Raw genomic sequence first — 44,123 nt, forward strand, 5'->3', positions numbered from 1 at the left:
GGTTCCGGGCGGGCCGTCGGCGCGTGCGGGTGGTGACGGGGCGTCAGTGCGCCATGACCGGGACGGCGTCCTCGGCGTCGGCGCCCTGGGCGTGCTGCTCCGGCTTGCCGGCGTTGACCAGGACGCCCGCGGTCAGGCCCGCCAGCAGCAGGATGCCGAAGGCCGCCCAGATCGCGATCGAGTAGGAGTGCACCTGGGCCTGGAGGCCGAACAGCTTCGGGTCGGTGGTGGCGGCGGCCGCCGCGTGCGACTTCGCCCAGGAGGTGCCGGCGCTGTGCGCGACGGTGCTCAGCAGCGCGGTGCCGATCGCGCCGCCGACCTGCTGGGAGGTGTTGACCATCGCCGAGGCGACACCGGCGTCCCGCGGCTGGACGCCGTAGGTGGCCAGGCTCATCGCGGGCATGAACGCGGTGCCCATGCCGAGGCCCATCAGGACCAGGCCGGGGAGGATCTGCCAGTACGAGGTGTCGACGTCGATCTGGGTCAGGATCAGCAGGCCGAGCGAGGCGACCACGAAGCCGGGCGCCATCAGGAACCGGGCCGGGACCCGGGTCATCAGGCGGGCGCCGATCTGGGTGGAGCCGGTGACCATGCCGGCCACCATCGGGAGGAACGCGAAGCCGTTGACCAGCGGCTTGTACTCCAGCACGCCCTGCATGTAGAGGGTGAGGAAGAGGAACAGGCCGAACATGCCGATCACGGCCATGCCGAGCGAGAGGTAGACGCCGCCGCGGTTGCGGTCGGCGACCACGCGCAGCGGCAGCAGCGGGGCCTTGACCCGGCTCTCGACGACCACGAACGCGACCAGCAGCACGGCGGCGGCCACGAACAGGCCGATGGTGCTGGCGTCGCCCCAGCCCTCCTGCTCGGCCCGGGTGAAGCCGTACACCAGGGAGACCAGGCCGAGGGTGACCAGCAGCACGCCCGGGATGTCCAGGCGGTTGCGGTTCAGGCCGACGGCGGGCTCGCGGATGACCAGGACCGCGCCGGCGATGGCGACCGCGGCGAACGGGATGTTGACGTAGAAGGTCCAGCGCCAGTTCAGGTACTCGGTGAGGGCGCCGCCCAGGATCAGGCCGATCGCACCGCCGCCGCCGGCCACGGCGCCGTAGATGCCGAACGCCTTGGCGCGCTCCTTGCCGTCGGAGAACATCACGGCGAGCAGCGACAGCGCGGCGGGCGCCAGCAGCGCGCCGAACACGCCCTGCAGGGCGCGGGCGCCGAGCAGCATCGCGGTGTTGGCGGCCGCGCCGCCCAGCGCGGAGGCCGCGGCGAAGCCGACCAGGCCGACCATGAAGGTGCGGCGGCGCCCCCACAGGTCCGCGACGCGGCCGCCGAACAGCAGCAGGCCGCCGAAGGCCAGCGCGTAGGCGGTGATCACCCACTGGGTGGTGCTGTCGGCGAAGCCGAGGCTCTTCTTGGCGTCGGGGAGCGCGATGTTCACCACGGTCGCGTCGAGGACGACCATCAGTTGCGCGAGTGCGATGAAGACGAGCGCCTTCCACCGGCGCGGGTCCGGCTGGAGGGTGTCAGACATGGAGGTACCCACTTGTGTGTGCGAGAGCGTACGGGTGCTTGCGGGACCGCGGCCGGTGACGGGGGTCCTGCGGGAAGTCGTGGGGGGCGGGTTCCGCCCCGGGTGCCGTTGCTTGGTCAGGCGCCGGGCGTGAGGTCCTCCAGGGTCGCGGCACGGCCGGGCAGCACGGACGGCGCGGGAGCCCGCAGGCCGTCCAGGAGCAACTGCAGCAGACGCCGGACGTGCGGGTCCAGGTCGAGGCAGCCGAAGCCGGGGAGCGGTCGGGTGAGCTGGGCCATGGCGACCACGATGTCGCCGGCTCCGACGTCGGTGCGGAGCAGGCCGTCGGCCTGGGCGCGGGCGATCAGGTCCTCGGTGACCCGCTTCATCTCGGCGCGCGCTCGGGCGAGTTCGGGTTCTTCGAGGTCGACGGTGTCGGAGAGCAGCGGACAGAGCGCGCCGATCCGCTCCTCGGCCGCGGCGAGCGCGAAACGGCTGAACGCCGCGAAGGAGTCGGGCTCCTCGGCGGCGGCCGTGTGCGCGTGCGCCACGATCCGCTCCATCACGGCGATGGAGACCTGCTGGATCAGCGTCCGGCGGTCGGCGAAGTTCCGGTACAGCGTGGCGTTGCCGACCCCGGCCCGGCGGGCGATCTCGTCGAGCGGGGCCAGCGCCCCGTACTCGACGAACGCCTCCCGGGCCGCGGCCACGATGCGGGCCCGGTTGCGGGCCGCGTCCGCGCGGCGGGCGGGAGCGGCGGTGGTGACGGTCATGGTGCGCTCCCTTCGAGCGGCGGGCTTCGAACAGCGGGCTTCGAGCGGCGGGGCCTTAGTGGGGATCGTCTCCCCGTTTTGTTGCGGACAGATGTCTAAACGGGGAACTGCTCCCCGGAAATTTCATCATCCGATGTGACCTGCGTCACATTTGTGCCACCACGGACGGGTGACCTTCCGGCGCGTTCCCCCGGACGGAGCCAAAGCCCTGGTCAGGATGGGTCCATGAGCACCGCCAAGCCACGCGCCGAGCGCGCCGCCGAGGCCCGGGTGGCCGCCACCCGGATCGAGGCCGAGGGCGTCGACGGGGTGATCGTCAGCTGGGTCGACAACGCCGGCGTCACCCGGGTCAAGACCGTCCCCGTCCGCGGCCTGGAATCCGCCGCCCGCTGGGGCCTGGGCGCCGCCCCCTGCTTCGACGCCTTCCTGGTCGACGACTCGCTCGCCCCCTCGGGCGGCCCGGTCGGCGACCTGCGCCTGGTCCCCGACCTCACCGGCCTGCACCGCCTCGCCGCCCAGCCCGGCTGGGCCTGGGCCCCCGGCGACCGCTGGACCCAGCAGGGGGAACCCCACCCCGGCTGCCAGCGCCGGTTCGCCCGCCGCACCGCCGATGCGCTCGCCGACCTCGGCCTGGACGTCCGGGCCGGCATCGAGGTCGAGTGGATCGTCGACGGCGGCGAGCCCGGCCCCGCGTACGGCATGCGCCGCCTGATCGGCAACAGCGACTACCTGCGCGACCTGCTGCGCACCCTGCGCGAACAGGAGGTGACCGTCCTCCAACTGCACCCCGAGTACACCGAGGGCCAGTACGAGCTCTCCGTCGCCCCCGCCGGCCCCGTCGAGGCCGCCGACACCGCGCTGCTGGTGCGCCACACCGTCCAGGCCGTCTCGCTGCGGCACGGACTGCGCGCCAGCTTCGCCCCCGCCACCACCCCCGACGGCGTCGGCAACGGCGGCCACCTGCACCTCAGCCTGTGGCGCGACGGCCGCAACCTCGGCCACGGCGGCACCGGCCCGCACGGCCTCACCCGGGAGGCCGAGGCGTTCCTGGCCGGGGTGCTCGCCGAACTGCCCGCGCTGCTCGCCCTCGGCGCCCCGTCCGTCGCCAGCTACCTGCGCCTGGCCCCCGGCCGCTGGTCCGGCCCGCACCACTGCTGGGGCCTGGAGAACCGGGAGGCCGCGCTCCGCCTGATCACCGGCTCCGCGCCCGAGCAGGCCAACGCCGAGATCAAGTGCTTCGACGCCGCCGCCAACCCCTACCTCGCCGTCGGCGGCGTCCTCGCCGCGGGCCTGGCCGGCCTCGGCGCCGCGCTCCGGCTGCCCGCCGAGACCACCGGCGACCCGGACGGCACCGCCCCGCGCCTCCCCGACACGCTCCAGGGGGCCGTCGACGCGCTGCGCAAGTCCGAGGTACTGCGCGCCGCGCTGGGCGAACCGCTCTGGCGGGCCGTCGTCGACGTCCGGGAGGCCGAGATCGCCCGCTTCGCCGACCTCGGGCCCGAGGAGCTCATCGCCGCCGTCCGCTACCGCTACTGAACCGGCCGGGCAGCAGCGGTGGCGGACGGCGCCGGGGTCAGCCCCGGTCCAGCACCGACCAGGCCGGGGACAGCGCCAGCGCCTCCACCTGCCGCTCGGTCAGCGGCAGGCCCCCGCCCCCGGGGTTCGCCACCGTCACCCGCATCAGCAGCCCGCTCGGCCGCAGCAGGGCCACCACCGTCTCGGTCGCCCCCTGCGCGTGCGGCACCGGGCGGTCGGCCGCCGTCCGGATCCGGGTGCCGTCGGGAAGCACCGGCGCCTGCCCGAACCACTCCCGCGTCACCTGGTCGGCCGCCGCGACCTCCACCAGCAGCTCCGCCTCCCGGCCGCCCTCGCCCACCGTCGCCGACTGCTGCGACCAACTGCCGCCGATCTGCTCCACCCGCAGCCCGGCCGGCAGCAGGTCGGCCAGCCGGACGTCCGGGGCCGGGTGGGTGTCCCGGGCCGGCTGCTGCTGCGCCAGCGCGCCCCGCAGACTCCGCCAGGACGGGGCGGAGAGCATGCCGGTCAGCTGCTGCTCCGTCAGCAGCGCCGCCGGGCGGAGCGCCGGGGCGCCGGCGTCCGGGTCCGGGGAGCCGGAGTGCAGGGTCACCCGCAGGCCGTCCGCCGCCTCCAGCGACACCTCCCGGAAGGCGGACTCCGCGTCCGGCAGCGAGGCCGTCGCGAACACCCTCCCGCCGTCGCCGTCGGGCGTCTCGGTGCAGATCCGGTCGTCGGCGCTGCCGGTGCAGCCGAACCCGGGCTTGGCGTGCTTCCAGTCGTCGACCGTCACCGACAGCCGGCTCGGGCCGCTGCCGTTGTCCACCAGCAGCTGCGCCGTGGCGCTGCTGCTCGGGACGGTGCCGGGGCCGTGCGTCGTGCCGGACGAGCGGAGGATCCGCACCCCCGGCGGCAGCACTTCGCCCAGTACCGACACCGTGTGCAGTTCCTCCGGCAGCGCCGCCCCGGCCGCCGTCCCCCCGGTCGGGGAGGGCACGGACGCGGCCGGGCCGACCGCCACCGCCGGGCGCTGCGCCGGCACCGAGAGCGCCGTCAGCGCCCCCACCGCCAGTACCAGCGCGCTCGCGCCGGCCACCAGCGAGAGCTGCCCGCGCTGCCGCCGGCGGCCCCGGACGGCACCCTGCCGGGCCAGCCGCGGCGGGTCGGCGAGGAAGCCCTCGCCGGCCGCCCGGAAAGCCCGGGTCAAACGCTCCTCGAACTCGTGCTCGGACTGCTGTGCGGACATGCGTGATCACCGTCTCTGTGAGCGGGGAAGGGGAAGGGTGGTACGACGGGAGGGCCGACTCCCGTGCGGGGCCGGGCGGTTCAGTGCCGGGCGAGGTCCTCGAGGCCGTCGCCCAGCAGGGCCCGCAGCCGGGCCAGGGCCCGCGAGGTCCGGGTGCGCACCGCGCCCGAACCGCAGCGCAGGATCTCCGCGGTCTCCTCGACGCTGACGTCCTCCCAGTAGCGCAGCACCAGCACCGCCCGGTCGCGCGGCGGGAGGGCGGCCAGCGCCTCCAGCAGCGCCACCCGCAGCGTGCCGTCGCCCTCCGGCCCCGGCAGGTCCGGGACGTTCGCGATCGGCCGCTCCCCGGCGCTGCGCCGCCGGTGGTGGTTGACGAACTGCCGGTACAGCACCCCCTGCGCGTACCCGGCGGGGTTCTCGATCGCCCGCCCGCCGAAGAACCGTCCGGGCCGGCGCCACACCGTGTACATCCGGCTCAGCGTCTCCTGGACCAGGTCCTCCGCGAGATGGGTGTCCCCGCCGGTCAACAGGCAGGCGGAGCGGTAGAGATGCCCGGACCGGTTGGCGGCGAACTCCGCGTACTCCGCGTCCGCGCCGTGGACCGCCTTCGCCACCGGCGCTGTTGGTGCGGGTGTCGGTGCTGTTGGCGCTGGCGCTGGCGCTGGCGTTGGTGTCGGTGCTGTCGGTGTTGGTCTTGCTCTTGGTGCCACGATCACCGTTCCCCCGAGGATCCGTACCCTGTCACCCTTCAGACGCGGTTCCGCGCGCCGAATGTCACAGGGGTTTCCGGAGGCGTCACCCGCGGCCCCTAGAGTGTGGGCGCCGGGGGCCGGGCCGAGGGGACGGAGCGGGGATGTTCTGGGTGGGGCTGCTGCTGTTCGTCGTGGTGGGCGGCGAGTTGGGCGCGGTGGTGCAGGCGGTGACCAGGCTGGGGGACGAGGACGGCGGGGTGATCGCCCAGTTCGTCATCGGGTTCAACCTGGTGCCCTGGACGGCCCTGCTCGCCGGCACCCTGCTGTACGGCGGCCGCCGCCGGCAGGCGGGGCTGCACGTCAAGGGCACGCTGGTGCCCGCGCTCGCCCGGATCGAGGACGTCCGGGCCACCGACGACGCCCCGGACCACAGGCTGGAGCTCGACCTCACCGTGGCCCCGAAGGGCGGCCCCGCGTACCGGGTGCACGGCAGCGCCCGGGTCAACGTGATGCACTTCCACGAGTTCGCCGCCGGGCGCACGCTGGACGTCACCCACGACCCGGAGCGCCCCTGGCGGGTCGAGGTCCCCGCGCGCTGCCCGCAGCGGGGCCAGGTGCCGCTGGACAGCGCACCGGAGAGCAGCCGGGTGCACGAACCGAAGGTCCCGCTGCGCGGGGCGCTGCTCGCCGCGCTGACCGCGGCCGCCGTCGGCGCGGCCGTCTTCCTCCGCGTCCGGGGCGGCTGACCGCTCCCGGGGCCCGGCCGTCCGACCGTCCAACGTCCGACCGCCGGGAGTCGCGGGCCGGTCCGGGCCGGTCCGTCCGTGACGTGCCCGGACCGCCGCTCGTTGCCCAGGGCGCGGACGGCCGGGCGGCCGCCCGGGACGGAGGCGGTGCACGGTGGCGGCAGCGGGAAGCGTGCTGGTGGGGCGGCCCCTGGCGAAGGGCGGGGTGGCGGCCGGGTACGACGCGGTGGTGGTCGGATCCGGGGCCGGGGGCCTCACCGCGGCGGTCTGCCTGGCCCGGCAGGGCCGCCGGGTGGCCGTGTTCGAGCAGCACTACACCGCGGGCGGGTACACCCACGCCTACCGCCGGCGCGGCTGGGAGTGGGACGTCGGCATCCACTACGTCGGGCAGCTGGCGCAGCGCGAACCGGTGCGGGTGCTCTCGGACTACCTGACCGGCGGCGCACTGGAGTGGGCCCCGCTCGGCGACCCCTACGACGAGTACCGCCTGGCCGGCGAGGCGTACCCGGTGCCGGTCGGCCCCGACGCCCACCGGGCGGCGCTGACCGCCCGCTTCCCGGCCGAACGGGCCGGGATCGAGGCGCTGTTCGCCCTGGCCGCGCGCTGCCGGGCGGTCCTGCCGGTGCTCGCGCTCGGGCGCCTGTCCGGCCCGGTCGCGCGCCCGCTCGCCCGGGTGCTGCGCACGGCGGCGGTGCCGCCGCGCGCGCTGCTCCCGGCCCGGGAGGTGGTCGCCGGGCTGATCGGCGACGAGCGGCTGCGGCAGGTCCTGCTCACCCAGGCCGCGCTGCTGCTCGCCGACTCCACCGCCCGGCTGCCGTTCTTCCTGGTCGCCGTGCTGTCCGAGCACTTCCGCACCGGCGCCTGGTACCCGGTCGGCGGGAGCGCCGCGATCGCGCGCGCCATGCTCGACCCGATCCGCGAGAGCGGCGGCGAGGTGTTCGTACGGGCCCCGGTGGCCCGGATCGAACTGACCGGCGGGCGGGCGGCGGGCGTGCTCCTCGCGGACGGCACCCGGGTGCGGGCCCCGGTGGTGGTCGGCGCGGCCGGCGCGCAGAACACCCTCACCCGGCTGCTCCCCGACCCGACCGGGGCCCGCGCGCGGCGGCTGGCCGGGATGCGGTCCGGCTTCCCGTTCGTGGTGCTCTTCCTCGGCCTGGACGGGACACCGGCCGAACTCGGCCTGCCCCGGCACAACCTGCTGGTGACCGACGGCGACTGCGACTCCTTCTTCGACGGCGACCCCGGGCAGCGGACCAGCGGGCTGTTCGTCTCCTTCGCCAGCGCCAAGGACCCGACCTGGGCGGCCCGGCACCCCGGCCGGTCCACCGGCGAGATCCTCGCCTACGTGCGGCCGGAGCTGTTCGAACCCTTCCGGGGCTCGCCCCGGCGCGACCGCGACCCCGGCTACCTCGCCCTCAAGGCGGAGCTGACCGCCGAACTGCTGGAGCGCCTGCACCGCGAACTCCCGCGCACCAGGGGGCGGGTGGCGCACCACGAGCTCGGTACGCCGCTGAGCGCCGAACACTTCGGCGGCTGGCCCGGCGGCAGCCTCTACGGGCTGGCGAAGGACGTGGCCGCGTTCGGCGACGGGCGCCGCCCCGGCCTGGCCGACTGGCTGCGCCCGCGCACCGGGATCGACGGCCTCTACCTGGCCGGCCAGGACTGCCTGGCCGGCGGGTTCCTCGGCGCGGTCACCGGCGGCCTGCTGGCGGCCCACGAGGCGCTGGACCGCACCGGCCGGGCCCGCCTGTGGTCCGCCCTGGCCCGCGGATCGGCCCGCCGGGCGGCCCCGGCTCCCGCACCCGCACCCGCCTGAGGGGCCCGGCACCGCGCGTCCCCCCGATCTCCCGACGCGGCCCCCGGCCGCCCGCACACACCCGAGGCTTCCCGCCGTCCCGGTTTCCGTACCCGCCTCGGCGGTTGCCGCTGTCCCGGATCCCCCGTCCGTCTGACATGGTCCGGTGCCGCGCGTCCTCCCGACCTCCCGACGCGGCCCCCGGCCGCCCGCACACACCCGAGGCTTCCCGCCGTCCCGGTCCCCGTCCCCGCCTCGGCGGTTGCCGCCGTCCCGGATTCTCCATCCGTCTGACGTGGTCCGAGACCGCGTCTCCTCCTGATCTCCTGACGCGGCCCCCGGCCGCCCGCACACACCCGAGGCTTCCCGCGGCCCCGGTCCCCGTCCCCGCCTCGGCGGTTCCCGCCGTCCCGGATCCCGCATCCGTCTGACGTGGCCCGGCACCCGTGGTACGAAGATCGCATGAAGAGCTACTGGGTGGGGGAACGGGTGCGCCTGCGGGCGGTCGAACCGGGGGACGGGCCGCTGCGGGCCCGGCTCAGCGAGCAGGAGGAGCGGCTCGGCGACGCGCTCAACCCGCCGCGCTCGGCGGAGGGCTGGACAGCCCTCGCCCGGGAGGAGGCCGCCGCCGACCCGACCGCCGACACCTACCGGCTGGTCGTCGAGTCGCTCGCCGACGGTGCCGCCGTCGGCGCCGTCAGCGTGCACCGGGCCGACCCGCGCAGCGGCCTGTTCGAGTACGGCGTCACCATCGGCGCCGAGCACCGCCGCCGCGGCTACGCGAGCGAGGCGGCCCGGCTGGTGCTGCGCCACCAGTTCGAGGAGCGCCGCCACCACAAGGCCACCGCCCGGGTGTTCGCCCACAACGAGCCCTCGCTCGCCCTCCAGCGCGGCCTCGGCTTCACCGAGGAGGGCCGGCTGCGCCGACACTTCTTCGTGGCGGGCGAGCACCGGGACGTGGTGCTGTTCGCGATGTTCGCCGAGGAGTTCTTCGCCCGGCACGGCGGCCCCACCGAACTCTGACCACTCCTTGCACGTTTCTGCACGATCGCGCCGGGGCGTGCTCAGGACCGGGGCGTGCTCAGGGCCGGGGCGTGCTCAGGGCCGGGCGGCGAACGGGCCGTCCAGCGCGGCCCACTGGAGCAGCAGGACGGTCTTGCCGTCGGCGATCCGGCCGTCCCGGACCATCGCCAGGGCCTCGGCGAAGGGCAGTTCGAGCACCTCGATGTCCTCGCCGTCCTCCTCCAGCCCGCCGCCGCCCCCGGTCCGGTCGGCCGGCCGGTAGGGCGCCGAGTAGCAGTGCAGGCGCTCGGTGACCGAACCCGGGCTCATGTACGCGTCCAGCACGTGCGTCAGCGGGCCGAGTTCCACGCCCAGTTCCTCCAGGCCCTCGCGGCGCACGGCCGCCGCCGCGTCGCCCGCCTCGCCCGCGTCCAGCAGCCCGGCCGCCGCCTCGATCAGCATTCCGTCCGGGTGCCCGTTGACGTAGGCCGGGTAGCGGAACTGGCGGGTCAGCAGGACGGTGCCGCGCGCGGTGTCGTACGGCAGGACGGCCGCGCCGTCACCCCGGTCGTAGGTCTCGCGCTGCTCGGTGGTCCAACGGCCGTCGCGGCGGCGGTAGTCGAAGGTGGTGCGGCGCAGCACGTGCCAGCCCTGCGAGGTGAGTTCGACCTCGCGCACCCGCACGTCGGGGTTGCGGCGCAGGTCGCGCCCGGCGCGGTCGAGGCCGGTGCGGCCGCGGTGGTCGGGGAGTTCGATCCCCGGGCGGCCGCTCACGCCTCCGCCCGCCGGGCGCGTCGCGGGAGTTCGGCGGCGTCGCGGTAGACCGGCAGGCCGCGGCGGCGGGCGGTGGCCACGTCCTGGTCGGCGCCGGCGGAGTCGCCGGGCAGCCGGAGCACCGCGTCGCAGTGGGCCAGCAGCCGGTCCGCGGCCGGGTAGAGCACCTGCTCGGCCAGCGGGTCGGTGGGCCCCGCGCCGGCCGAGCGGAGCACCGGCAGGGCGATCCACTCGCCGATCACGGGCAGGTGCCCGGCGGCGAAGACCGGCCAGGCGGCCTCCTCCAGCCGGGCCAGGTTGGCGGCCATCGCGGCCGGGTCGCCGCCGGTGCCGGAGCGGTACGGGCCGGCGATCAGGACGAGCATGGGGGAGTCGGTGGCGGAGTCGGCACCGGAGGGGGTCGGGGTGGTTGCTGTCTGCTGGGCCATGGGACGGTACGATACATGCAGAAACGTGAAAGAACAGGAGATAATGCGGATGCTGGCTGCTGAACGGCGCGACCACCTGCTCGAACTGCTCGCCCGGGAGGGCAAGGTGGTGGCCAAGGACGTCGCCGCCGCACTCGGCATCTCCGAGGACAGCGTCCGCCGCGACCTGCGCGACCTCGCCGCCGAGGGGCTCTGCCAGCGGGTCTACGGCGGCGCGCTGCCCGCCTCCCCGGCGATGGCGGGCTACGCCGAGCGGCAGTCGGTGGCACCCGGCGGCAAGCGCAGGGTCGCCGCCGCGGCCGTCGAACTGGTCCGCCCCGGCGGCACGCTGATCCTGGACGGCGGCACCACCGCGCTCGCCGTGGCCGGCCTGCTCCCGCCCGACCTCGACTGCACCGTGATCACCCACAGCCCGACGGTGGTCGCCGCCCTGCTGGACCACCCCCGGGCCGAGCTGTTCCTGCTCGGCGGCCGGATCTTCAAGCACTCCGCGGTCGCCTGCGGCGCCGCCGCCGTCGAGGCCGCGCAGAACGTCTCCGCCGACCTGTGCCTGCTCGGCGTCACCGGCGTCCACCCCGAGGCGGGGCTCACCACCGGCGACGCGGACGAGGCCGCGATGAAGCGCGCCCTGGCCGCCCGGGCCGCGGAGACCTGGATCCTGGCCTCCGCCGAGAAGATCGGCACCGCCTCCCCGTTCCGCGTCCTGCCCTGGGACCGCGTCGCCGGGCTGATCACCGACGCCCCCGCCGACCACCCGGCGCTGGAGCGCCTCACCGCCGCCGGCGTGACCGTCCGGTAGGCGCGCTGAGCAGGCTGCGGCGGATCGAACTCCGGCCGGGGCGAGGGCCGTCGCCCCGGCCGGTTCCCACCGCCCGGCGGCTCGATCCCGATCCCGAGCCCGAGCACGTACGCGGGTGCGAGCGCGTACGCGGGCGGTATGGCCGGTGCGGGCGGTGCGGGCGGGTGCCGCCCGGGGCGGCGGCCGTCAGAGGCGGTCCGGGTGCGGCGTTCCGGCGCCCCGGAGCAGGGTGTCCACCACGAGGGTGGCGAGGGCGTCCGGGTCCGATCCGTCCCGGCGCTGGGCGGCCTGGTGGATCAGCGCGTAGTAGACCTGCCGCGTCCACGGCACGTCGACGTCGGCGCGCAGGACGCCCGCGTCCCGGGCGCGGACGAACAGCCGCTCGCAGGTCTCCCGCACCTCGGCGTGGATGCGCGCCACCTCGGGGTCGGAGGAGGACGCCTGGCTCATCGCGAACCCCCAACCGACCTTTATCGCAAGGACGTTGGCAGTCGTCCGGTAGAGCGCGACCAGGGGCGGGGCGGTGTCGGGGCGGGCCTCCTGCACCGCCGCGGCGAACCGCCGGGTGGCCCACAGCGCCAGGGCGTCGACCAGGGCCTCGCGGGTGGCGAAGCGCCGGTGCACGGTGGTGCGGGCGACGCCGGCGGCCTCGGCGATCTGTTCCATGGTGGCCGCCGGGTCCTGGCCGAGGGTGCGTTCGGCCGCCTCCAGGATCGCCGCCACCGTCCGTTCGGCGTCCGCGCGCAGCGGCTTCCCCGGTGTGCGCCCCGGTGCCCGCGGTGCCCGCGCCTGCGTCCGTTCCTGCGTCCCCGCCTGCGTCCGTTCCTGCCTCTCCATGGCGAAAGCATACGTCGGTGTCATGGTTTCCCGTCTACTTGCATCATTCATGTTGCAAGTTATAGCTTCCGTGCATCCCGACTGATGCGGCTCACGCCCTCACCGAAAGGTCGAGCACATGGAGTACACCCGTCTCGGACGCAGCGGCCTCTCGGTCTCCCGGCTCGTCCTCGGCACCATGAACTTCGGGTCGCGCACCTCCGAGGAGGACAGCCACGCGATCATGGACCGGGCGCACGAACACGGCGTCAACTTCTTCGACACCGCCGACTCCTACGGCGCCCGGCAGGGCGAGGGCCTCACCGAGGAGCTCATCGGCCGGTGGTTCGCCCGGGGCGGCGGCCGCCGCGAGCGGACCGTCCTGGCCACCAAGGCGTACCTCCCGACGGGGGAGCGGCCCAACGAGGGCGGCCTGTCCGCGCTGCACATCCGGCGCGCGGTCGAGGGCTCGCTGAAGCGGCTGCGCACCGACCACATCGACCTCTACCAGATGCACCACATCGACCGGCACACGCCGTGGGAGGAGATCTGGGAGGCGTTCGGCGTGCTGCGCCAGCAGGGCAAGGTGCTCTACTTCGGCTCCTCCAACTTCGCCGGCTGGCACCTCGCCCAGGCGCAGGAGGCGGCCCGGACGCGGCACTTCCTCGGCCTGGTCGCCGAGCAGTCGATCTACAACCTGATGACCCGGTGGATCGAACTGGAGGTGCTGCCCGCGGCACGGAACTACGGCATCGGCGTGATCCCGTACTCGCCGCTGCACGGCGGGGTGCTCAGCGGCGTCCTGCGCAAGCAGCGCGAGGGCCTCGCCGTCCGCAGCGGTTCGGGGACCTGGGCCGCCGCCCTCGACGAGCGCCGCGCGGCCGTCGAGGCGTACGAGGAGCTGTGCGCCCGGCTCGGCGAGGACCCCGCGCACGTCGGCCTGGCCTGGCTGCTCGCCCAGGAGGGCGTCACCGGCCCGATCATCGGGCCCCGCACGATCGGCCAACTCGACGGCGCGCTGCGCTCGTTGGAGATCGAGCTCGACGAGGGGACGCTCGCCGAACTCGACGCGCTCTTCCCGTCCCCCGCCCCCAACCGCGGCGCCAAGGCCGCGCCCGAGGCGTACGCCTGGTGAACCCCGCCGCGCGGTTCAGCGCGGCGCGGCGTCTCAGCGCGGCGCGGCGTCTCAGCGCGGTGCGGAGCCTCAGCGCGGTGCGGCGTCCCGCGTCAGGACGACGACCGGGACCCGGCGCCCGGCCCGCTCCTGGAAGTCCGCGAAGTACGGGGTGTGCCGCAACTGCAGGGCCCAGAGCCGGTCGTGCTCCGCGCCCCCGGCCACCGACGCGGTGACGGGGAAGCTCTCGGTGCCGACCTCGACGCGGGCGGCCGGGTCGGCGAGCAGGTTGTGGTACCAGCCGGGGTGGTTGGCCCGGCCCCCGTTGGCCGCGAAGACCACCAGCCGCCCGCCGTCCTCCAGGTAGGTCACCGGCATGACGCGCGGCTCCCCGCTGCGGGCCCCGGTGGTGGTGAGCAGCAGCAGCGGGACCCCGGCGAAGTCGCCGCCCACCACCCCGCCGGCGGAGCGGAACTCGTCGATCACCAGTTGGTTGCGCTGGAGCCGCTCTGACGTCACGTGGGCACCCCTCGGAAAAGCGAACTGACGGTGGGTCACCCAAGCTACGCGCCATCTCGCCCGCCGAGCACCGGATTTCATGCACCGGCACCCGCCCGTCCGGTCAACGCGCCCATCGGGCCCGAGCCGACCTGCCCGGCGGCCCCCTGCGCCCGACCGCCAGGTGTACTGACCACGGAGGTCGGTGGCGGGGTGGAGCGCGGCTTGGTGGGCGATGGCGAGTCCGTCGGTTCGCACGGCCGGGCCGCGCCACTGCTTGAAGCGGTTGTTGCACCGCTCGACGGTCCGAGAGCGGACGGGCGTTGCTGTCGCAGGCCGGGCGAACCTTCGTGCTCGGGCCGCCCCGCGAAGGTCCGCAATCGGACGGACGCATCCGGTCAACACCTCGACCCGTCAAAGAGCCGCGCTCCGGTCGGCGAGCAGGACGGCCGGCAGCAGGCCCTCCAGCACCAGGGCCCGGGGGAGGGTCAGACCGAAGTGCCGCTCCAGCACCCCCAGGCTGGCCCGGTGCACCTCACGGTCCGCTCGCTCCTCGTCGGTCAGACCTTCTGCGCTCAGCAACTCCGCTATTGCGTCCGCGACTTCGGGGTCTCCCGCGACCTTTCCGTTGCCCCAGGAGTCGTCCAGGTGCAGATTGAACGAGCACACCGTCCGGCCGTCCCGGTGGTAGTGGAAGGTCGGCGGCACCGGCTTGCCGTTCTCCTCCTCGTACTCCACCAGGAAGACCTCGGCCCCGCCCGCGGAGATCGCCGGATCGTTCTCGAACTCACCGAACCAGCCCCCGTACGCCACCGCGAAGGTCCACCCGCCGCTCACCCCCAGCCGCAGCCCGATCCCGTCCCAAACGTCCCCGAACTGCTCCTCCAGCGCCTCGACCAGTCCGTCCCCGGTAAGCTCCCCGACCGGCTCCACCGTCCGCTCCGACCACTGGGCCGAGGCCGCGATCCGCGCTGCCAGCTCCTCGACCCCGAGCCCTCGGGCCAGCGTCACGCTGTAGCCGCCGAAGGCGATGCTCTGCGGCTCCGCGAGCCAGGCGATTCCGTCCGTCATGCAGGTGATCCTGTCGCACCACACCGACACACCCCCGCCCCGCGCAACCGGACTGCTCCGAGCCGGCTGCCTGTCCCGTCTCAACGAACTTCGACGCGTCTCGGCGAAGTTCGACCGGCTCGGCGACTTCCGCGCCTGCGGTCGACCACCACCGCTGTTCCCGTGGCCCCCCGGCCTTCGACTCGCACTGCGCGGCCGGTCGCGGTCCCGGTGCCGTTGAGGATCGCGAGCCAGCCGGTCTGGTTGAAGTAGCGAAGAGACACCGCTCCATCACCGCCTCCAGGCAGGTGGAACCCGACTCGCCCCCTGCCGTGCTGTGGTCGAACTTCGCTGAGACTCGCCAAAGTCCGGTGAGACAGGACACCGGCCGCCCACCCGACCCGGTCAAGGAGACATGCCTCAGTGCGGGACGTGCCGTTCGCCGAGGGCGCGCAGGCCCTCGGCGAGGGCGGTGTGCCGGGCCGGGTCGAGGCCGGCGGTCAGTTCGGCGTCGGCGGCCTCGGCGGCCTCGGCGCAGCGGGCCAGCAGGCGGCGGCCCTCGGCGGTGAGGGTGAGGACCTGGCGGCGGCGGTCGTCCGGGTCGCGGAGCCGTTCGACCGCGCCGAGCGCCTGGAGCTGGTCGGCGAGGGCCACCACCAGGCTGGGGGCGACGCCCAGCCGGGAGGCCAGCTCCTGCTGGGAGGCGGCGGGCCCGGCGTCCAGCGCGGCCAGCAGTCCGGCGTGCTTGGGCTTCAGGCCGAGCGCCTCGACCCGGGCCGCGAAGCGGTCGGCGGCCAGGGCGCCGAGGGTGCCCAGGTTGAAGACGAGGCTGGCGCGGAGGGCGGCCGAGCCCTTGACATCGCTCATGCCCAGAATGGTAGCTTCCCCATATCGTTCATAGATCGAATGATTCAGGGGGAGATGGAATGAGCGTGCTGTCGACGGCCAACGCGCTGGCCGCACTGCTGAGCGCGGGATCGAGCGCGGCGGGGGTGCTCCGGCCCGGCCTGGCACTGCCCGCCGGCGAACCGGCCACCGCCGGGGTGCACCTGTACGCGCGGGCCTACGCCGCCCGGGCGCTCCCGCTGGGGGTGGCCACCGCGGCGGCGGTGTGGACGGGCGGGGCGGCGGCCGGGCCGCTGCTGCTGGTCTCCGGTCTGGCCCAGGTGGCCGACTCGGCGATCGGCTTCCGGCAGCGCAATCTCGGCATGGGCATCGGCGCCGGCGCGTGCGCCGTCCTGCACCTGCTCTCCGCCTGGTGGGTGACCCGGTGAGCGCCGCGGTGGGCACCACGGGCCTGACGGCACTGGACGCGGCGGCCTTCGCGGCCGAACTGGCGGTCTACGCGGCGGCCGCCGGGTGGGCCTGGCTCGGGCCGGGCCGGCGGCCGGTGCGGCTGGCGGCGGCGGTCGGCGCGGTGGTGGGGCTCGCCCTGCTGTGGGGGTGGTTCGCGGCCCCGACGGCCGACCGGCCGCTGCACGGCGCGGCCCGGGTGGCGTTCGAGCTCTGCTGGTTCGGTGCGGGCGCGGCGGCCGCGCTGCACACGTACGCCCGCCGGAGGCGGTCGGGGTGAGCTGCGCGGCCGCGCTCCACCTGACGGTCCGTCAGTTGACGGCGGCCAGGTGGTTCTTGAGGCCCTGGCCGAACGCGGTCGGGGTGCCGTCGAAGCTGGAGATCAGCGACGGGCCCTGGCCGCAGTCCCAGGTGTTCCACGTCCAGCCGAGGTAGGAGACCTTGGCGGCGTCGGCCCAGGACATCACCTGGTCGATGAAGGAGTGGGCGCAGTCGTTCTCACCGATCTCGCCGACCACCACCGGGACCTGGGCGGCCAGCGGTGCCACGGTCGAGTTCCAACAGGACTGGCTGGAGCAGGTGTTGAAGTTGTACACGTGCCAGGACGCGGCCAGGTTGCCCGCCGGGTCGTTCGGCTTGTGGGCGAGCCACTGGCCGAGGTCGTTGGAGTAGGCCAGGCCGCCGAGCAGGATCACGTTGTTCGCGCCGGCCGTGCGGACGGCGTTCACCAGCGTCTGCATGCCGCTGACCGGGTAGTTGATGCCGGGGCAGGCGCTGCCGCCGTCCCGCCAGCAGTTCCACGCCTGGTCGATGCCGGAGACGGCGCGGTCCGCGTAGGGCTCGTTGAGCAGGTCGAAGACCACCGAGGGGTCGTTCTTGAAGGTGCTGGCGACGGAGGACCAGAAGGTCGCCGCGCCGGCGCCCGGCATCGGCTTCTGGCAGGTCGAGTTGACGTCCGAGCAGCCCGAGGAGTTGCCGGTGTAGAGGCCCTGCGTCCAGTGCAGGTCGATGATCGGGGTGAGCCCGGCGTCGCGCAGCGCGTAGACGAAGTTCTTCACCGCGGTGCGGTAGTTCTCGCCCGCGTACTCCGGCTTGACGTTGGCGTAGCCGTTCCAGCAGTCCTCGTTGACCGGGACGCGGACGGCGTTGGCCTTCCAGCTCTTGATCGCGGCGATCGAGGCGGCGTCCACCGGCCCGTCCGAGAAGCCGTAGCCCTGGACGCACATGAACTCCATGCCGGAGCGGTTCACGCCGCGCAGGACCACCTGCTTGCCGTTGGCGTCCACCAGCTGGTTGCCGGAGACGTGCAGCGCCGGGGCCTTGCCGTCCCCGGTGCCGGTGCCGGTGCCGGTGCTCGACGAGGCGGAAGCGGATGGCGCGGGGGACGCCGAGGCCGAGGCGGACGCCGACGCCGAAGCGGAGGCTGAAGCCGACGGAGACGCGGACGCGGACGCGGACGCGGAGGCCGACGCGGAGGCCGACGGCGAGGGGCCCGCCGCGCCGTTGCAGGCCACGCCGTTGACAGTGAACGAGGTGGGGGCCGCGTTGGTGCCGCTGTAGGCGAAGTTGGCGCCCGCGCTGATCGAGCCGCCGGCCGCGAGGGTGGCGGCCCAGGCGGGGGCCGTGACGGTGACGTTCTTGCCGGACTGGCTCCAGGTGCCGTTCCAGCCGCTGCCGGAGAGGGTCTGGTTGCCGGTGTAGGAGTAGCCGACGCTCCAGTTGTCGATCGCGGTGGTGCCCGCGTTGGTAACTTTCACGTTCGCGGTGAAGCCGCTGCCCCAGTCGTTCGTCGTGTAGTCGACGGAGCACTGGACGCCGGCGGCGGCCGCGGGGCCCGCGCCGGTGAGGGCGAGGGTGGCCGCGGCGGTCGCGGCCAACGCCGAGACCAGCGCCAGGGTGGTGGTGCGGACGGACATGTCCGACTCCTCGAAGGAGGGGGAAATGGGCGCGCTCCCACAGGCCCGCCCCGAACCCTAGTCGGGGGTAAGGCAGTTGCCAACCGGCCTCGGCTGCGCACTCCCTTGACAGTGCGCGCACCCCTCCCGATATTTGGGAGCGCTCCCACAGAACGACCCCCGGTGGACCGCTCGGAAGGCACCCCCTGCCGACCGTCCGGACCCACCCCCTGCACGACCGTCCCCGGACTCCCCCACCCACCCCCTCCGAGGAGCCGTCATGTCGTCCCCGACCCGTCACCGGGTGCCCCGAAATCGCGTCCCGGCGCTCGCCGCCGCCCTCACGCTGCTGGCCACCGGCCTGTCGACCGCGATCGCCGTCCCGGCGTCCGCCGCCGTCGTCCAGTGCTCCGTCGACTACACGACGAACGACTGGGGCAGCGGCTTCACCGCCAACGTGGCGATCAACAACAAGGGCACCGCCGCGCTCAACGGCTGGACGCTCACCTACTCCTACGCCGGCAACCAGACGCTCTCCGGCAGCGGCTGGAACGGCACCTGGAGCCAGTCCGGCAAGAACGTCACCGTCGTGGCCCCGGCCTGGGCCGGCACCATCGCGGCCGGCGGCTCCGCCACCGCGGGCGCCAACTTCTCGTACAGCGGCACCAACACCGCGCCGACCGCCTTCGCGGTCAACGGCACCAGCTGCACCGGCGCGCACGCGGCCCCGACCACCGCGCTGACCAGCCCCGCCCCGGGCGCCAACTACCAGGCGGGGGCGGCCATCCCGCTCTCGGCCACGGCCAGTGCGGCGGACGGCGCGAGCATCAGCAAGGTCGAGTTCTACGACAACACCACGCTGATCGGCACCGCCACCACCGCCCCGTACACCTACAGCTGGACGGGCGCGGCCAGCGGCAACCACTCGATCTACGCCAAGGCGTACGACAGCCTGGGCGCGAGCAGCGAGTCGACCCCCGCGGGCATCACGGTGGCGACCGGCCCGGCGATCAGCGCCACCCCGCTGACCCTGTCGGTCAACCAGGGCAAGACCGGCAGCTTCGCCGTCAAGCTCACCAGCCAGCCGAGCGCCAACGTCACCGTCACCACCACCCGGACCTCGGGCAACACCGGCCTGTCGATCAGTTCCGGCGCGACGCTGACCTTCACCCCGAGCAACTGGTCCACGGCGCAGAACGTCACGCTCGCCGCCGACGCCTCCTCCACCGGCTCGGCCACCTTCACCTCCTCCGCCACCGGGTACACCTCCTCGGCGGTCACGGTGACCGAACTGGCCGCCGCCTCGGGCGTGTACAACGACCGGTTCCTGCAGCTGTACAACAAGATCAAGGACCCGGCGAACGGCTACTTCTCGCCGGAGGGCATCCCCTACCACTCGGTGGAGACCCTGCTGGTCGAGGCCCCCGACCAGGGCCACGAGACCACCTCGGAGGCGTACTCGTACCTGCTCTGGCTGGAGGCCCAGTACGGCCGGGTCACCCAGGACTGGACGAAGTTCAACGCGGCATGGACGCTCATGGAGACGTACATGATCCCGGGGCACGTCGACCAGCCGACCAACTCGTTCTACAACGCCTCCAAGCCGGCCACCTACGCGCCCGAGCGCCCGCTGCCGAGCGACTACCCGGCCGCGCTGGACACCTCGGTCACCTCGGGCAGCGACCCGATCGCCGGTGAGCTGAAGAGCGCGTACGGCACCGACGACATCTACGGCATGCACTGGCTGCAGGACGTGGACAACGTCTACGGCTACGGCAACGCGCCCGGCAAGTGCGAGGCCGGCCCGTCCGACACCGGCCCGTCGTTCATCAACACCTACCAGCGCGGCGCGCAGGAGTCGGTGTGGGAGACCATCCCGCAGCCCACCTGCGACAAGTTCACCTACGGCGGCAAGAACGGGTACCTGGACCTGTTCGTCAAGGACAACTCCTACGCCAAGCAGTGGAAGTACACCGACGCGCCGGACGCCGACGCGCGCGCCATCCAGGCCGCGTACTGGGCCGACACCTGGGCCAAGGCGCAGGGCAACGGCTCGCAGGTGGCCACCACGGTCGCCAAGGCCGGCAAGATGGGCGACTACCTGCGGTACGCGTTCTTCGACAAGTACTTCAAGCAGATCGGCAACTGCGTCGGTGCCAGCGCCTGCGCGCCCGGCAGCGGCAAGACCTCCGAGCACTACCTGCTGTCCTGGTACTACGCCTGGGGCGGCGCCACCGACACCTCGGCCGGCTGGTCCTGGCGGATCGGCGACAGCGCGGCGCACGGCGGCTACCAGAACCCGATGGCCGCGTACGCGCTGGTCAACAACCCGGCGATGGCCCCCAAGTCGGCCACCGGCAAGTCCGACTGGACCACCTCGATGGCCCGCCAGGTCGAGTTCACCCAGTGGCTGCAGTCCAACGAGGGCGCGATCGCGGGCGGCGCGACCAACAGCTGGGAGGGCGACTACGGCACCCCGCCGGCCGGCACCCCGACCTTCTACGGGATGTTCTACGACGAGGCGCCGGTCTACCACGACCCGGCCTCCAACCAGTGGTTCGGCTTCCAGGCATGGGGTCTGGAGCGGATGGCGGAGTACTACTACTCCAGCAACGACCCGAAGGCCAAGGCCATCCTGGACAAGTGGGTGACCTGGGCGCTGTCCCAGACCACCTTCAACGCGGACGGCACCTACCGGATCCCGTCCACGCTGGCCTGGAGCGGCAAGCCGGACACCTGGAACGCCGCCTCCCCCGGCGCCAACAGCGGCCTGCACGTGAGCGTCGTCGACTACACCAACGACGTCGGCGTGGCCGGCTCCTACGCCAAGCTGCTGTCGTACTACGCGGCCAAGTCCGGCAACACCGCCGCCAAGTCCGCCGCGCAGAAGCTGCTCGACGGCATGTGGGCCAACAACCAGGACGCGCTGGGCATCTCGGTGCCGGAGACCCGGACCGACTACAGCCGCTTCAACGACTCGCTCTCGGTGCCGAGCGGCTGGACCGGCACCATGCCCAACGGCGACCCGATCAACAGCACCTCCACCTTCCTGTCGATCCGGTCCTGGTACAAGAACGACCCGTCGTTCGCCAAGGTCCAGGCGTACCTGAACGGCGGCGCCGCGCCGACCTTCACGTACCACCGGTTCTGGGCGCAGGCCGACATCGCGACGGCGATGGCGACCTACGGTGAGCTGTTCGGCGGCTGATCCGGCGGCCACCACCGGCGGTTGACCCGCCGTCACCCGAGCGCGAGTGCCCGGTCCGACCGACAGCGGACCGGGCACTCGCCCGTTATGAGGAGATTCCTTTACTACCTCTTGATTTTTGTCATATCTGGTGAATAGTCTCCCGGCCATTCGGACGCCGTCGATCACCCTCGATCGCGCCGCCGCCACTCGGGAGGGTCAACCCCTATGAGAGTTCCCCGGATCCGCCGTTCCGCACTCACCACCGCCGCGGCCTGTCTCGCACTCGCCACGACCGGAGCGCTGGCCCTGCCCGCCGCCGCGGCCGCGGCCGAGACCGCCGACGGCCCGCTGCTCAGCTACGTGGTCAACACCAGGGCCAACCACGGCCAGACCCAGAAGGCCGAACGCGAGGTCAGGGCGGCCGGCGGCACCGTGGTCGCCTCCTACGAGCAGATAGGCGTGGTGATCGCCCACTCCGCGGACCCGGGCTTCGCGGCCAGGCTCCGCAAGTCCAAGACCGTCGACTCGGTCGGCGCCAGCCGCACCGCGGGCATCCAGGCCGGCGGCGCGGAGGGCGTCGTCCAGGAGGCCGAAGTGCCCGCCGGCGCACCCGCCGACGGCAGCGAACCGCTCTGGGCCAACCAGTGGGACATGCGGCAGATCGGCGTCGACCGGGCGCACGGGACCACCCTCGGCAGCCGCTCGGTGGTGGTCGGCGTGCTCGACTCCGGCATCGACGCCACCCACGAGGACCTCGCCGCCAACGTCGACCCGAAGCTCTCCGCGTCCTGCCTCGGCGGCCGCCCCGACACCGACTGGCAGTCCTGGCAGCCCACCACCAGCAGCCACGGCACCCACGTGGCCGGCACCATCGCCGCCGCCAAGAACGGCAAGGGCGTCGAGGGCGTCGCGCCCGGCGTCCGGCTGGCCGCCGTCAAGGTGGTCGACGACGGCGGGTTCATCTACCCCGAGTACGCGATCTGCGGCTTCGTCTGGGCCGCCGAGCACCACTTCCAGGTCACCAACAACAGCTACTACGTCGACCCGTGGATGTTCAACTGCGCCGGCGACCCCGACCAGGCGGCCGTCAGCGAGGCCGTCCGCCGGGCCGTCGACTACTCCCGCCGCAACGGGGTGCTGAACATCGCCGCCGCGGGCAACGAGAACATCGACCTGGCGCACAAGACCGTCGACGTCTCCAGCCCCGACGACACCGACCCGGCCCCCCGGCCGATCGACGACAGCTGCCTCGACCTGCCCGCCGAACTGCCCGGCGTGGTCGCGGTCTCCGCGATCGGCGCCAAGGGCGACAAGGCGTACTACTCCAGCTACGGGCTGGGCAAGGTCACCGTCGCGGCCCCCGGCGGCGACAGCCGCTACCAGGTGCCCGACACCCCCGACGGCCGCGGCTCGGTCCTGTCCACCCTCCCCGGCGGCAAGTACGGCTACAGCTCCGGCACCTCGATGGCCTCCCCGCACGTGGCGGGCGTCGCCGCGCTGCTCGCCTCCACCCACCCGTGGGCCGGGCCCGAGGTGCTGCGCGCCCTGCTGGTCGGGCAGGCCGACCCGCACGCCTGCCCGTCCGGCGTCTTCGACCCGGGCGGCACCGGCGAGTACAAGGCCACCTGCGAGGGCAGCGAGGGCGACAACGGCTTCTACGGCGCGGGCGTGGTCTCCGCCGCCAAGGCGGTCGACCGGTGGCGCAACTGACGCCCGGTCAGTAGCTCACTCCCCGCCGACGTGCCGGGACCAGTCCGGCTCCACCGGAGCCAGGCCGGCCCGGTTCGGCACCTGCTTCAACCAGGCCGGACGGGCCGCCAGCCGCGCGGCGGCGGCCCGCTCCTCGGCGGCCCGGATCTGCTCGGGCGTCGCGAAGCCCTCCGGCAGCCAGGCCGCCGAGTGCGCCACCCGGGCGGCCAGGTGCGCCACGTACGCCTCCCGCACCGCGGCCGGCGAGTCGAAGCCCGGCTCGCCGGCCAGCCAGGCGTCCGGCACCAGCGCGGTGACCTCGCGCAGCAGTTCCGGCGTCACCAGCGGCGCCAGCGCGGCGTCGGCGGCCGCCAGGTCCGGGGCGCAGCCGCCCAGCGCGTGGCCGCTCAGGTCGTAGCGCCTGTGCACCGAGGCGGGCGCGGTGGCCCAGCGGTGGTGGAAGACCAGGCCGGCGCCGTTGTCGATCAGCCACAGCCGCCCGTGCCAGACCATCAGGTTGGGGTTGTGCACGCTGCGGTCGACGTTCCCGGTCAGCGCGTCCAGCCAGACCACCCGGCCCGCCTCGGCGGGGGAGACCTCGATCATCCCCGGCCGGAAGTCCCGCGCGCCCGGCAGCAGGTCCATCCCCAGGTTGCGCCCGGCACTGGCCCGCAGCAGGTCCTGGATCTCCTGGTCCGGCTCGTCCGCGGCCACCGCCGGGTCGAAGTCCACCAGCACCAGCGGCGGCACCCGCAGCCCCAGCCGCCGCGCCAGCTCGCCCACGACCACCTCGGCCACCAGCGCCTTCACGCCCTGCGCCGCCCCGGTGAACTTCACCACGTACGTCCCCAGGTCGTCGGCCTCCACCACCCCGGGCACCGACCCGCCCGCCCGCAGCGGGTCGACATAGCGCAGCGCCTTCACCTCATCGAGCATCCGCCCAGCCTAACGCGGCGTGAGCCCCCGGGTTTGGCGGCCGTCCGGGTCGGTGATTGGGTGGGGCCGACCGTCGAGCAGCCGACCGAGGAGAAGTGAAGCGATGGGCAAGGTGCACGCCGCCACCGAGCGGACGTACGGGGCCGGTCCGGCCCGGGTGTACGAGGTGCTGGCCGACTACGCGGTGGTCCGGCCGAAGCTGCTGCCCGCGCAGTACAGCGAGTACGAGGTGCGGGCGGGCGGGCAGGGCGCCGGGACGCAGGTGCACTGGAAGCTGCAGGCGACCGAGAAGCGGGTGCGCGACTGCCTGTTCACGGTGTCGGCGCCCAGCCCGGAGAAGCTGGTGGAGACCGACGCCAACTCCTCGATGGTGATCACCTGGACGGTGTCGGCGGTCGGCGAGAGCGGCAGCAGGGTCACCGTGGAGGCGAGCTGGACGGGCGCCGGCGGCATCGGCGGCTTCTTCGAGCGGACGTTCGCCCCCAAGGGCCTGAACCGGATCCACGACCAGGTGCTGGCCAACCTGGCGGCCGAGCTCGGCTGAGCCCCCCTGGCGGTAGGACACCCGTACGGCGCGTCAGCCGTACGGGTGTCCGGCTTCCCCGGACGGGTGAAACGGGCCCGGTCGGGGGTTGCCGCCAACTTAGGCTCCGGGCCGTGCAGATGACGATCCTTCATGTGTCCCAGCCGGTCGACGGCGGGGTGGCCCGGGTGGTGGTGGACCTGGTGCGCGGGCAGCGCGCGGCGGGGTGCCGGGTCCTGGTGGCGTGTCCCCCCGGCGGCCGGCTCGCCCGCGAGGCCGCCGCGGCCGGCGCCCGGGTGCTGGACTGGCCCGCCGAACGCTCGCCCGGCGCGGGCGTCGCCGGGGAGACCTGGCGGCTGCGCCGGATCATCCGCCGCACCGGCCCGGACGTGCTGCACCTGCACAGCGCGAAGGCCGGGCTGGCCGGTCGGCTGGCGGCCCGCGGCACCCCGCCCACCGTGTTCCAGCCGCACGCCTGGTCGTTCGCGGCGGTGGACGGCGCGATGGCCGAGGCCAGCCTGCGCTGGGAGCGGCACGCCACCCGCTGGGCCCGCACCGTGCTGTGCGTCAGCGAGCGGGAGCGGGCGGACGGCGCGGCGGCCGGGCTGGTCGCCGACTGGCGGGTGGTGCCCAACGGCGTCGACCTGGAGCACTTCGCGCCCGCCGACCCGGCCTCCCGGCGGGCCGCCCGGATGACCCTGGGCCTGGACCAGGCCGACCCGCTGGCGGTGTGCGTGGGGCGGCTGTGCCGGCAGAAGGGCCAGGACGTGCTGCTGGACGCCTGGACGAGGGTGCAGCTGGCCCGCCCGGCGGCCCGGCTGGTGCTGGTCGGCGGCGGTCCGGACGCGGAGGCGCTGGCCGAGCAGGTCCGCTCGCTGCCGGACCCGTCCCGGGTGCGGATGGTGGGCGACGTGGCCGACCCGCGGCTGTGGCTGGCGGCGGCCGACCTGGCGGTGCTGCCCTCGCGCTGGGAGGGCATGGCGCTGGCCCCGCTGGAGGCGATGGCCTGCGGGCGGCCGGTGCTGCTGACCGACGTGCCGGGCGCCCGGGAGTGCCTGCCGCCGGGGGAGCGGGAGCGCGCGGTGGTGCCGCCGGAGAATTCCGGTGCGATGGCCGAACGGCTGGTCGAATTCCTGGGCGACCGGATCGAATGCGAAAGGCGCGGAGTTCTGGCCCGGTCGCACATGACAGATCATCACGATATTCGCGGGGTGATTCAGCAGGTGGCGGCGGTCTACCGGACGATTGTTCGGAGCGGCGCGGTGCCGGTGGGCCGCGCGGACCGTGTCCCGCAGCGGTTCTGATCGTTTGTCAGACCGTGAACGCCCGCCCGCGCAGGTGCGGCTTTCTTTCCTGAATGTCTGATTATTGGGCGGGTGGAATGAAATGGCATGTCAGGCCCTGCGCGCCGGTCGGCGTTCGGTAATGTCTGATTTTGCCTGCTTCGTCCCCATTATCGGCAGCGAAATGGTCGACGGCCTTTCACGGCAGCAGGTGCTTACCTGGACCGCGTCCACCGGGCCGGGGCGCCGAGCCGGTGCGCGTCCGGTCCGACAGCCCGGCCGCGGCGGGTACACAGCAGGGAGTTCGTGCGCTGATGACCATTGACCACGAGAGCGTGCCGCGACCGGGCAGAACGCTGACGGGCCCCGGCCGGCCCGGCGCCCGGCCGGAGGGCCGTCCCGGCACCGGCGTCCTCGACCGTCCCGGCGCCCGGACGAAGAGCCGCCCGAAGTCCAGGACCGCCGCGCCCCGGACCTCGCCCGGCGTCGGCCGGCACCGCGGTCGGCTGCACTCCCGGGTCGCCCTGCCGCTGTCCCTGGCCGCCGCCGACGCGCTCGCCGTCGGCCTGGCCGCGGCCGCCACCACCCCCGCCGGCACCCGCCCGATCGCCACCGCCGCCCTGCTGCTGCCCGCCCTGCTCCCGCTCAACCTGGCCGGCGGCCTCTACCGCAGCCGGCTCAGCCTGTCCGCGCTCGACGAAATGCCCGCCCTGGCCGCCCGCGCCGCCGTCGCCACCGCCTTCGCGATCACCGCCGACGCCTGCCTGGCCGGCCGCTGGGCCGACCTCGGCCCGGTCAGCCCGCTGCGGCTGCTCGCCCTGCTGCTGCTGGTGCTCCCGCTCGCCGCCCTCGGCCGGGCCTTCGTCCACCACCTCACCCGCCGCTCCCGCCGCCGCCGCCCCAGCCCCGTCCTGATCCTCGGCGCCGGCGAGCTCGGCCAGCGGATCGCCGCCGTGCTCACCGCCCGCCCCGAGTACGGCCTGCGCCCGGTCGGCTACCTCGACCCGGACCCGGTGCTGCTCCCGCCCGGCTCCCCGCTGCCGGTGCTCGGCGGCCGCGAGGTGCTCGGCCGGGTGCTGCGCCGCTACCGGATCCACCACGTGCTGGCCACCGCCGGCGCCGCCGACGAGGCCGACACCCTGGCCGCGCTGCGGCACGCCGCCCGGCTCGGCTGCCAGGTCTGGCTGGTGCCCGGACTGCGCGAGTTCGACTCCGTCCAGGGCGCCGGCGACCACCTGTGGGGCTTCCCCTGCCTGCGCCTGGGCCCGCCCGCGATGCGGCGCGGCGGCTGGATCGTCAAGCGCGGCTTCGACATCGCCTCGGCCGGCCTCGGCCTGCTGCTGATCTCCCCGCTGCTGGCCGCCTGCGCCCTCGCGGTGCGCTGGGACACCGGCCCCGGCGTGCTCTTCCGCCAGCAGCGCACCGGCCTGGACGGCAAGGTCTTCACCGTCCTCAAGTTCCGCACCCTGCGCCCCTCCAACGAGCACGAGTCGGCCACCCGCTGGAACATCTCGCAGGACCACCGGATGGGCCCGATCGGCAAGTTCCTCCGCAGGACCTCGCTGGACGAGCTGCCGCAGCTGTGGAACGTGCTGCGCGGCGACATGAGCCTGGTCGGCCCGCGCCCCGAGCGCCCGTACTTCGTCATGCGGTTCGGCCAGGCGTACCCCGAGTACGCCGACCGGCACCGCGTCCCGGTCGGACTGACCGGGCTGGCCCAGGTCAACGGCCTGCGCGGGGACACCTCGATCGAGGACCGGGCGCGCTTCGACAACCGCTACATCGAGGGCTGGAGCCTGTGGGGGGACGCCAAGGTCCTGCTCCGCACCGCCGCCCTGGTGGTCCGCCCGGACGGGAGCTGAACCCATGGCCATCGCCCTCCGACCGCCGCGCCGAGAAAGCCGGTCGGCCGCAATAGTCCAGCCCCGGCCGAGCTGGCTCGCGGCCGCGACGGTCCTCCTGGTGTGCGTGCCGACGGGGGAGAAGGACGTCACCGCGTCCGTGCACGTCACCCCGGCCGACCTCGCCTCGCTGGCCCTGGTCGGGCTGATCGCCCTCGACCTGCTGCGCGGCCGGCTGCCCCGGCTCGACCCGGCCGCCTGCGCGCTGCTGGGCGGCGTGGTGCTGGCCGCCGCCGTCGCCACCGTGCACTCCATCGACCCGGCGAGCAGCGTCACCGGCTTCGTCCGGCTGGTGCAGATCTTCGTGCTCGTCCCCGCCGCGGTGCTGCTCGCCGTCCGCGACACCCGCGACCGCCGCCTGGTGCTCGGCTCCTTCGTGCTGGCCGCCCTGATCGAGGGCGCCGTCGGCGCGAACCAGTACCTCACCCGCACCGGCGCCTCCTACACCGGCCAGCCGATCCGCGCCATCGGCACCTTCGGCGCCCTCGACGTCATGGCGATGTCCACCGTCGTCTCGTACGGGCTGCTGGCCGCCCTCGGCCTGGCCCTCGCCGAGCGCCGCCCCGGCGGCAACCGCTGGCTGCGCCGCGCGATGTGGGCGAGCGCCGCGTTCCTGGCCTTCCCGCTGGCCGTGTCGTTCAGCCGGGGCAGCTGGATCGCCACCGCCGTCGCCGCCGGCGTGCTGCTGCTGCGCGCCGACGCCCGGCTCGCCGTCAAGGGCGTGCTGGTCGGCGCCGCCGCCGCGGTGGTGCTGGTCGGCGGCCTCGGCCTCGGCGCCTCCGGCGTCACCGAACGGCTCAGCTCGATCGGCTCGGTCTCCGCCGCCCCCGACCAGTCGGTCTCCGACCGCTACGACCTGTGGGGCACCGCCGGCCGGATCTGGCAGGACCACCCGGTCACCGGCGCCGGCCCCAAGGCGTTCCAGCAACTGCGCGACAGCCACGCCCCGCTGCGGCTGTCCTCCGGCAGCGACGCCGCCGACCCCACCATCGGCTTCCAGCGCGAACCGCTGCTCTCCCCGCACAACATGTACTTCCTGGTGCTCAGCGAACAGGGCCTGCTCGGCGCGGTCGCCTACCTGGCCCTGTTCCTCGCCCTGCTGCTCGGCTGCCTGCGCCGCGCCACCGGCCCCGGCCTGGCCGCGCTCGCCCTGCTCTGCTGGGTGCTCTGGGACTTCCTCTACGCCGACATCGGCGGCACCACCACCGTGCTGACCTCCGTGGTGCTCGGCCTGGCCGCCCGCACCGCCTTCCCCGGCCCGGACCCCGACTCCCGCGAAGCGGACGGCGCATGACGACAGACCAGCCGGTGGCCCGGCCCGCCACCGCCACCACCGCCGTCCCCGCCCCGCGTCCGGGCCCGGGAGCGGCCGCCGAACCGGCCAGACGCGGCTTCCTGGCCAAGGCGTTCGGCGTCACCGCGCTGCTCAGCGCGGCCGGCTCCGCCCTCGGCCTGCTCCGCGACCTGCTGCTGGCCCGCTACTTCGGCGCCAACCAGGGCACCGACGCCTTCCTGGTCGCCTGGACGGTGCCGGAGACCGCCGCGCCGCTGCTGATCGAGGACGCGATGGCGTTCCTGATGGTCCCGGCCTTCAGCCTGGCCCTCGTCCTGCGCGAGGAGCGCCCCCAGGGCCCGGACCCGGTACGGCAGTTGACCCGCTCCACGCTGCCCTGGCTGCTGCTCGCGCTGTGCACCCTCTCCGGCGCCGTCGCGCTCGGCGCCCCCCAGCTGGTCGACCTGCTCGCCCCCGGCCTGGCCGACCCGCAGCTCGCCGTCACCTGCACCCGGATCACCGCGCTCACCATCCTCCCGTTCGGCGTCGCCGGGTACCTGGCCTCCGCACTGCGCGCCCTGCACTCCTTCACCGCGCCCGCCGTCATCTACGTGATGTACAACCTGGGCATCCTGGCGCTGCTGCTCAGCGGCCACCGGCTGCTCGGGGTGCGCTCCGCCGCGATCGGCGTCGCGGTCGGCAGCGCGCTGATGGCGGGCGTGCTGCTGCTGCCGTTCGCCCGCCGGCTGCGCTCCGGCGGGCGGCGGCGCGGACTGCGCCGGGGCGCCGCCCGCCGGCTGGTGCTGATCCCGCTGGCGCTGCTGCCGGTCGCCGCGTTCACGCTGACCCGGCAGGCCCAGGTGTTCATCGAGCGCTACCTCGGCTCCGGCCTGCCGCCCGGCACCATCTCGCACCTCAACTACGCCGCCAAGATCAGCCAGTTGGCGATGACCTCGGCGATCCTGATCGTCACCGTGACCTTCCCGGTGGTGGCCCGGGCGATGGCCGCCGGGGACTTCACGGCGGCCCGCGACCGGGTCGAGAAGGACCTCGGGCAGGCCGCGGCGCTCGTCCTGCTCGGCACCGCCTTCCTGATGGCCTGCGCCCCCGCGCTGGTCGCCCTGCTGTTCCAGCGCGGCGCGTTCGGCCCGGCCGACACCTCCGCCACCGCCGCCGTGATCCGGGTCTACTCCTTCGGGCTGCCCGCGCAGGCGATGATCGGTGTGATGGTCCGGCCGTACTTCTGCGTCCGCCCGGTGGTGCGCCGCGCCGACACCCCGCGCGCCGAGGGCGACCGGATCACCTGGCCGGACTGGTACCCGGTCGGCGCGATGCTGCTCGGGCTGGCCGTCACCGTCGCCGTCGGCGTCGGCGCCACCCCGCACTTCGGGGCGCTCGGCCTGGCCGCGGGCAACGCCGCCGGCATCACCACCACCGCCGCGCTGCTGATGCGCGGCCTGATGCTGCGCGGCGTCGCGCTGCGGCTGCCCCGGGTGCTCGGCGGTCAGGCCCGGCTGCTGGGCGCCGCCCTCGCCGCCGCCGTCCTCGGCTGGCTGGCCGCCCGGACCACCGGCGGCCCGCTGCCCGCCGCACTGCTCGGCGGCACCACCGTGCTGCTGGTCTTCGCCGCCCTCGGCGCGCTGTTCGGCGCCGCCGAGGTACGCGGTCCGGTGCTCGGCCTGCTGGCCCGGGCCCGCCGCCCGCGGCCCGTCCCGTCCACCGCCGCCGAAGGGAAGCCGCACCATGGCCGCTGATCCCCGCCTGCCGGCCCAGGCAACCGCCCCCAGGCTCGCGCCCTGGATCCTGATGTACCACTCGGTGGCCGAGGAGGACGAGGACCCGTACCAACTCACCGTCACCCCCGAGCGGTTCGCCGAACAGATGGACTGGCTGCACCGCACCGGCCGGCGCGGCGTCAGCGTCCGCGAACTGCTCACCGCGCAGGCCCGCGGCCGGGAGTCCCGGCTGGTCGGCCTGACCTTCGACGACGGCTACGCGGACTTCGCCCGGCACGCCGTCCCGGTGCTGCGCGAGTACGGCTTCACCGCCACCGCGTACGTCGTCCCCGACCTGCTCGGCAGCGAGAACGGCTGGGACGCCGAGGGGCCGCGCAAGAAGCTGCTCACCGTCCAGCAGGTCGTCGAACTCGCGGGCTCCGGCTGGGAGATCGGCTCGCACGGCCTCGGCCACCAGGCCCTGCCCGGCCTGTCCCCGGCCGCCCTGGAACGCCAGACGGCGGACAGCCGGCGCGCCCTGGAGGACCTGCTCGGCAGCCCCGTCAGCGGCTTCTGCTACCCGTACGGCGCGGTCGACCTGCCCGCCGCCCGGGCCGTCCGGGACGCCGGGTACGACTACGCCTGCGCCATCGACCACTCCTGGCTGACCGGCCGGCACGCCCTGCCGCGCTGCTACGTCGGCGACCGGGACGGCGCCTGGCGGCTGCGCGCCAAGCACGGCCGGCACCGCTGGCGGGACGCCGTGACCGGGCTGCGCTGGGCCCCGCCGAAGTCCGCGCCGAAGTCCGCGCCGAAGGCCGCCGCGGGGGAGCCCCGATGAGAGTCCTGCACGTGGTCACCGGCCTGCACGCGGGCGGCGCCGAACGCCAACTCGCCCTGCTGCTGCGGCACCTGCCGAAGGACCAGCAGCACGAGGTGGCCGCGCTCACCAACCCCGGCACGGTCGCCCGCGAACTGCGCGCCGACGGCTTCACCGTCCACCACCTCGACATGCGCGGCAACCGCGACCTCGGCGTGCTGCCCCGGCTCACCCGGCTGATCCGCTCCGGCCGCTACGACCTGGTGCACACCCACCTGTACCGGGCCATGCTGTACGGCCGCCTCGCCGCCCGGCTCGCCGGGGTCCGCAGGGTGATCGCCACCGAGCACTCGCTGCAGTCCGGCGTGATCGAGGGCCGCCCCACCACGCGCGGCGTCCGCGCCCTCTACCTGGGCGCCGAACGGCTCGGCACCACCACCCTCGCGGTCTCCGGCCAGGTCGCCGCCGTCCTGGACGAGTGGGGCGTGCCCGCCGACCGCGTCCGCCTGCTGCCCAACGGGGTGGACGCCGCCCGCTACCGCTTCACCCCCGCCGCGCGGGCCGCCCACCGCGGCCGCCTGCGCGCCCAACTCGGCCTGCCCATCGGCGTGTTCGTGATCGGAGCGGTCGGCCGGCTGGTGCCCGGCAAACGCTTCCACGTCCCGCTGGAGGCGCTGGTCCGGCTCCCCGACGCCCGCCTCCTGCTGATCGGCGAGGGCCCCGAACGGGCCGCCCTGCTCGACCTGGCCGTCCGGCTCGGCGTCCGCGACCGCCTGGTGCTCACCGGCGAACGCGACGACGTGCCCGAACTGCTCACCGCCGCCGACGTGCTGGTCTCGCCCTCGCGCGAGGAGACCTTCGGCCTGGCCGCCCTGGAGGGCCTCGCCGCCGGCCTCCCCCTCCTCCACTCCGCCTGCCCCGCCCTTGCCGAACTCCCCGCCGGCGCCGCCCCGCAGGCCCGCCTCCTCCCCTCCGAACCCGAGCCCTACGCCCGGGAACTCGCCCTCCTCGCCACCACCCGCCCCGGCCCCCACCCCGCCCCGCCCGCCGTCGCCCACTACGACGTCGCCCGCATCGCCGCCGAACTCGCCGCCCTCTACCGCGAGGCGGCCGACACCGGCTCCCGGGGCCGTGCGGGCCGCGGGTCTGCGGGCGGTGGGTCTGCGGGCGGTGCCGGCGCGGCGGCGCTCGTCCGGACGCTCCGGAGCCGGCTCGGGCGCGAACCCGCCGGGGTGCCGGAGCCCGCCGAGCAACCGGCGGAGCCGACCGTGCCGACCGCGCCCGTCCCGCCCGTCCCGCCCGCCCGACGCGCGGGGCGCGGGCCCGCGGCCGCCCCGGGGGCCGCCGGACGGCGGCGGGGGTCGGGCGGGTAGCCCCGGCCGGGACCTGCACCCCGCCCCGTCCCGCCCGCCCCGCCCCGCAGAGCCCCTTCCCTCCCTGCGCCGTCGCGCGCCGACCGCCCCACCCCTACGACCCTCCTGGAGTCACCGATGCCCCAAGCCCGCCGCAGCGCCCGCGCGCTGGTCCGCCGCTGGTGGCCGCTGGCCGTCGCCGTCCCGCTCGGCACGGTGGCCGGCGCCGGCTACGCCGTCGTCTCGCACCCCAGCTACGCCGCCAGTTCGTACGTGGTGGTCGTCCCGAACAACCCCGGCGAGAACTCCACCGCCGTCAACTTCGCCCAGGCGTACGGCCGGCTCACCGGCCAGCCGCAGGTGCTGATCGGGGCCGCCGCCGAGACCGGCCACACGGTGACCGAGCTGTCCGGGCTGGTGCGCGGCACCACCTCGCCGGACGCCCCGATGATCGAGATCACCGGCACCGGCGCCCGCGGCGAGGAGGCGGTGAAGAACGCCGACGCGGTGGCCAAGTCGCTGATCGCGTTCGGCAACACCAGCAGCAAGGAGACCGGGGTGCGCCTGGTCCCGCTCGCCCCCGCCGCCGAGCCGGACGCCCCGGCCTCCCCGTCCGCAGCCCTGGACACCGGGGTCGGCACGGCGGCCGGCGTGCTGCTCGGCACGCTGGTGATGCTGACCCGCCGCAAGGGCGGCCCGGCCGCCGCCGAGCCGGTCGCCGAGCCCGCGCTGCCCGTCCAGGCCGAGCCGAAGCCCGCCGCGAACGCCGCCGCGAACGCCGAGCAGCCCGCCCCCGCCCCGGCGGCGGCCCGGTGAGGCTCCGTCAGCGGCCCGGTACCGGCCCCCGGGTGCCCGCCCAGCCGGCCCGGGACGCCGCCGACCGCGAGCGGTGGACCAGCGAGGTGCTGCGCGCCGACGACGCCCTGGACCGGCTCGCCGACGACTGGGACGACCTGCACCGCCGCTGCGCGACCGCGACCGTCTTCCAGTCCGCGCCCTGGCTGCGCTCCTGGTGGCACCGCTACGGCCGTCCGGGCACGCTGGTGCTGGTGCTGGTCCGCCGCGACGGCCGGCTGGCCGGTGCCGCGGCGCTGCGCCGCCGGGGCCCGTTCGGCGGCCTGACCAACCTGGGCGCGGGCCTGGTCGACTTCACCGACGTGCTGCTCGACGACGACTGCGCCGACCGGGCCGCGGCCGAGCTGGCCGCCGCCCTCCCGCTGCGCCGCCCCTGGCACAGCCTGGAGCTGCGCGAGGTGCACCCGTCGGCCGCCGTGCACCGGGTGCACGCGCACTGGCGCGGCCGCCGGTACCGGTACACCGACTCGCTGTGCCAGTACCTGCCGGCCGTCCCGATGGACGAGCTGCTCAAGCGGCTGCCCGGCAAGTCCGCCCAGCGCAACCGGGTGAAGCTCCGCAAGATCGCCCAGTCCGGGGTGCTGACGCGTTCGGCGACGGTCGAGGAAGTCCCGTACACGGTCAGTGAGATGCTGCGGCTGCACATGCTGCAGTGGCAGGACCGCGGCGTCACCCCGGAGCACCGCACCGCGCGCTTCGCCGAGCACCTGACCGAGTCGACCACCGGCCTGGTGGCGACCGGCCGGGCGGCCATACACCGGTTCGAACTGGACGGCGAGGTGGTCGCGGTGAACCTGGTGATCCTGGGCGCCCGGTACGGCGGCCTGTACATGTACGGCGCGCACCCCAAGCTCCGGGAGAAGCTGGACATCGCGGGGATGCTGTTCAACGCCGCCCTGGAGGAGGTCCGTGCCGCCGGGATACCGCAGTTGAGCCTGCTGCGCGGCCAGGAGCCCTACAAGCAGCGCTGGCGGCCCGACCAGTTGCACAACCAGCGCCTGGTGCTGGGCCCCGGCCGGCTCGCCCCCGCCGCGGCCGTCCGCGCGCTGCGGGTCCGGGCCCGGATCGCGGCCGTGCACGTGCTGCGCACCCGGATGCCGAAGCTGAAGGAGGCGCTAGCGCAGCGGCGACTGCGGTGAGGTCTTCACCGGCCCGGCCGCCCCGGAGGAGCCGGACATCAGCTGCTTGTACACGGCGGCCGACTTCGGGTTGTCCCGGCACTGCCAGAAGCCGTGCGGGCAGTAGTCGGTGACGGTCTGGTAGGCGGTGTCGTGGGTGCGCATCCACTCCACCATCCGCCGGACGAACTCCGGGTTGTCGCCGTTGCGGAACAGCCCCCACTCCGGGTAGGAGACCGGCTTGCCGCGCTTGGCGGCGAACTCGACCTGGTCCTGCAGCCCGTACGGCTCGGAGACGTACTCGTCGAAGGTGCCGCCGGCGGGCTGGTCGTAGCTGTCCATGCCGATGATGTCGACCACGTCGTCGCCGGGGTAGCAGCGCGTCCAGGGGATGGCGTCCAGCCCGCGGGTGGGGGTGAAGTCGAAGGAGAAGTGCTGGCCCGGCACCGAGCGCATCACGCCGACGATCCGCCGCCAGTACGCCTTCCAGGCCGTCGGGTCGGGCTTGCAGCGCGAGGTGTAGGTGACGCCGTTCATCTCCCAGCCGAGGGTGATGACGGTGTCGCCGCCGCCGAAGGCGACCAGCTTCCGGGCCAGGCGCAGGAAGTGCTGGTCGAACTCGCCCTGGTTGCCGCGGGCCAGCAGCCGGGCCACCTCGGCGTCCGGCACGTTGCCCTCGTTGGGGACGAGCATCGGCACGCCCAGCACCAGCCGCCGGCCCGGGTCGGACTGGCGCCACTGCGACCACAGGCCGAGCACCATCGGCTCGCCCTCGATGTCCTGCCAGCCGTTGCCCGCCAGGTAGGTGTGGCCGACCTGCATGTTGGCGTTGTCCAGCCAGGAGGACATCCGGGCGATGTTCGGGATGTAGTTGTCCCAGGAGCCGACGAAGGCGCCGAACGGCACCTCGTGGACCGCCCGCTGCACCGTCGGCCGGGGCGCCGCGCCGCGCGGCTGGATCGCGTCCGAGGAGAGCGCGGTGTGGCGCTCGGTCTGGCTGAGCGGGGTGCCGGAGGGCACGCTCGCGGTGGTCACCAGCAGCAGCGCGGCGGCGGCCAGGGTCAGGCGGCCGAGACGCATGGGTTCTCCGTACGGGTCCAGGGGGTGATTCCGGCCCCAGGAGCCTAGCCTGACGAACCGTCACCAATGCCTCAAGTCACCCCAACGGGTCAATCCGGGGGCCGGTCAGCCGAAGGTGTCGCACTTCGTCATGTCGCCCGTGCGGTAGCCGGTGGTGAACCACTGCCGGCGCTGCGCGGACGAGCCGTGCGTCCAGGTCTCCGGGTTGGTCCGGCCGGTGGCCCGCTGCTGGATCCGGTCGTCACCCACCGACTGGGCCGCGTCCAGCGCCAGCGCGATGTCCTGGTCGGTCAGCCGGGTGATCAGCGGCCGCCCGGTGGAGGGCTGCGGGGTGGTGGTGGCGTGGTGCGCCCACACTCCCGCGTAGCAGTCGGCCTGGAGCTCCAGCTTCACCGAGGCGCTGTCGGCGCCCTGCCGGTCGCCGCCGACCTTGTCCGTGGTGCCGAGCAGGTTCTGCACGTGGTGGCCGTACTCGTGGGCCACCACGTACGCCTCCGCGAACGGCCCGCCCCGGGCGCCCAGCTGCCGGCCCATGTCGTCGAAGAAGCCCAGGTCGAAGTACGCCTTGCGGTCGCCGGGACAGTAGAACGGGCCGACCGCGGAGGTCGCGGTGCCGCAGGCGGTGGACACCCGGTCGGTGAACAGCACGCTCTGCGCCGGGGAGTAGGCGCGGCCGCGGGCCCTGAACTCGTCCTGCCAGTACGCCTGGACGCTGTTGACCACGGCCAGGGCCCGGCAGTCCTGCCGCTTGTCGGCGTCCGCGCCGGTCCTGCAGGCGGAGGCCGGCTGCGCGGAGCCGGTGGCCTTCCCGACCGGCGGTGCGGCGCCGTCCTGGCCGCCGGCGCCGAACAGGCCCGGGTCCAGACCGAACAGCAGCGCCACGACCAGGCCGAGGACGCCGACCACGCCGCCGCTGACGGCCAGCCCGCCGCCGGGGATGCCGCGCCGGTCCTGCACCTGCGAGGAGTCGAGCTCCGCTTCGTCGTCGAACTGCATTCCGTCTCACCTCTGTAACAGTCCGTGGGGCCGCCGGACGCGTACCCGAGCGGGCCCCGGGCATGCGCCGGAGCGGCAGTGCCGCAGGTCGGGCCGGGGCGCGTCAGGGCCGGATAAGGACCCGGGGGGTTGACACGCCCGGACGCGCGGGCCGGTAAACCCGGCGGTCCTGTCAGTACCCGCCGGATAAACTCCGGCCGTGTCCTACAACCCGCTGAGAAGCCTGTCGCCCCGATCGGTCCTGCCCGCCGCCGCCGTCCTGCTGGTCCTCGCGGCCGGAGCGGCGGCCCACGCCAACCGCCCCGAGCCGTTCGGCGACCAGGTGGTCGCCGGCGCGTCGGACGCCAGCCCGGTCAGCGCGCAGTCGGCCACCGCGGAGGAGACCGACTTCAAGGTGGGCCCCGGCGTGGAGGCGTACTCGAAGGCCACCGGCGAGCGCCTGTGGTCCTACCGGCGCGAGGGCGCGACCGCGCTCCACCTCACCCTGGTCGGCGAGGACGCGGCGGTGGTCTGGGACGACGGCATGGTCACCGCGGTGGACACCGGCGACCACTCGGTGCGCTGGCACCGCAGCGTCCCCGGCCTGGCCGACTGGCTGCGCGCCGAGGGCGAGCCGGGCGCGGAGGGCCGCACCGAGGCGCAGCGCAAGCAGCTGATGGCCCGGCGCGCCGCCGAGGCGCTGCACCCGTCCGCGGACAAGGTCCACGACGCCTTCGTGACGGTGGTCACCCCGGGCCTGCTGATGGGCTTCCGCGAGCACGACGGCGACCTGCGCTTCAACTCCCGCCCCCCGGCGGGCTGCACCTTCTCCCCGGGGACCACCGCGGAGACCGACGACGCGGTGCTCGTCCCGCGGCTGTGCCCGCCGACCACCAGCGCCGGGGCCCGCCAGATGCCGGGCGGCGTCATGGTGTTCTCGCTCACCGACCACGGCAACTTCCTCAACACCGGCCCCGACGTGGTGATGCGCCCGCTGGACGGCCACCGGATCTCGATCGAGGACGGCCCGGTGATCGGCAGCTGGGTGTACGACACCACCCTGGGCAGCCGGGAGGCCGCCTGCGGCACCGCCGCCCCGTACGCCGCGGCCCGCCCGTCCTGCGGCAAGTGACCGCCCCGTCCCGGCCGGTGCACACCGGCCGGGAAAAGGGTTTCCCGCCCTCCCGTAGACTTGGACCCAATGGCTGAGTGCCATACCCACGTCGAGGAGAGACCCCAGCCATGATTTCCGCGAACGCCCTGGAGCTTCGTGCCGGTGCCCGCATCCTGATCGAGTCCGCCAGCTTCCGGATCGCCCCGGGCGACCGGATCGGCCTGGTCGGCCGCAACGGCGCGGGCAAGACCACGCTGACGAAGGTGCTGGCCGGCGAGGGCCTCCCGGCCGGCGGCACGGTCACCTCCTCCGGCGAGGTCGGCTACCTCCCGCAGGACCCGCGCACCGGAGACCTCGACGTGCTGGCCCGGGACCGCATCCTGTCCGCCCGCGGCCTCGACACCGTGCTGCAGAAGATGCGCGAGAACGAGGACCGGATGGCCAACGGCAAGGGCGCCACCCGGGACAACGCGATGAAGAAGTACGCCCGGCTGGAGACCGAGTTCCTCACCAAGGGCGGGTACGCCGCCGAGGCCGAGGCCGCCACCATCGCCGCCGCGCTCGGCCTGCCCGACCGCATCCTCGGCCAGCCGCTGCACACCCTCTCCGGTGGTCAGCGCCGCCGCGTCGAGCTGGCCCGGATCCTCTTCTCGGACGCCGACATCCTGCTGCTCGACGAGCCCACCAACCACCTCGACGCGGACTCGATCGCCTGGCTGCGGGACTTCCTGAAGACCTACAAGGGCGGCTTCATCGTCATCTCGCACGACGTCGACCTGGTCGAGACGGTCGTCAACAAGGTCTTCTACCTGGACGCCAACCGCTCCGCGATCGACATCTACAACATGGGCTGGAAGCAGTACCAGCAGCAGCGCGAGGACGACGAGAAGCGCCGCAGGCGCGAGCGCGCCAACGCCGAGAAGAAGGCCGCGACGCTCAACGCGCAGGCCGACAAGATGCGCGCCAAGGCGACCAAGACGGTCGCCGCGCAGAACATGGCCCGCCGCGCCGAGAAGCTGCTCTCCGGCCTCGAGCAGGCCCGGGTCTCCGACAAGGTCGCCAAGCTGCGCTTCCCGGACCCGGCCCCGTGCGGCAAGACCCCGCTGACGGCCGAGGGCCTGTCGAAGTCCTACGGCTCGCTGGAGATCTTCACCGACGTGGGCCTGGCGATCGACCGCGGCTCCCGGGTGGTGATCCTCGGCCTCAACGGCGCGGGCAAGACCACCCTGCTGCGGATGCTGGCCGGCGTCGAGCAGCCGGACACCGGCGAGGTGATCCCGGGCCACGGCCTGAAGATCGGCTACTACGCCCAGGAGCACGAGACGCTCGACCCCGAGCGCACCGTGCTGGAGAACATGCGCTCCGCCGCGCCGGACACCGACCTGGTGCAGATCCGCAAGATCCTCGGCTCCTTCCTGTTCTCCGGCGACGACGTGGACAAGCCGGCCGGGGTGCTCTCCGGCGGCGAGAAGACCCGGCTCGCGCTGGCCTCGCTGGTGGTCTCCAGCGCCAACGTGCTGCTGCTCGACGAGCCGACCAACAACCTCGACCCGGCCAGCCGGGAGGAGATCCTCGGCGCGCTGCGCACCTTCACCGGCGCGGTCGTCCTGGTCACCCACGACGAGGGCGCGGTCGAGGCGCTCCAGCCGGAGCGGATCATCCTGCTGCCCGACGGCGTCGAGGACCTGTGGAGCCCCGCCTACCACGACCTGGTCTCGCTCGCCTGACCCGGTCCGGCCACCCGCCGGCCCGCTCCGGGCCGCCGCACGGACCTCGCGGGTAGACGCGGGGTCCGTCTCCGGTACGAGGGAAACTCGTCCCGCGTCGACCTCCGGGGCGCCGGGGCGGGCGTTCCCGTTTCCCCTCCCGCCGTGCGCGGTTTGCCCGCTGACGGTCCGGGCTGATCAGCGGATTCGCTCACCGGGGCGAATCGCCGAGGGGCGTGCACACCCTCCGTGAGCGCCCTGGTGCGGAGCGCGCACCACCACTCGCGCCCGCTTTCCCGCGACGGACCTTGTCGAATGGGTGGCCATGAACGGGGCAATGGGTGATCATGGGAATCTGACCGATCACCTCTACGAGGAGGCACGGGTGGCCGAGACTCTGAAAAAGGGCAGCCGGGTAACAGGTGCCGCGCGTGAGAAGCTCGCGGCCGATCTCAAGAAGAAGTACGACTCCGGGGCGAGCATTCGCGCCCTCGCGGAGGAGACGGGCCGCTCCTACGGCTTCGTCCACCGGATGCTCAGCGAGTCCGGGGTCAACCTCCGGGGCCGCGGCGGAGCCACCCGCGGCAAGGGCAAGGTCGCTGCCGCCACCGGTTCCTGACGGTCCGTCAGCCAGGGCGGACGGCCCCCGGGCAGCCCCGTCCGCCGCGGCCCGTCCACGCGCTGCCCACCACGCACGACGCTCCACCACGGATCGGCGGCCGGGTCCTCCCGCGCCGCCGTCCGCCGTTCCCGGCCCCCGGCGCACGTGCTGTACGTGCGTCGGGGGCTTTGTTACCCTCCAGTAGCCCGTCGGGGTCGACGGGTGCCCACGCCCCGCCGCTGGAAGGTAGCCCCGCCATGACCACCGACATCCCCGACGCCGACCGCACCGCGTGGGAGAAGGCCGGCGTCCGCCTCGACCTGGACGGCGAACTCGCCACCGTCACCCTCTGTGACCCGGGCCGCCGCAACGCCCAGACCCCCGCGATGTGGCGCGCCCTCGCCGCGGTCGGCCGCGCCCTGCCCGGCAGCGTCCGGGTCGTCCTGCTCCGGGGCGAGGGCAGCTCCTTCTCGGCCGGCCTCGACCGCGCCATGTTCACCCCCGAGGGGATCCCCGGCGAGACCGGCTTCCTCCAGCTCGCCGCCTCCACCGACGCCGAACTCGACGCGGCCATCTCCTCCTACCAGGACGCCTTCACCTGGTGGCGCCGCAACGACCTGGTCACCGTCGCCGCCGTCCAGGGCCACGCGGTCGGGGCCGGCTTCCAGCTCGCCCTCGCCTGCGACCTGCGGGTCGTCGCCGAGGACGTCCAGTTCGCCATGAAGGAGACCTCCCTCGGCCTGGTCCCCGACCTGGGCGGCACCAAGCCGCTCACCGAACTCGTCGGCTACGCCCGCGCCCTGGAGATCTGCGCCACCGGCCGCCGGGTCGGCGCCGCCGAGGCCGTCGCCACCGGCCTCGCCAACCTCGCCGTGCCCGCCGCCGACCTCGAGGCCGCCGCCGCCGACCTGGCCGCCGCCCTGCTCGCCGCCCCGCGCGGCGCCGTGATCGAGACCAAGGCGCTGCTGCGCGGCGCCGCCGGCCGCGACTACGACCGGCAGCGGGCGGCCGAGCGCGAGGCGCAGGCGCGCCGGCTCCGGGAGCTCGCGGGCCGCTGACCGCGGGAGCCGGGCGCGGACCCCCGGGTGTACGCACTTGTGGTGCGCCGCGCGTGGCGGAATGCCAGGGTTGGGGTGATTTGCGATATAGCTGGTGTCGAACGTCAGGAGAGCGAGATGACGCAGCCCCACGCCCCCACCCCCGCGGACCTGCAGAAGGACGCACCGGAGAAGCGCCCGGCCGGTGAACGCGGCAGCACCTCCCTCGCCGTCGGTGTGGTGGAGAAGATCGCCGGCATGGCGGCCCGGGAGGTCTCGGGCATCCACGCGCTGGGCTCGGGGTTCTCCCGGACCTTCGGCGCGATGCGGGACCGGGTGCCGGGTTCGAGTTCGAAGTCCGGCGTCGGACGCGGGATCAAGGCGGAGGTCGGCGAGAAGCAGGCCGCCATCGACATCGCGCTGGTGGTCGAGTACGGGGTGGTGATCCCCAGGCTGGCCTCCGAGGTGCGGGCGAACATCATCGAGGCCGTCGAGCGGATGACCGGCCTGGAGGTGGTCGAGGTGAACATCTCCGTGAACGACGTCCACCTGCCCGACGACCCGGACGACGACGAGGAGGAGGAGACCTCGTCCTCCGGCAAGCGCCCCCGCGTGCAGTGAGCCGCGTGCAGTGAGTCGTGACCGTCCCGAGTGCCGAACAGCAGGATCGCGAAGGAGTGGTGGATGAACCTGGCTTTGATGGGCCTGCTCACGGGTATGGCCCTCGGCTTCGCCGGCTACTTCGGCGGGTTCGGTGCGTTCCTGCTGGTGGCGGTGCTCGGGGCGGTGGGCTTCGTGGTCGGGCGGCTGATCGAGGGGGACATCGAACTCGGTGACCTCGGCGACCTGCTGCGCGGCCGGGACCGGCGGCGCTGATGACCCACCCGGGAGTGGTCGCGCAGCGCGGCGGCGAACGGGTCGCGGACCGGGTCTACCGGCGGATCGCGGCCCGCGCCGCCGCCGACGCGCTCGCCCCGGCCTGGCAGGACAGGCCCGGCCCCGGCCCGTACCCGAAGGTCTCCGCGCTCCTGTCGCACGGCCGGGTCCGGCTGACGCTGCACCTGGAACTGCCCTTCCCGTCCGACGTCGGCACGCTGGCCCGTACCGCCCGGGACGCCGCCTGCCGCACCGTCACCGAACTCACCGGCACCCCGGTGACCGGGGCGGACGTGATCGTGGACCGCCTGCACCCGGCGGTCGCCGCATGACCGAGCCGGAACCGGGCCCGGAGCCGGTGCGCGTGCACGGCAGCGGGGCGAGCGGGTTGGAGCCCAGGCGGCGCCGGGCCGGGCGGTGGCTGCGCTCGCAGCGCGCGGTGCCCACCGCACTGGTGGTCGCCGTCGCGCTGGTGGCCGCCGGGACGCTGCTGTACGACGTGATCGCGGTGCGCGCGGGCGGGCAGGCCAGGCCGTGGCGGCTGGAACTGGCGCGGCAGTTGGCGACCCGTCACCTGGACGACCCGTGGGTGCTCGGCATCGCCGGCGGCGCCGTCCTGCTCGGACTGCTGCTGCTCCGGCTGGCCTTCGCCCGCGGCCTGCGCGGCTGGCTCGCGCTGGAACCGCGCGGCGCCGCGATCCACCGCACCGCGGTCGCCGCGCTGATCGCCCGGCGCGCCCCGCAGCGCGCCGACGTGCACTCCTGGCAGGTGAAGGTCGGACGGCGGCGCACCCGGGTCACCCTGGCCGGCACCACCGACCCGGCCGGCGCGGAACGCGAACTGCGGGCCGAACTCGCCCGGATCCCGCTGGCCGCGCCGCACCGGCTGGACGTCCGCACCAAGCCCGTGCACGAACGCCACCACCGCCGGGAACTCGCCGAGCTGGAGCCGCCCCGATGAGCCGACGCGCCGTCAACCGCACCCTGCTGGCCGTGGTCGGACTGGGCCTGCTGGCGGGCGGGGCACTGGTCCTGCTCGGCGGACTCGACGCCTACCGGCACCTCGGCGTCACCCCGCCCGACTGGTGGCCGCTCACCTCGCCCGACCAGCCGGTGCTCAGCACGGCCAGCCGCACCCGCTGGGCGGAGCGGGACTGGTGGTGGCCGGTGGCGATCGCCGTCCCCGCGCTGGCGGTCGCCGGCTGCCTGTGGTGGCTGTTCTCCCAACTGCGCCGCGGCGGCCCGGCCGGCGTCGACCTGCCCTCGCCCGCGGCCCCCGGCGAGACGCACTTCGCCCTGCACGTGCGCAGCCGGGCCGTCGAGGAGGCGATCGAGACCGAGACCGTCGCCCTCCCCGACGTCGAGCGCGTCACCGCCAAGGTCACCGGCGCGGCCCGCCGCCCCGAGGTGCACACCGCCGTACGGCTCGCCCCCGGCGCCGACACCGGCGCCCTGGTCACCGCCTACCGCACCGGGCCGGTCGAACACGCCCGCCGCTCCCTGGGCCTGGCGGCGCTGCCCGCCCAACTGCGCCTGCGCGGCGCGAAGGTCCGCAAGGAGCGGTCCCGCAAGAAGGCCCCGCGGGTGCGGTAGGCTCCGCCGGCGCGCCGGGCCCCCGGGCCGACCGGTGTCGCGGAGGTGTCCGCTATGCGTGCGGTCGGGGGTGTCGCCCGGAAGCGCCCGGGTGCGGAGTTTTGGTCGGATTCGCTTCCGGGCGGCCCCGCCCCGCAATCCTGGATTCGCCCGGAAGGGCGCTTCGCGGGGCCATTCTTTGTAGTCGATCGAGGGATGGCCGGGTCTGGCGTGTCCCCGGCAGGATGAACTCCATCAGCCAGCCGGAACCTGAAAAGGAGTCCAATCATGTCCAAGACCCTGGATGTGCTGCGCAACGCCGGTGCCAACCTCGACGCGCTCAGCGACGCCGAGCGCGGCGTGCTCGCCTCGCTCTCCGAGGGCGAGATTTCGGTGATCACCTCGGTCCAGGCGCGGCTGAACGCGGTGGCCGCCGAGGTCGAGGGCCAGAGCGACATCACCAACGTCTTCTGCTGACCCGCTCCGCGCGAAATCGCGCGGAATTCGTCCGCGCCCCCCCTCTCCGCCCGGGGCGCGGCACGGTTTTATCTTTAA

At 74.5% G+C, this 44,123-nt stretch carries 43 protein-coding genes; 29 read left to right on the forward strand and 14 right to left on the reverse strand.

Annotated elements, in window-relative coordinates:
- Positions 1 to 43 precede the first annotated feature (43 nt).
- Together ACFUEL_RS03230 and ACFUEL_RS03235 are read right to left on the reverse strand one after the other, a co-directional pair.
- Positions 44 to 1,537: an MFS transporter gene (locus tag ACFUEL_RS03230; protein ID WP_380234212.1), complete on the reverse strand. Its 1,494-nt coding sequence runs from the start codon at positions 1,535 to 1,537 to the stop codon at positions 44 to 46.
- Positions 1,538 to 1,653: 116 nt separating this feature from the next.
- Positions 1,654 to 2,289: a TetR/AcrR family transcriptional regulator gene (locus ACFUEL_RS03235; RefSeq protein WP_380234213.1), complete on the reverse strand. Its 636-nt coding sequence runs from the start codon at positions 2,287 to 2,289 to the stop codon at positions 1,654 to 1,656.
- A gap of 225 nt (positions 2,290 to 2,514) precedes the next feature.
- Here ACFUEL_RS03235 and ACFUEL_RS03240 point away from each other — a divergent pair, with 225 nt between their 5' ends.
- On the forward strand, positions 2,515 to 3,825 hold the full coding sequence (locus tag ACFUEL_RS03240; protein WP_380234214.1) for a glutamine synthetase: 1,311 nt from the start codon (positions 2,515 to 2,517) through the stop codon (positions 3,823 to 3,825).
- Between the two features lie 37 nt (positions 3,826 to 3,862).
- Here the strand turns inward: ACFUEL_RS03240 and ACFUEL_RS03245 are convergent, their stop codons facing one another.
- Both ACFUEL_RS03245 and ACFUEL_RS03250 read right to left on the reverse strand, forming a co-directional pair.
- The gene (locus ACFUEL_RS03245; RefSeq protein WP_380234215.1) at positions 3,863 to 5,050 is read right to left on the reverse strand and encodes a hypothetical protein; all 1,188 of its coding nucleotides are present in this window, start codon (positions 5,048 to 5,050) and stop codon (positions 3,863 to 3,865) included.
- An 80-nt stretch (positions 5,051 to 5,130) separates the two neighbouring features.
- On the reverse strand, positions 5,131 to 5,664 hold the full coding sequence (locus tag ACFUEL_RS03250) for a SigE family RNA polymerase sigma factor (protein ID WP_380234216.1): 534 nt from the start codon (positions 5,662 to 5,664) through the stop codon (positions 5,131 to 5,133).
- Positions 5,665 to 5,903: 239 nt separating this feature from the next.
- On the opposite strand from ACFUEL_RS03250, the gene ACFUEL_RS03255 reads away from it, so the two are divergent.
- The 3 genes from ACFUEL_RS03255 to ACFUEL_RS03265 all read left to right on the forward strand — a co-directional run bounded on the left by ACFUEL_RS03255 (position 5,904) and on the right by ACFUEL_RS03265 (position 9,306).
- Positions 5,904 to 6,488: a hypothetical protein gene (locus tag ACFUEL_RS03255; protein WP_380234217.1), complete on the forward strand. Its 585-nt coding sequence runs from the start codon at positions 5,904 to 5,906 to the stop codon at positions 6,486 to 6,488.
- A 154-nt stretch (positions 6,489 to 6,642) separates the two neighbouring features.
- Entirely contained in the window at positions 6,643 to 8,304 is a 1,662-nt protein-coding gene (locus tag ACFUEL_RS03260; protein WP_380234218.1) for a phytoene desaturase family protein, read from the forward strand.
- A 441-nt stretch (positions 8,305 to 8,745) separates the two neighbouring features.
- Positions 8,746 to 9,306: a GNAT family N-acetyltransferase gene (locus tag ACFUEL_RS03265; protein ID WP_380234219.1), complete on the forward strand. Its 561-nt coding sequence runs from the start codon at positions 8,746 to 8,748 to the stop codon at positions 9,304 to 9,306.
- A 75-nt stretch (positions 9,307 to 9,381) separates the two neighbouring features.
- On the opposite strand, the gene ACFUEL_RS03270 is transcribed toward ACFUEL_RS03265, so the two are convergent.
- Both ACFUEL_RS03270 and ACFUEL_RS03275 read right to left on the reverse strand, forming a co-directional pair.
- Positions 9,382 to 10,059 carry an NUDIX domain-containing protein gene (locus ACFUEL_RS03270; protein WP_380234220.1) on the reverse strand — a complete coding sequence of 226 codons (678 nt, stop codon included), beginning with the start codon at positions 10,057 to 10,059 and terminating at the stop codon, positions 9,382 to 9,384.
- Positions 10,056 to 10,424, reverse strand: coding sequence for a DUF4406 domain-containing protein (locus tag ACFUEL_RS03275; protein ID WP_380234255.1), 369 nt, complete (start codon positions 10,422 to 10,424; stop codon positions 10,056 to 10,058). Before ACFUEL_RS03275 ends, ACFUEL_RS03270 begins: the two co-directional genes overlap by 4 nt.
- A gap of 112 nt (positions 10,425 to 10,536) precedes the next feature.
- Between ACFUEL_RS03275 and ACFUEL_RS03280 the strand changes: the two genes are divergently transcribed.
- A complete protein-coding gene (locus ACFUEL_RS03280) occupies positions 10,537 to 11,286 on the forward strand; it encodes a DeoR/GlpR family DNA-binding transcription regulator (RefSeq protein WP_380234221.1) in 750 nt (249 codons plus the stop codon).
- Between the two features lie 186 nt (positions 11,287 to 11,472).
- Here ACFUEL_RS03280 and ACFUEL_RS03285 read toward each other — a convergent pair whose 3' ends face one another.
- Positions 11,473 to 12,123: a TetR/AcrR family transcriptional regulator gene (locus tag ACFUEL_RS03285; RefSeq protein WP_380234222.1), complete on the reverse strand. Its 651-nt coding sequence runs from the start codon at positions 12,121 to 12,123 to the stop codon at positions 11,473 to 11,475.
- Between the two features lie 118 nt (positions 12,124 to 12,241).
- Here ACFUEL_RS03285 and ACFUEL_RS03290 point away from each other — a divergent pair, with 118 nt between their 5' ends.
- A complete protein-coding gene (locus ACFUEL_RS03290; RefSeq protein ID WP_380234223.1) occupies positions 12,242 to 13,237 on the forward strand; it encodes an aldo/keto reductase in 996 nt (331 codons plus the stop codon).
- Between the two features lie 69 nt (positions 13,238 to 13,306).
- Here ACFUEL_RS03290 and ACFUEL_RS03295 read toward each other — a convergent pair whose 3' ends face one another.
- From ACFUEL_RS03295 to ACFUEL_RS03305, 3 genes are all read right to left on the reverse strand, one after another.
- The gene (locus ACFUEL_RS03295) at positions 13,307 to 13,735 is read right to left on the reverse strand and encodes a nitroreductase family deazaflavin-dependent oxidoreductase (RefSeq protein WP_380234224.1); all 429 of its coding nucleotides are present in this window, start codon (positions 13,733 to 13,735) and stop codon (positions 13,307 to 13,309) included.
- Between the two features lie 393 nt (positions 13,736 to 14,128).
- A complete protein-coding gene (locus ACFUEL_RS03300; protein WP_380234225.1) occupies positions 14,129 to 14,785 on the reverse strand; it encodes a DUF6461 domain-containing protein in 657 nt (218 codons plus the stop codon).
- A gap of 399 nt (positions 14,786 to 15,184) precedes the next feature.
- Positions 15,185 to 15,631, reverse strand: coding sequence for a MarR family winged helix-turn-helix transcriptional regulator (locus tag ACFUEL_RS03305; RefSeq protein ID WP_380234226.1), 447 nt, complete (start codon positions 15,629 to 15,631; stop codon positions 15,185 to 15,187).
- 59 nt (positions 15,632 to 15,690) lie between these two features.
- Here ACFUEL_RS03305 and ACFUEL_RS03310 point away from each other — a divergent pair, with 59 nt between their 5' ends.
- Both ACFUEL_RS03310 and ACFUEL_RS03315 read left to right on the forward strand, forming a co-directional pair.
- Positions 15,691 to 16,038, forward strand: coding sequence for a hypothetical protein (locus tag ACFUEL_RS03310; protein ID WP_380234227.1), 348 nt, complete (start codon positions 15,691 to 15,693; stop codon positions 16,036 to 16,038).
- Positions 16,035 to 16,337, forward strand: a complete 303-nt coding sequence (locus tag ACFUEL_RS03315) for a DUF2568 domain-containing protein (protein WP_380234228.1) — start codon at positions 16,035 to 16,037, stop codon at positions 16,335 to 16,337. Before ACFUEL_RS03310 ends, ACFUEL_RS03315 begins: the two co-directional genes overlap by 4 nt.
- 31 nt (positions 16,338 to 16,368) lie before the next feature.
- Here the strand turns inward: ACFUEL_RS03315 and ACFUEL_RS03320 are convergent, their stop codons facing one another.
- On the reverse strand, positions 16,369 to 17,973 hold the full coding sequence (locus tag ACFUEL_RS03320) for a cellulase family glycosylhydrolase (protein ID WP_380234229.1): 1,605 nt from the start codon (positions 17,971 to 17,973) through the stop codon (positions 16,369 to 16,371).
- A gap of 259 nt (positions 17,974 to 18,232) precedes the next feature.
- Here ACFUEL_RS03320 and ACFUEL_RS03325 point away from each other — a divergent pair, with 259 nt between their 5' ends.
- Both ACFUEL_RS03325 and ACFUEL_RS03330 read left to right on the forward strand, forming a co-directional pair.
- Positions 18,233 to 21,160, forward strand: coding sequence for a glycoside hydrolase family 48 protein (locus tag ACFUEL_RS03325; RefSeq protein ID WP_380234230.1), 2,928 nt, complete (start codon positions 18,233 to 18,235; stop codon positions 21,158 to 21,160).
- A gap of 207 nt (positions 21,161 to 21,367) precedes the next feature.
- Entirely contained in the window at positions 21,368 to 22,852 is a 1,485-nt protein-coding gene (locus tag ACFUEL_RS03330; protein WP_380234231.1) for a S8 family serine peptidase, read from the forward strand.
- Positions 22,853 to 22,867: 15 nt separating this feature from the next.
- Here the strand turns inward: ACFUEL_RS03330 and ACFUEL_RS03335 are convergent, their stop codons facing one another.
- Entirely contained in the window at positions 22,868 to 23,767 is a 900-nt protein-coding gene (locus ACFUEL_RS03335) for a HipA family kinase (RefSeq protein ID WP_380234232.1), read from the reverse strand.
- A 103-nt stretch (positions 23,768 to 23,870) separates the two neighbouring features.
- On the opposite strand from ACFUEL_RS03335, the gene ACFUEL_RS03340 reads away from it, so the two are divergent.
- The 9 genes from ACFUEL_RS03340 to ACFUEL_RS03380 all read left to right on the forward strand — a co-directional run bounded on the left by ACFUEL_RS03340 (position 23,871) and on the right by ACFUEL_RS03380 (position 34,628).
- The gene (locus ACFUEL_RS03340) at positions 23,871 to 24,311 is read left to right on the forward strand and encodes an SRPBCC family protein (protein WP_380234233.1); all 441 of its coding nucleotides are present in this window, start codon (positions 23,871 to 23,873) and stop codon (positions 24,309 to 24,311) included.
- A 119-nt stretch (positions 24,312 to 24,430) separates the two neighbouring features.
- Positions 24,431 to 25,594: a glycosyltransferase gene (locus ACFUEL_RS03345; RefSeq protein ID WP_380234234.1), complete on the forward strand. Its 1,164-nt coding sequence runs from the start codon at positions 24,431 to 24,433 to the stop codon at positions 25,592 to 25,594.
- A gap of 293 nt (positions 25,595 to 25,887) precedes the next feature.
- Positions 25,888 to 27,435, forward strand: a complete 1,548-nt coding sequence (locus tag ACFUEL_RS03350; RefSeq protein WP_380234235.1) for a sugar transferase — start codon at positions 25,888 to 25,890, stop codon at positions 27,433 to 27,435.
- Between the two features lie 100 nt (positions 27,436 to 27,535).
- Positions 27,536 to 28,768, forward strand: coding sequence for an O-antigen ligase family protein (locus ACFUEL_RS03355; RefSeq protein WP_380234236.1), 1,233 nt, complete (start codon positions 27,536 to 27,538; stop codon positions 28,766 to 28,768).
- Positions 28,765 to 30,501, forward strand: coding sequence for a lipid II flippase MurJ (locus tag ACFUEL_RS03360; protein WP_380234237.1), 1,737 nt, complete (start codon positions 28,765 to 28,767; stop codon positions 30,499 to 30,501). The genes ACFUEL_RS03355 and ACFUEL_RS03360 overlap by 4 nt, the downstream gene beginning before the upstream one ends.
- The gene (locus ACFUEL_RS03365; RefSeq protein WP_380234238.1) at positions 30,491 to 31,303 is read left to right on the forward strand and encodes a polysaccharide deacetylase family protein; all 813 of its coding nucleotides are present in this window, start codon (positions 30,491 to 30,493) and stop codon (positions 31,301 to 31,303) included. The genes ACFUEL_RS03360 and ACFUEL_RS03365 overlap by 11 nt, the downstream gene beginning before the upstream one ends.
- On the forward strand, positions 31,300 to 32,655 hold the full coding sequence (locus ACFUEL_RS03370) for a glycosyltransferase (RefSeq protein WP_380234239.1): 1,356 nt from the start codon (positions 31,300 to 31,302) through the stop codon (positions 32,653 to 32,655). The genes ACFUEL_RS03365 and ACFUEL_RS03370 overlap by 4 nt, the downstream gene beginning before the upstream one ends.
- Positions 32,656 to 32,772: 117 nt before the next feature.
- Positions 32,773 to 33,450 (forward strand): lipopolysaccharide biosynthesis protein, encoded by a 678-nt coding sequence (locus tag ACFUEL_RS03375; RefSeq protein ID WP_380234241.1) that lies wholly within the window; start codon positions 32,773 to 32,775, stop codon positions 33,448 to 33,450.
- Positions 33,451 to 33,482: 32 nt separating this feature from the next.
- Positions 33,483 to 34,628 carry a GNAT family N-acetyltransferase gene (locus ACFUEL_RS03380; RefSeq protein ID WP_380234242.1) on the forward strand — a complete coding sequence of 382 codons (1,146 nt, stop codon included), beginning with the start codon at positions 33,483 to 33,485 and terminating at the stop codon, positions 34,626 to 34,628.
- On the opposite strand, the gene ACFUEL_RS03385 is transcribed toward ACFUEL_RS03380, so the two are convergent.
- Together ACFUEL_RS03385 and ACFUEL_RS03390 are read right to left on the reverse strand one after the other, a co-directional pair.
- Positions 34,605 to 35,687 carry a glycoside hydrolase family 26 protein gene (locus tag ACFUEL_RS03385; RefSeq protein WP_380234243.1) on the reverse strand — a complete coding sequence of 361 codons (1,083 nt, stop codon included), beginning with the start codon at positions 35,685 to 35,687 and terminating at the stop codon, positions 34,605 to 34,607. The genes ACFUEL_RS03380 and ACFUEL_RS03385 overlap by 24 nt on opposite strands.
- A 105-nt stretch (positions 35,688 to 35,792) precedes the next feature.
- On the reverse strand, positions 35,793 to 36,683 hold the full coding sequence (locus tag ACFUEL_RS03390; RefSeq protein WP_380234244.1) for a neutral zinc metallopeptidase: 891 nt from the start codon (positions 36,681 to 36,683) through the stop codon (positions 35,793 to 35,795).
- 199 nt (positions 36,684 to 36,882) lie between these two features.
- Here ACFUEL_RS03390 and ACFUEL_RS03395 point away from each other — a divergent pair, with 199 nt between their 5' ends.
- The 10 genes from ACFUEL_RS03395 (at position 36,883) to ACFUEL_RS03440 (ending at position 44,045) form a co-directional block, all read left to right on the forward strand.
- Complete coding sequence (locus ACFUEL_RS03395; RefSeq protein WP_380234245.1) at positions 36,883 to 37,794, forward strand: hypothetical protein; 912 nt, start codon at positions 36,883 to 36,885, stop codon at positions 37,792 to 37,794.
- A 110-nt stretch (positions 37,795 to 37,904) separates the two neighbouring features.
- Positions 37,905 to 39,503, forward strand: coding sequence for a ribosomal protection-like ABC-F family protein (gene abc-f / locus ACFUEL_RS03400; protein ID WP_380234247.1), 1,599 nt, complete (start codon positions 37,905 to 37,907; stop codon positions 39,501 to 39,503).
- Between the two features lie 364 nt (positions 39,504 to 39,867).
- The gene (locus ACFUEL_RS03405) at positions 39,868 to 40,101 is read left to right on the forward strand and encodes a helix-turn-helix domain-containing protein (protein ID WP_380234256.1); all 234 of its coding nucleotides are present in this window, start codon (positions 39,868 to 39,870) and stop codon (positions 40,099 to 40,101) included.
- Between the two features lie 239 nt (positions 40,102 to 40,340).
- On the forward strand, positions 40,341 to 41,141 hold the full coding sequence (locus ACFUEL_RS03410) for an enoyl-CoA hydratase/isomerase family protein (protein WP_380234248.1): 801 nt from the start codon (positions 40,341 to 40,343) through the stop codon (positions 41,139 to 41,141).
- Positions 41,142 to 41,258: 117 nt separating this feature from the next.
- A complete protein-coding gene (locus ACFUEL_RS03415; RefSeq protein ID WP_380234249.1) occupies positions 41,259 to 41,741 on the forward strand; it encodes an Asp23/Gls24 family envelope stress response protein in 483 nt (160 codons plus the stop codon).
- Between the two features lie 63 nt (positions 41,742 to 41,804).
- Entirely contained in the window at positions 41,805 to 41,996 is a 192-nt protein-coding gene (locus ACFUEL_RS03420) for a hypothetical protein (protein WP_380234250.1), read from the forward strand.
- A complete protein-coding gene (locus ACFUEL_RS03425; RefSeq protein ID WP_380234251.1) occupies positions 41,996 to 42,328 on the forward strand; it encodes a hypothetical protein in 333 nt (110 codons plus the stop codon). The genes ACFUEL_RS03420 and ACFUEL_RS03425 overlap by 1 nt, the downstream gene beginning before the upstream one ends.
- Positions 42,325 to 42,957 carry a hypothetical protein gene (locus tag ACFUEL_RS03430; protein ID WP_380234252.1) on the forward strand — a complete coding sequence of 211 codons (633 nt, stop codon included), beginning with the start codon at positions 42,325 to 42,327 and terminating at the stop codon, positions 42,955 to 42,957. Before ACFUEL_RS03425 ends, ACFUEL_RS03430 begins: the two co-directional genes overlap by 4 nt.
- Entirely contained in the window at positions 42,954 to 43,589 is a 636-nt protein-coding gene (locus tag ACFUEL_RS03435) for an alkaline shock response membrane anchor protein AmaP (protein ID WP_380234253.1), read from the forward strand. Before ACFUEL_RS03430 ends, ACFUEL_RS03435 begins: the two co-directional genes overlap by 4 nt.
- Positions 43,590 to 43,856: 267 nt before the next feature.
- Positions 43,857 to 44,045, forward strand: coding sequence for an aroma-sacti cluster domain-containing protein (locus ACFUEL_RS03440; protein ID WP_380234254.1), 189 nt, complete (start codon positions 43,857 to 43,859; stop codon positions 44,043 to 44,045).
- The last annotated feature ends 78 nt before the right edge of the window (positions 44,046 to 44,123 follow it).

It is taken from the genome of Kitasatospora sp. NPDC057198 (genome assembly GCF_042670125.1).
In the GTDB taxonomy this organism is placed as follows: domain Bacteria; phylum Actinomycetota; class Actinomycetes; order Streptomycetales; family Streptomycetaceae; genus Kitasatospora.

Excerpts from the sequence above, each read along its gene's own strand:
- ACFUEL_RS03230 (WP_380234212.1), bottom strand. The coding sequence starts at position 1,537 with ATGTCTGACACCCTCCAGCCGGACCCGCGCCGGTGGAAGGCGCTCGTC.
- ACFUEL_RS03235 (WP_380234213.1), bottom strand. The coding sequence starts at position 2,289 with ATGACCGTCACCACCGCCGCTCCCGCCCGCCGCGCGGACGCGGCCCGC.
- ACFUEL_RS03240 (WP_380234214.1), top strand. The coding sequence starts at position 2,515 with ATGAGCACCGCCAAGCCACGCGCCGAGCGCGCCGCCGAGGCCCGGGTG.
- ACFUEL_RS03245 (WP_380234215.1), bottom strand. The coding sequence starts at position 5,050 with ATGTCCGCACAGCAGTCCGAGCACGAGTTCGAGGAGCGTTTGACCCGG.
- ACFUEL_RS03255 (WP_380234217.1), top strand. The coding sequence starts at position 5,904 with ATGTTCTGGGTGGGGCTGCTGCTGTTCGTCGTGGTGGGCGGCGAGTTG.
- ACFUEL_RS03265 (WP_380234219.1), top strand. The coding sequence starts at position 8,746 with ATGAAGAGCTACTGGGTGGGGGAACGGGTGCGCCTGCGGGCGGTCGAA.
- ACFUEL_RS03275 (WP_380234255.1), bottom strand. The coding sequence starts at position 10,424 with ATGCTCGTCCTGATCGCCGGCCCGTACCGCTCCGGCACCGGCGGCGAC.
- ACFUEL_RS03280 (WP_380234221.1), top strand. The coding sequence starts at position 10,537 with ATGCTGGCTGCTGAACGGCGCGACCACCTGCTCGAACTGCTCGCCCGG.
- ACFUEL_RS03285 (WP_380234222.1), bottom strand. The coding sequence starts at position 12,123 with ATGGAGAGGCAGGAACGGACGCAGGCGGGGACGCAGGAACGGACGCAG.
- ACFUEL_RS03290 (WP_380234223.1), top strand. The coding sequence starts at position 12,242 with ATGGAGTACACCCGTCTCGGACGCAGCGGCCTCTCGGTCTCCCGGCTC.
- ACFUEL_RS03300 (WP_380234225.1), bottom strand. The coding sequence starts at position 14,785 with ATGACGGACGGAATCGCCTGGCTCGCGGAGCCGCAGAGCATCGCCTTC.
- ACFUEL_RS03305 (WP_380234226.1), bottom strand. The coding sequence starts at position 15,631 with ATGAGCGATGTCAAGGGCTCGGCCGCCCTCCGCGCCAGCCTCGTCTTC.
- ACFUEL_RS03310 (WP_380234227.1), top strand. The coding sequence starts at position 15,691 with ATGAGCGTGCTGTCGACGGCCAACGCGCTGGCCGCACTGCTGAGCGCG.
- ACFUEL_RS03320 (WP_380234229.1), bottom strand. The coding sequence starts at position 17,973 with ATGTCCGTCCGCACCACCACCCTGGCGCTGGTCTCGGCGTTGGCCGCG.
- ACFUEL_RS03325 (WP_380234230.1), top strand. The coding sequence starts at position 18,233 with ATGTCGTCCCCGACCCGTCACCGGGTGCCCCGAAATCGCGTCCCGGCG.
- ACFUEL_RS03330 (WP_380234231.1), top strand. The coding sequence starts at position 21,368 with ATGAGAGTTCCCCGGATCCGCCGTTCCGCACTCACCACCGCCGCGGCC.
- ACFUEL_RS03335 (WP_380234232.1), bottom strand. The coding sequence starts at position 23,767 with ATGCTCGATGAGGTGAAGGCGCTGCGCTATGTCGACCCGCTGCGGGCG.
- ACFUEL_RS03340 (WP_380234233.1), top strand. The coding sequence starts at position 23,871 with ATGGGCAAGGTGCACGCCGCCACCGAGCGGACGTACGGGGCCGGTCCG.
- ACFUEL_RS03345 (WP_380234234.1), top strand. The coding sequence starts at position 24,431 with ATGACGATCCTTCATGTGTCCCAGCCGGTCGACGGCGGGGTGGCCCGG.
- ACFUEL_RS03350 (WP_380234235.1), top strand. The coding sequence starts at position 25,888 with ATGACCATTGACCACGAGAGCGTGCCGCGACCGGGCAGAACGCTGACG.
- ACFUEL_RS03360 (WP_380234237.1), top strand. The coding sequence starts at position 28,765 with ATGACGACAGACCAGCCGGTGGCCCGGCCCGCCACCGCCACCACCGCC.
- ACFUEL_RS03365 (WP_380234238.1), top strand. The coding sequence starts at position 30,491 with ATGGCCGCTGATCCCCGCCTGCCGGCCCAGGCAACCGCCCCCAGGCTC.
- ACFUEL_RS03370 (WP_380234239.1), top strand. The coding sequence starts at position 31,300 with ATGAGAGTCCTGCACGTGGTCACCGGCCTGCACGCGGGCGGCGCCGAA.
- ACFUEL_RS03375 (WP_380234241.1), top strand. The coding sequence starts at position 32,773 with ATGCCCCAAGCCCGCCGCAGCGCCCGCGCGCTGGTCCGCCGCTGGTGG.
- ACFUEL_RS03385 (WP_380234243.1), bottom strand. The coding sequence starts at position 35,687 with ATGCGTCTCGGCCGCCTGACCCTGGCCGCCGCCGCGCTGCTGCTGGTG.
- ACFUEL_RS03390 (WP_380234244.1), bottom strand. The coding sequence starts at position 36,683 with ATGCAGTTCGACGACGAAGCGGAGCTCGACTCCTCGCAGGTGCAGGAC.
- abc-f (WP_380234247.1), top strand. The coding sequence starts at position 37,905 with ATGATTTCCGCGAACGCCCTGGAGCTTCGTGCCGGTGCCCGCATCCTG.
- ACFUEL_RS03410 (WP_380234248.1), top strand. The coding sequence starts at position 40,341 with ATGACCACCGACATCCCCGACGCCGACCGCACCGCGTGGGAGAAGGCC.
- ACFUEL_RS03415 (WP_380234249.1), top strand. The coding sequence starts at position 41,259 with ATGACGCAGCCCCACGCCCCCACCCCCGCGGACCTGCAGAAGGACGCA.
- ACFUEL_RS03420 (WP_380234250.1), top strand. The coding sequence starts at position 41,805 with ATGAACCTGGCTTTGATGGGCCTGCTCACGGGTATGGCCCTCGGCTTC.
- ACFUEL_RS03425 (WP_380234251.1), top strand. The coding sequence starts at position 41,996 with ATGACCCACCCGGGAGTGGTCGCGCAGCGCGGCGGCGAACGGGTCGCG.
- ACFUEL_RS03430 (WP_380234252.1), top strand. The coding sequence starts at position 42,325 with ATGACCGAGCCGGAACCGGGCCCGGAGCCGGTGCGCGTGCACGGCAGC.
- ACFUEL_RS03435 (WP_380234253.1), top strand. The coding sequence starts at position 42,954 with ATGAGCCGACGCGCCGTCAACCGCACCCTGCTGGCCGTGGTCGGACTG.
- ACFUEL_RS03440 (WP_380234254.1), top strand. The coding sequence starts at position 43,857 with ATGTCCAAGACCCTGGATGTGCTGCGCAACGCCGGTGCCAACCTCGAC.